This is a genomic window from Nocardioides pymetrozini (assembly GCF_046058985.1).
Lineage (GTDB): Bacteria > Actinomycetota > Actinomycetes > Propionibacteriales > Nocardioidaceae > Nocardioides.
In genome coordinates this window covers 723,456-780,172 of the sequence record NZ_CP175556.1, presented here as the reverse complement: position 1 = coordinate 780,172, position 56,717 = coordinate 723,456, and the positions used below count along the sequence as shown (strand labels likewise).

The 56,717-nt window shown below is 72.2% G+C and carries 51 protein-coding genes and 1 pseudogene (1 of these 52 only partly in view); 16 read left to right on the top strand and 36 right to left on the bottom strand.

Annotated features, from left to right (window positions below; genetic code table 11):
- Positions 1-1,075, bottom strand: the 5' portion of a protein-coding gene (locus tag ACJ5H2_RS03780; RefSeq protein ID WP_408898231.1) for a GAF domain-containing protein. 494 nt of this gene lie to the left of the window's left edge; the window shows 1,075 of its 1,569 coding nt (coding positions 1-1,075); it begins with the start codon at positions 1,073-1,075; its stop codon lies off the left edge, out of view.
- A 239-nt stretch (positions 1,076-1,314) separates the two neighbouring features.
- On the opposite strand from ACJ5H2_RS03780, the gene ACJ5H2_RS03775 reads away from it, so the two are divergent.
- Positions 1,315-3,318 carry a FlgD immunoglobulin-like domain containing protein gene (locus ACJ5H2_RS03775; RefSeq protein WP_408898230.1) on the top strand — a complete coding sequence of 668 codons (2,004 nt, stop codon included), beginning with the start codon at positions 1,315-1,317 and terminating at the stop codon, positions 3,316-3,318.
- 70 nt (positions 3,319-3,388) lie between these two features.
- Here ACJ5H2_RS03775 and ACJ5H2_RS03770 read toward each other — a convergent pair whose 3' ends face one another.
- Together ACJ5H2_RS03770 and ACJ5H2_RS03765 are read right to left on the bottom strand one after the other, a co-directional pair.
- Positions 3,389-3,829, bottom strand: a complete 441-nt coding sequence (locus tag ACJ5H2_RS03770) for a PaaI family thioesterase (protein WP_408898229.1) — start codon at positions 3,827-3,829, stop codon at positions 3,389-3,391.
- 17 nt (positions 3,830-3,846) lie between these two features.
- Complete coding sequence (locus ACJ5H2_RS03765; RefSeq protein ID WP_408898228.1) at positions 3,847-4,437, bottom strand: hypothetical protein; 591 nt, start codon at positions 4,435-4,437, stop codon at positions 3,847-3,849.
- 71 nt (positions 4,438-4,508) lie between these two features.
- Between ACJ5H2_RS03765 and ACJ5H2_RS03760 the strand changes: the two genes are divergently transcribed.
- Complete coding sequence (locus tag ACJ5H2_RS03760; RefSeq protein ID WP_408898227.1) at positions 4,509-5,531, top strand: AraC family transcriptional regulator ligand-binding domain-containing protein; 1,023 nt, start codon at positions 4,509-4,511, stop codon at positions 5,529-5,531.
- A 93-nt stretch (positions 5,532-5,624) separates the two neighbouring features.
- Positions 5,625-7,091 (top strand): DUF1254 domain-containing protein, encoded by a 1,467-nt coding sequence (locus ACJ5H2_RS03755; protein WP_408898226.1) that lies wholly within the window; start codon positions 5,625-5,627, stop codon positions 7,089-7,091.
- An 11-nt stretch (positions 7,092-7,102) separates the two neighbouring features.
- Here ACJ5H2_RS03755 and ACJ5H2_RS03750 read toward each other — a convergent pair whose 3' ends face one another.
- Both ACJ5H2_RS03750 and ACJ5H2_RS03745 read right to left on the bottom strand, forming a co-directional pair.
- Entirely contained in the window at positions 7,103-7,915 is an 813-nt protein-coding gene (locus ACJ5H2_RS03750; RefSeq protein WP_408898225.1) for an alpha/beta fold hydrolase, read from the bottom strand.
- Between the two features lie 123 nt (positions 7,916-8,038).
- Positions 8,039-8,380, bottom strand: a complete 342-nt coding sequence (locus ACJ5H2_RS03745; protein ID WP_408898224.1) for a DUF2200 domain-containing protein — start codon at positions 8,378-8,380, stop codon at positions 8,039-8,041.
- A gap of 46 nt (positions 8,381-8,426) precedes the next feature.
- On the opposite strand from ACJ5H2_RS03745, the gene ACJ5H2_RS03740 reads away from it, so the two are divergent.
- Complete coding sequence (locus ACJ5H2_RS03740; RefSeq protein WP_408898223.1) at positions 8,427-10,406, top strand: MFS transporter; 1,980 nt, start codon at positions 8,427-8,429, stop codon at positions 10,404-10,406.
- A 118-nt stretch (positions 10,407-10,524) separates the two neighbouring features.
- Positions 10,525-11,286: a FadR/GntR family transcriptional regulator gene (locus ACJ5H2_RS03735; protein WP_408898222.1), complete on the top strand. Its 762-nt coding sequence runs from the start codon at positions 10,525-10,527 to the stop codon at positions 11,284-11,286.
- A 32-nt stretch (positions 11,287-11,318) separates the two neighbouring features.
- Here the strand turns inward: ACJ5H2_RS03735 and ACJ5H2_RS03730 are convergent, their stop codons facing one another.
- Entirely contained in the window at positions 11,319-12,902 is a 1,584-nt protein-coding gene (locus tag ACJ5H2_RS03730; RefSeq protein WP_408898221.1) for a tannase/feruloyl esterase family alpha/beta hydrolase, read from the bottom strand.
- Between the two features lie 131 nt (positions 12,903-13,033).
- Between ACJ5H2_RS03730 and ACJ5H2_RS03725 the strand changes: the two genes are divergently transcribed.
- The 4 genes from ACJ5H2_RS03725 to ACJ5H2_RS03710 are packed head-to-tail and all read left to right on the top strand — an operon-like array spanning position 13,034 to position 17,583.
- Positions 13,034-14,641 (top strand): flavin-containing monooxygenase, encoded by a 1,608-nt coding sequence (locus tag ACJ5H2_RS03725; RefSeq protein WP_408898220.1) that lies wholly within the window; start codon positions 13,034-13,036, stop codon positions 14,639-14,641.
- 14 nt (positions 14,642-14,655) lie between these two features.
- Positions 14,656-15,858 carry a CaiB/BaiF CoA transferase family protein gene (locus ACJ5H2_RS03720; protein ID WP_408898219.1) on the top strand — a complete coding sequence of 401 codons (1,203 nt, stop codon included), beginning with the start codon at positions 14,656-14,658 and terminating at the stop codon, positions 15,856-15,858.
- The gene (locus tag ACJ5H2_RS03715; protein WP_408898218.1) at positions 15,851-16,846 is read left to right on the top strand and encodes an alpha/beta hydrolase fold domain-containing protein; all 996 of its coding nucleotides are present in this window, start codon (positions 15,851-15,853) and stop codon (positions 16,844-16,846) included. Before ACJ5H2_RS03720 ends, ACJ5H2_RS03715 begins: the two co-directional genes overlap by 8 nt.
- Entirely contained in the window at positions 16,843-17,583 is a 741-nt protein-coding gene (locus ACJ5H2_RS03710; RefSeq protein ID WP_408898217.1) for a FadR/GntR family transcriptional regulator, read from the top strand. Before ACJ5H2_RS03715 ends, ACJ5H2_RS03710 begins: the two co-directional genes overlap by 4 nt.
- An 84-nt stretch (positions 17,584-17,667) precedes the next feature.
- Here the strand turns inward: ACJ5H2_RS03710 and ACJ5H2_RS03705 are convergent, their stop codons facing one another.
- Genes ACJ5H2_RS03705 through ACJ5H2_RS03690 form a run of 4 tightly spaced genes read right to left on the bottom strand, consistent with a single transcriptional unit; the run spans position 17,668 to position 21,576 of the window.
- A complete protein-coding gene (locus tag ACJ5H2_RS03705; protein ID WP_408898216.1) occupies positions 17,668-18,468 on the bottom strand; it encodes an amidohydrolase family protein in 801 nt (266 codons plus the stop codon).
- 21 nt (positions 18,469-18,489) lie between these two features.
- Positions 18,490-19,239: an SDR family NAD(P)-dependent oxidoreductase gene (locus ACJ5H2_RS03700; RefSeq protein ID WP_408898215.1), complete on the bottom strand. Its 750-nt coding sequence runs from the start codon at positions 19,237-19,239 to the stop codon at positions 18,490-18,492.
- A complete protein-coding gene (locus tag ACJ5H2_RS03695) occupies positions 19,239-20,366 on the bottom strand; it encodes an acyl-CoA dehydrogenase family protein (RefSeq protein ID WP_408898214.1) in 1,128 nt (375 codons plus the stop codon). Before ACJ5H2_RS03695 ends, ACJ5H2_RS03700 begins: the two co-directional genes overlap by 1 nt.
- Before the next feature lie 40 nt (positions 20,367-20,406).
- A complete protein-coding gene (locus ACJ5H2_RS03690) occupies positions 20,407-21,576 on the bottom strand; it encodes an acyl-CoA dehydrogenase family protein (protein WP_408898213.1) in 1,170 nt (389 codons plus the stop codon).
- A gap of 85 nt (positions 21,577-21,661) precedes the next feature.
- Here ACJ5H2_RS03690 and ACJ5H2_RS03685 point away from each other — a divergent pair, with 85 nt between their 5' ends.
- The 3 genes from ACJ5H2_RS03685 to ACJ5H2_RS03675 are packed head-to-tail and all read left to right on the top strand — an operon-like array spanning position 21,662 to position 24,429.
- Positions 21,662-22,858, top strand: coding sequence for a thiolase family protein (locus ACJ5H2_RS03685; RefSeq protein ID WP_408898212.1), 1,197 nt, complete (start codon positions 21,662-21,664; stop codon positions 22,856-22,858).
- Between the two features lie 27 nt (positions 22,859-22,885).
- Positions 22,886-23,644 carry an SDR family NAD(P)-dependent oxidoreductase gene (locus ACJ5H2_RS03680; RefSeq protein WP_408898211.1) on the top strand — a complete coding sequence of 253 codons (759 nt, stop codon included), beginning with the start codon at positions 22,886-22,888 and terminating at the stop codon, positions 23,642-23,644.
- Positions 23,641-24,429, top strand: coding sequence for a crotonase/enoyl-CoA hydratase family protein (locus ACJ5H2_RS03675; RefSeq protein WP_408898210.1), 789 nt, complete (start codon positions 23,641-23,643; stop codon positions 24,427-24,429). The genes ACJ5H2_RS03680 and ACJ5H2_RS03675 overlap by 4 nt, the downstream gene beginning before the upstream one ends.
- A 101-nt stretch (positions 24,430-24,530) precedes the next feature.
- On the opposite strand, the gene ACJ5H2_RS03670 is transcribed toward ACJ5H2_RS03675, so the two are convergent.
- The 22 genes from ACJ5H2_RS03670 to ACJ5H2_RS03565 form a co-directional block, all read right to left on the bottom strand.
- A complete protein-coding gene (locus tag ACJ5H2_RS03670) occupies positions 24,531-25,550 on the bottom strand; it encodes a hypothetical protein (RefSeq protein WP_408898209.1) in 1,020 nt (339 codons plus the stop codon).
- A 133-nt stretch (positions 25,551-25,683) separates the two neighbouring features.
- On the bottom strand, positions 25,684-26,583 hold the full coding sequence (locus ACJ5H2_RS03665; protein ID WP_408898208.1) for an HpcH/HpaI aldolase/citrate lyase family protein: 900 nt from the start codon (positions 26,581-26,583) through the stop codon (positions 25,684-25,686).
- Positions 26,584-26,586: 3 nt separating this feature from the next.
- Positions 26,587-28,254, bottom strand: coding sequence for an AMP-binding protein (locus ACJ5H2_RS03660; RefSeq protein ID WP_408898207.1), 1,668 nt, complete (start codon positions 28,252-28,254; stop codon positions 26,587-26,589).
- Positions 28,251-29,060: an enoyl-CoA hydratase/isomerase family protein gene (locus tag ACJ5H2_RS03655; RefSeq protein ID WP_408898206.1), complete on the bottom strand. Its 810-nt coding sequence runs from the start codon at positions 29,058-29,060 to the stop codon at positions 28,251-28,253. The genes ACJ5H2_RS03660 and ACJ5H2_RS03655 overlap by 4 nt, the downstream gene beginning before the upstream one ends.
- A gap of 143 nt (positions 29,061-29,203) precedes the next feature.
- Positions 29,204-29,602 (bottom strand): Zn-ribbon domain-containing OB-fold protein, encoded by a 399-nt coding sequence (locus ACJ5H2_RS03650; protein WP_408898205.1) that lies wholly within the window; start codon positions 29,600-29,602, stop codon positions 29,204-29,206.
- A gap of 5 nt (positions 29,603-29,607) precedes the next feature.
- Positions 29,608-30,768: a thiolase family protein gene (locus tag ACJ5H2_RS03645; RefSeq protein WP_408898204.1), complete on the bottom strand. Its 1,161-nt coding sequence runs from the start codon at positions 30,766-30,768 to the stop codon at positions 29,608-29,610.
- Positions 30,765-31,286 carry a hypothetical protein gene (locus tag ACJ5H2_RS03640; protein ID WP_408898203.1) on the bottom strand — a complete coding sequence of 174 codons (522 nt, stop codon included), beginning with the start codon at positions 31,284-31,286 and terminating at the stop codon, positions 30,765-30,767. Before ACJ5H2_RS03640 ends, ACJ5H2_RS03645 begins: the two co-directional genes overlap by 4 nt.
- Positions 31,283-31,897: a MaoC family dehydratase N-terminal domain-containing protein gene (locus tag ACJ5H2_RS03635; RefSeq protein WP_408898202.1), complete on the bottom strand. Its 615-nt coding sequence runs from the start codon at positions 31,895-31,897 to the stop codon at positions 31,283-31,285. The genes ACJ5H2_RS03640 and ACJ5H2_RS03635 overlap by 4 nt, the downstream gene beginning before the upstream one ends.
- A complete protein-coding gene (locus tag ACJ5H2_RS03630) occupies positions 31,894-33,117 on the bottom strand; it encodes a CaiB/BaiF CoA transferase family protein (protein WP_408898201.1) in 1,224 nt (407 codons plus the stop codon). Before ACJ5H2_RS03630 ends, ACJ5H2_RS03635 begins: the two co-directional genes overlap by 4 nt.
- Positions 33,114-34,337 (bottom strand): CoA transferase, encoded by a 1,224-nt coding sequence (locus ACJ5H2_RS03625; RefSeq protein WP_408898200.1) that lies wholly within the window; start codon positions 34,335-34,337, stop codon positions 33,114-33,116. The genes ACJ5H2_RS03630 and ACJ5H2_RS03625 overlap by 4 nt, the downstream gene beginning before the upstream one ends.
- Positions 34,330-34,545: a ferredoxin gene (locus tag ACJ5H2_RS03620; RefSeq protein ID WP_408898199.1), complete on the bottom strand. Its 216-nt coding sequence runs from the start codon at positions 34,543-34,545 to the stop codon at positions 34,330-34,332. The genes ACJ5H2_RS03625 and ACJ5H2_RS03620 overlap by 8 nt, the downstream gene beginning before the upstream one ends.
- A gap of 3 nt (positions 34,546-34,548) precedes the next feature.
- Complete coding sequence (locus tag ACJ5H2_RS03615; protein WP_408898198.1) at positions 34,549-35,748, bottom strand: cytochrome P450; 1,200 nt, start codon at positions 35,746-35,748, stop codon at positions 34,549-34,551.
- A 45-nt stretch (positions 35,749-35,793) separates the two neighbouring features.
- Positions 35,794-37,305, bottom strand: coding sequence for a TRAP transporter large permease (locus ACJ5H2_RS03610; RefSeq protein ID WP_408898197.1), 1,512 nt, complete (start codon positions 37,303-37,305; stop codon positions 35,794-35,796).
- Positions 37,302-37,928: a TRAP transporter small permease gene (locus ACJ5H2_RS03605; RefSeq protein ID WP_408898196.1), complete on the bottom strand. Its 627-nt coding sequence runs from the start codon at positions 37,926-37,928 to the stop codon at positions 37,302-37,304. The genes ACJ5H2_RS03610 and ACJ5H2_RS03605 overlap by 4 nt, the downstream gene beginning before the upstream one ends.
- Before the next feature lie 66 nt (positions 37,929-37,994).
- Positions 37,995-39,275, bottom strand: a complete 1,281-nt coding sequence (gene dctP, locus ACJ5H2_RS03600) for a TRAP transporter substrate-binding protein DctP (RefSeq protein ID WP_408898195.1) — start codon at positions 39,273-39,275, stop codon at positions 37,995-37,997.
- Between the two features lie 124 nt (positions 39,276-39,399).
- Positions 39,400-40,218 (bottom strand): formylglycine-generating enzyme family protein, encoded by an 819-nt coding sequence (locus ACJ5H2_RS03595; RefSeq protein WP_408898194.1) that lies wholly within the window; start codon positions 40,216-40,218, stop codon positions 39,400-39,402.
- A gap of 8 nt (positions 40,219-40,226) precedes the next feature.
- Positions 40,227-42,563 (bottom strand): arylsulfatase, encoded by a 2,337-nt coding sequence (locus ACJ5H2_RS03590; RefSeq protein ID WP_408898193.1) that lies wholly within the window; start codon positions 42,561-42,563, stop codon positions 40,227-40,229.
- 25 nt (positions 42,564-42,588) lie between these two features.
- On the bottom strand, positions 42,589-42,939 hold the full coding sequence (locus ACJ5H2_RS03585) for a YidH family protein (RefSeq protein ID WP_408898192.1): 351 nt from the start codon (positions 42,937-42,939) through the stop codon (positions 42,589-42,591).
- Entirely contained in the window at positions 42,936-43,724 is a 789-nt protein-coding gene (locus ACJ5H2_RS03580) for an SDR family NAD(P)-dependent oxidoreductase (protein WP_408898191.1), read from the bottom strand. The genes ACJ5H2_RS03585 and ACJ5H2_RS03580 overlap by 4 nt, the downstream gene beginning before the upstream one ends.
- The gene (locus tag ACJ5H2_RS03575; protein ID WP_408898190.1) at positions 43,714-45,921 is read right to left on the bottom strand and encodes an acetate--CoA ligase family protein; all 2,208 of its coding nucleotides are present in this window, start codon (positions 45,919-45,921) and stop codon (positions 43,714-43,716) included. The genes ACJ5H2_RS03580 and ACJ5H2_RS03575 overlap by 11 nt, the downstream gene beginning before the upstream one ends.
- 3 nt (positions 45,922-45,924) lie before the next feature.
- Positions 45,925-46,794, bottom strand: a complete 870-nt coding sequence (locus ACJ5H2_RS03570; RefSeq protein WP_408898189.1) for an SDR family oxidoreductase — start codon at positions 46,792-46,794, stop codon at positions 45,925-45,927.
- Positions 46,791-48,242: an aldehyde dehydrogenase gene (locus ACJ5H2_RS03565; protein WP_408898188.1), complete on the bottom strand. Its 1,452-nt coding sequence runs from the start codon at positions 48,240-48,242 to the stop codon at positions 46,791-46,793. The genes ACJ5H2_RS03570 and ACJ5H2_RS03565 overlap by 4 nt, the downstream gene beginning before the upstream one ends.
- A gap of 111 nt (positions 48,243-48,353) precedes the next feature.
- Between ACJ5H2_RS03565 and ACJ5H2_RS03560 the strand changes: the two genes are divergently transcribed.
- Positions 48,354-49,589: an NAD(P)/FAD-dependent oxidoreductase gene (locus ACJ5H2_RS03560; RefSeq protein ID WP_408898187.1), complete on the top strand. Its 1,236-nt coding sequence runs from the start codon at positions 48,354-48,356 to the stop codon at positions 49,587-49,589.
- Positions 49,586-50,041 carry a nuclear transport factor 2 family protein gene (locus ACJ5H2_RS03555; protein WP_408898186.1) on the top strand — a complete coding sequence of 152 codons (456 nt, stop codon included), beginning with the start codon at positions 49,586-49,588 and terminating at the stop codon, positions 50,039-50,041. The genes ACJ5H2_RS03560 and ACJ5H2_RS03555 overlap by 4 nt, the downstream gene beginning before the upstream one ends.
- Positions 50,042-50,162: 121 nt before the next feature.
- Here ACJ5H2_RS03555 and ACJ5H2_RS03550 read toward each other — a convergent pair whose 3' ends face one another.
- The 4 genes from ACJ5H2_RS03550 to ACJ5H2_RS03535 form a co-directional block, all read right to left on the bottom strand.
- Positions 50,163-51,179: a type IV toxin-antitoxin system AbiEi family antitoxin domain-containing protein gene (locus ACJ5H2_RS03550; protein WP_408898185.1), complete on the bottom strand. Its 1,017-nt coding sequence runs from the start codon at positions 51,177-51,179 to the stop codon at positions 50,163-50,165.
- A gap of 244 nt (positions 51,180-51,423) precedes the next feature.
- On the bottom strand, positions 51,424-52,434 hold the full coding sequence (locus ACJ5H2_RS03545; RefSeq protein ID WP_408898184.1) for an LLM class flavin-dependent oxidoreductase: 1,011 nt from the start codon (positions 52,432-52,434) through the stop codon (positions 51,424-51,426).
- 43 nt (positions 52,435-52,477) lie between these two features.
- Positions 52,478-52,714, bottom strand: a complete 237-nt coding sequence (locus ACJ5H2_RS03540) for a zinc-binding dehydrogenase (RefSeq protein ID WP_408898183.1) — start codon at positions 52,712-52,714, stop codon at positions 52,478-52,480.
- 97 nt (positions 52,715-52,811) lie between these two features.
- Positions 52,812-53,585 (bottom strand): SDR family oxidoreductase, encoded by a 774-nt coding sequence (locus ACJ5H2_RS03535; RefSeq protein ID WP_408898182.1) that lies wholly within the window; start codon positions 53,583-53,585, stop codon positions 52,812-52,814.
- A gap of 136 nt (positions 53,586-53,721) precedes the next feature.
- Here ACJ5H2_RS03535 and ACJ5H2_RS03530 point away from each other — a divergent pair.
- Positions 53,722-55,559: pseudogene (locus ACJ5H2_RS03530) on the top strand (2-oxoacid:acceptor oxidoreductase subunit alpha).
- The gene (locus ACJ5H2_RS03525) at positions 55,556-56,650 is read left to right on the top strand and encodes a 2-oxoacid:ferredoxin oxidoreductase subunit beta (RefSeq protein WP_408898181.1); all 1,095 of its coding nucleotides are present in this window, start codon (positions 55,556-55,558) and stop codon (positions 56,648-56,650) included. The pseudogene ACJ5H2_RS03530 and the gene ACJ5H2_RS03525 overlap by 4 nt, the downstream one beginning before the upstream one ends.
- Positions 56,651-56,717 lie beyond the last annotated feature (67 nt).

The following is a 56,717-nucleotide window of genomic DNA, read 5'->3' as shown; positions in this document are numbered from 1 at the left end:
CGAGGTTGCGGGCGCCCTGGAGCTGCATGCCGGTCGCGAACAGCCGCTGGATGACGAGGTCGTGGAGGTCGCGGGCGATCCGGTCGCGGTCGCGGTCCACCAGCAGCTGCGCGCGCTCGCGCAGCGCCTGCTGCCGGTCGAGGATGAGCCCGAGCTGGGCGGAGGTCACGCAGACCAGGTCGACCATGATGTCGCGCAGGGACGGCGTCTCCTCCGCACCCTCGACGAGGATCGCGCCCGGACCGGCGAGGCGAGTGTGCACCGGGACGACGAAGGTCGTCCGCTGGCGACGGGACGGCAGCCGCTGCGGCGTCCGCGACGCCGTCACCGCGCGGATCTGCTCGGCATGGGCGTCCACGACACCGGGAGCGGTCTCCGGGTCGCCGGCGAGCTGCCGGATCTCCAGGAGGTCACCGTCGACGCCCACGTAGGCGACCAGCCGCGCGCCGCACAGCTCGCGCAGCGACACGACGAGCTCGTCGAGGGCCTCCTCGACGCTGGCGGTCCCGGTGAGGTCGCGGCCGATCTCACCGGTGGTGGCGACCCAGCGGCGGCGCCATTCGGCCTGCTCGTAGGTGCGGGCGTTGTCGATCATCGTGCCGGCGGCGCGCGCCAGCGCCTCGACGAGTGCCTGGTCGGTCGCAGTGAACTCCGCACCGCCGCGCTTGTTGCCGAGGTAGAGGTGGCCGAACGCGCGCCCCCGCACCAGGACGGGGGCTCCGAGGAAGCGGTCGATCACCGGATGGCTCGGTGGGAACGAGCGCGACGAGACCGGATGGTCCGCGACGTGTTCGACCCGGACCGACCGGCGCTCGCGCGGCACCAGCCCCAGGAGGCCGTGCCCCTCCGGCAGCCGCCCGATCCCGTCGAACCGCTCCCCTGCGGTGGCGTTGGGCACCAGGTCGACGAAGGCGCCCTCGTCGTCGACGATCCCGAGGACGCCGTACTCGGCATCGGTGAGCTGGCAGGAGGCCTCGACGATCCGGGTGAGTACGCCGCGCAGGTCGAGGTCGGAGCCGATCGCGACCACCGCGTCGAGCAGGGCCTGTGCCTCCGAGGGCAGCTCCAGGTCCATCAGCGTCGCTCCCCTTCCCCAGCCGCGGCCGACCGCCTCGGCTCTCCCCTTGGCTTGACGTGGGTGACTTTCGTTGACTCCTCTTTACTCTGCCCGCCCGGGGGGCCGGCATCCGGGTCATCGGCATTGCGGGGGCGGATCTGAGCGGTCGGCGTGGACGGGGACAGGCTCCTGTGGAAAACCGTCACCAAAGACCGGCCCCGGCGTTGGACGGGGACCGGCTGCGAAGGAGTGGTGACATGGGGCGCTGGGTGCGGATCGCGACGACGGTGCTCGCGCTGACGATCGCGGGGGCCGTCGTGCCCGCGGCGGAGGGGGCCGAGCCGCCGGTCGAGCTCAGGTTCACCAGCCAGCCGAAGGTGGCCTTCTCGCAGGGGCTGACCTCGGCGAGCGGCACGCCCGGGGCGAGCGCCGTCGCCGCGTGGCGGGTGTCGCGTCCCGCGCAGGTCACGGCGGCCGCGCTGGACTCGACCGGCCGGGTGGTGCGCACGCTCGTCGAGGACCTGCTGGTCACCGACCTCCACCAGGTCACCTGGACCTTCACCGACGCCGCGGGCAAGGACGTCCCCGAGGGGGACTACACCCTGCGGGTCGAGGCCGTCGACAGCGACGGCGCGCGTGACGTCGAGGACTATGCGATGCCGCTGGACCGCCACACCGTCATCCCCCTCCAGGGCGTCGTCAGCGGTGCGACGTACTCGGCCAGCGCCACCATGTCCATCGGGCCGAAGACCGGAGTGACGCCCACGAGCGCCCGGTTCATGGTCGGGGACGCCTACGACGACAGGTGCGCGACCAGCGACCCGAAGGCCCCCGGCTGGGGCGGCCGGATCCAGGCCACCTTCAACGTCTCGGACTGCGGCAACGCCAACGCGTTCGCCGGGGCGATGTTCGACTTCACCGACCGGATCGGGGCCAAGCAGCAGGGCTACACCGCGCTGGTGCCGGTGCGGGTCGTCGACCGCGTGGCGCCCACCGCCAAGCTCGACTCCTCGTCCACGGCGTCGCAGACCCTGCACCTGAAGCGTCTGGGCAGCTACGAGACGACGACGACGCGGTTCGCCGTCCGGGACGCCAGCGCGATCACGAGCGCGGGCTACGAGGTCCGCAACGGGTTCGGCGTACTCGTGGCGACCGGTCCCCTCGCCGAGGCCGGCGCCCTCGAGGCCGACCCGCTGACGCGCCTGTTCGACCTGCGCTGGAACGGCACCCGCAACGACGGCACGCTCGCGCCGGCCGCCCGCTACCGGGTGACCACGCGGTTCACCGACGCCGCCGGCTATCGCGCCACCGGTCCCGTGGTGATCGTGGACCTCGACGCCACGGTGCCGGGCACCCTGGCCGTGCGGCGGGTCGACGGCTACCGCTGGGAGGCCGTCGTGACGCCGAAGGCCGGAGCCGGCGTCACCCAGGTCGCCGTCTCCACCGCCGCGCCGGACGCGGAGGACCCGGAGCCGCAGGCCCTGCCCTACGACGGCGCCACGGGCACCTACCGTGCCGTCCTCGACCTGTCCGACCGACCGGCGGGGACCTACCCGATCCGCGCGCTGATCACCCGCGGCACCCCGCCCGCCGCCACGACCTTCACCACGGACGACCTCGAGGTCGTCGTCGAGCCCGACACGGCGGCGCCGGTCGTGAGCCCGCCCGTCAACACCCGCATCTACCTCGGGTTCACGCAGTTCTACGTGCCGGGCACCTTCGCCTTCTCCGTCAGCGACCAGTCGGCCGTGCGTGCCTCGGACTTCCTGGTGACCAACGCCGCGGGCACCGTGGTCGACCACAAGGTCGCCGACGGCGGCGAGGGCCGCACCGAGTTCACCTGGGACGGCACCGGACCGGACGGCGCCCGGCTGCCGGGCGGCGACTACGTCGTACGCACGACCTTCACCGATGCGCTCGGCAATGCCACCCCCGCCTCGGTCACCGTGCGCCTCGACGACACCGTGCCGGGCACGTTCGCCCTCGTCGCGAGCGCGGAGAACAAGTTCACCTTCGAGCTGACGCCCACCCCGGGCGTCACCGTCCGCGGGGCCGGGATCGCGCTCGTCGGGAGCACCTGCTGCAGCGCAGCCATGGCGCGCGACGCCGCGACCGGGCGCTACCGGATCACCGTCGACCTCAGCGGCCGGCCCGCGGGCAGCTACCGCTTCGCCAGCCTGGTGATGCGCGACACCCCCGGCGCCGCCGACCCGTACGGGTTCTTCTGGACCGACCCGATCACGGTGACCGTCAGCGACTGAGGCCCCTCTTCGCACACCTCGCGCCCCCGGCGCGCACACCTCGCGCCCCCGGCGCTCACACCTCGCGGGCTCAGAAGCGGCGCAGCTGGTAGCGACCCGTCGTGCGCGCGACGACGGTGCCCTCCGTGTCGTGGACCTCGGCGACGAGGTCGAAGTCGGACTTGCCGCGCTCCGCGGTCTCCGCGAGCACCCGCGCGATGACGTCGTCGGCCAGGGTCGTCCGAGCGACGACGTCGGTCGTGGCGGGGCGCAGGAAGTCGATCGTCATCGACTTGATCAGCGGGACCGCGCCCTCGAGGACGAGCGAGGTGCTGGCGTAGAGGCCGCCGAGCACCTCCGCGACCGTGAAGAGCGAGCCCGCGTAGGTCGTACCGAAGTGGTTGCCGTTCGGCCCGGCGGGCAGGCGTGCGGCGACGGTGTTGCGTCCCGCCTCGACGACCTCCACCCCCATGGCGTCCATGATCGGGATCATGGTCCGGACGTGCGCGGTGAGGTCGGCAGGCGTGGTCACGGCGCGACCCTAGCCGCTCACCAGGGGCGCGGCGGCAGGTCCTCGATGTACGGCGCCAGGAGCGCCGCGGACTGCTCGACCGTGAGCACCTCGGCCGGGTCGAGCGGGATGACCTGGCGCCGGGACTCGTCGATCTCCCACACGTCCTCCCCGACCAGGCGGCCCTCGTCGTCGTAGGGCCACACCATGTGCTCGACGTTCGCGACCAGGTAGTGCGCGGCGGGGTCGACGGGCGCTCCGGCCGCGGCGAGCACGGCGCCGGGCGTCTGCTGGTAGATCGTGGCGGTCGAGACGATCATGTTGTCGCCGACGGCCAGCCGCTCGTCGTCGGTGTAGAAGACGCACTGCGCGGTGCGCGACCACTCCTCGTAGACGGCCTGGACCGCCTCGGCGCCGTCGAGGACGGTCGTGATGCCGAAGACGTTGAAGTGGTAGGTCGGATGCTCGACGGTCATCTCGGGCGCGAAGATCTCCTTCCAGCGACCGGCCATCTCGAGGTTGCGGTGCCGGTCGTAGGCCTGGAGCAGCCAGCGGTGGCGCGGGTTCGTCGTGGTCTCCAGCAGCCGGCGCACGGCGCTGTTGGTCTGGGTGATGTCGAAGCGGCTCATGGTCCGCACGCTGCCAGCACGCCCACCGGCGGGTCTTGACATCACGTGACGACTTCTTGACCCTGTGCGACATGTCCCTGATCCGCGGCACCTCGCTCCAGGGCTTGACCGAGCTCGTCGAGGAGCTCGGGGGCGAGCTGCAGCCGCTGCTCGACCTCGCCCACCTGCCGGCCGCTGCCGTCGGCGACCACGACAGCTTCGTGAGCTACCGCAGCGTGGTCACCGTGCTCGAGGCGGCGGCTGCGGCGACCGGTGCCGACGACTTCGGCCGCCGCCTCGCGACCCGCCAGGGCCTGGAGATCCTCGGCCCGCTGGGCGTGGCCGCACGGACGGCCGAGACCGTCGGCGCTGCCCTGCAGTCGATCGAGCAGTACATGACGGTCTACAGCCCGGCCATCGCGGTCACGGTCGACGCCCCACCCACGCACCGGCTGGCGCAGCTGCGCTGGCGGATCGTCGTCCGGCGCCCGCCCCCGCACCGGCAGTCGGCCGAGCTCGCGCTGGGCGTGGCGCTGCGCGTCTTCCGCCTCCTGGCCGGTGCCGACTTCGCGCCGCGCTCGGTGCAGCTGCGGCACCAGCCGCTGGGAGACGCCGCCGCCTACCGCGCCTACTTCGGCTGCCCGGTCGAGTTCGCCGCGGAGGGCTACGGCTTCCGCTTCCCCGCCGACGTGCTGCGCCGCCCGCTGGCCCACGACGGTGACGTGCACGCCGTGGTCGAGCAGTACCTCAGCCGGATCGCGGTCCCGACGGCGAGCGCCACCGCCGACACCGTCGCCGAGCTGATCCGGCACATGCTGCCGACCGGCGGCCTCGACCTGGACCTCGTCGCGCGCCAGCTCGCGGTGCACCGGCGCACGCTCCAGCGTCAGCTCGCCGAGCAGGGCACGTCCTTCGCCGCCCTCGTCGACCAGGTGCGCCGCGACGAGGCGGAGCGCTGCCTGCGGGAGACCGACATGCCGCTGGGCCAGCTGGCCGGACTGCTCGGACTGAGCGAGCAGAGCGCGCTGACGCGGGCCAGCCGGCGCTGGTTCGGCGCCCCGCCTCGTCAGGTACGGCATGCGGCGCGCGCTCTGTCATCCGGAGTCAAGAACTAGGCACGCAGGGTCAAGACGGGGCGCCGCTCCGGTGCGACGCTCGACGGGTCCCCGAACCCGACCGGGTCCCCGCGACCCACCGAGAGGATCCTCATGGGCCGCAGAACCCGTCCCCGCGCACGCGCGCTCGCCGCGCTAGCCGTCGGCCTCGCGACGTCCACCCTGACCGCCCTCACGGCCCTGGCGGCCTGGCCCGCGCCCGCGAGCGCCGACCAGGCGGCGTACGACCGCGGCTACCGGCTCGGCCTGGAGGCCTACCGCTACGGGCTGCCGCTGGTGACGACCGACGCGACCTTCCGCGCACAGACCAGCGTCGACGTACCGGACAGCCGGGGCTTCGGCCCGGTCAACCGCTTCAACCCGGTCCGCTCCTTCATCACGCCCGAGGACCGTTCGGTGGTCGCACCGAACCTCGACACGCTGTACTCCATCGCCTGGCTCGACCTGAGCGCGGAGCCACAGGTCATCAGCGTCCCGAAGGTCAAGAACCGCTACTTCGTGATCCCGCTGATGAGCCCCTACACGGAGAACTTCGCCAACCTCGGCTCGGTCGAGGCGACGCCGCCGGGCGACTACGCGGTGGTCGGCCCTGACGACGCCGACGTGCCGCTGCCGAAGCACGTGACGCGCGTGGTGTCGCCGTACGACCGGGTGTGGGTCATCGAGCGGATCTACGCCGACAACGACGACCCCAAGGACCAGGCCAAGGTCCACCGCCTCCAAGACGCGACGACCGCCACCCCGCTGAGTCGCTACCCCCGCCCGGCGAAGGACGCGCCCCCGCGCGACCCGGACACCACCGCCGAGCCGGTCACCCTGCCGACGGGCCTGTCCTTCTACGACCGTCTCGGCGAGCTCCTCGCCGTGTTCCCGCCGCCCGCGGCCGACGCGGCGAAGCTCGACGAGCTGGCCGCCATCGGCGTCGGCGCCGGGCGCCGCCCGTCCGCGGACCCCGCGCTCGACCCGGACACACGCGCCGGCATGGAGGCGGCCGTCGCCGCCGGCCAGGCCACCGTGCTGCAGGACGCGATGGGGCTCTACGGCCAGGGCTTCGCCCGCCACAACGGCTACCTGATCACGCCGACCGGCAGCTACGGCACCGACTACCGCCTGCGCTCGGTGGTCACCCAGGTCGGTCTCGGCGCACTGCGCCCCGAGCAGGCGATGTACCCGCTCGCCCTGCTCGACCGCACGGGTCAGCCGCTCACCGGGACCAGGCGCTATGTCGTGCACATCCCTGCCGGGGAGCTCCCGCCGCTGACGGACACCGGCTTCTGGTCGCTGACCCTGTACGACGGCGACGGGTTCGTCGTCGCCAACGAGATCGACCGGTACGCCGTCAACGACCGCACCGACCTGCACGTCAACGCCAACGGCTCGCTCGACCTGTTCCTGCAGGCGACCCGTCCAGCCGACGAGGCACAGGCGCGCAACTGGCTGCCGACCCCGACCGGCGGGTTCCGCCTCCTGTGGCGGACCTACGGCACCCGCGCCGAGGCGATCCCCGGGATCCTCGACGGCACCGGCTGGCGGGTGCCGGCCGTCCTGCCGGCCGGCTGACCCGCTCTCGGTCAGGCGACGTCGTAGGTCGCCTGGCCGAGCCGCGGGTGCGCCGAGCCCTTCAGCAGCACGTCCACCACGAGGTCGACGTCGTCGATCATCGGGACGTGGCCGCACCTCGGCAGGGTCACGTGCTCGGCGTCGGGGAGCGCGCGCCGGGCGCGCCCGGCCTGGTAGGGCAGGAGCACGAGGTCGCGCGTGCCCCAGGCCACGGTGACCGGGATGGCCGGGTCGATCGGCCGGCCGAAGGGGAAGCCCCCGTCGATGATGGTCTCGAGCGCCGGGCGCGCGTGCACCAGGCCGCGCAGGTCGCCGAGGGCGGCGTCCGGGCTGAGCTTGTGCCCGCGCGTCATGAGCAGGCCGAAGGCGGCGGCCCGGCCGGGCCCGGTCCGCAGGATCGCGGGCGCCACCGGCTGGGCGAGCGTGGCCGCGCCGGTCAGCAGCGTGAAGACCGCCCGGATGTAGGCGAAGTCGACCTTGTTGCGCCAGAACCCGGCCGGTGCGAGCGTGGTCGCGCTGCTCACCAGGTCGTCCGCCGCGGCCTCGAGGGCGATCCGGCCGCCCAGCGAGTTGCCGGCGATGTGCGGCCGGTCGAGCCCCTGCTCGGCGAAGAAGTCCTCGAGGATCTCCCGCAGGATGTCGCGGACCGGGCGCCCGTCGGGGACCAGGGCCGGCGACTCGCCGTGCCCCGGAAGGTCGATGAGCACGACTTCGCGCTGCTCGGCGAGCCGGTCGACGACCGGGTACCACGCCTGACGGCGGTGTCCGATCCCGTGGACCAGGACCAGGGGCTCACCGGAGCCGATCCGTTCGTGGGCGAGCATGGCGGCCTCGCTTCCCCGCACCGACGCTGGTGCGACCGATAGGTGCAACTGTGAGTTGCGGATACCGACGGTACGGGACCTGCTAGCTGCGCGCAAGCACCTGTTCGCAGCGGGCTCCCGCCCTCAGCGGCGCAGCACCTTGTCCATCGCCTTGCCGCGGGCGAGCTCGTCCACGAGCTTGTCGAGATAGCGAATCCGCTGCATGAGCGGGTCCTCGATCTCCTCGACCCGCACCCCGCAGACCACGCCGGTGATCTGGTCGGCGGCGGGGTTCAGCCGGGCCGCGTCGAAGAGCTCCTGGAAGGTCGTGTGGGCCTCGAGGTGGCCGGCGAGCTCCTGGGCGTCGAAGCCGGTCAACCAGCAGATCGCCTCGTCGAGCTCGGCCCTCGTGCGCCCCTTCCTCTCGACCTTGGTCACGTAGTGGGGATAGACCGATGCGAAACTGGTCGAGAAGATTCGGTGCACGGTCACCGAGACTAGCCGGGGAACTTGAGGAAGAGGTGCGCGCAGCGTGGTCGTCGAGGAGGTCCGGCCCCGCTCCCGTCCCGCCCTCGTCGTCACCATGCTCGCCTGCTGCGGCATCGTGGTCTCCTTGCAGCAGACCCTGCTGCTCCCGCTCCTGCCGGACCTGCCCCGCCTGCTGGACACCTCCGCCGACAGCGCGTCGTGGCTGGTGACGGCGACGCTGCTGAGCGGCGCCGTGGCGACGCCGACCATCTCCCGCCTCGCCGACATGTACGGCAAGCGCCGGATGATGGTGGTCGCCCTCGTCGTCTCGGTCGTCGGGTCGCTGCTGGGCGCGGTCAGCCAGGCGCTGCCGCTGCTCATCGGCGCCCGGGCGCTCCAGGGCGTCGGCGTCGCGCTGATCCCCGTGGCCATCGCGATCATGCGCGACGAGCTGCCGCGCGACCGGGTGCCCCTCGGCGTCGCGCTGATGAGCGCGACGCTCGCCATCGGCGCCGGCGCGGGACTCCCCCTGTCCGGCCTGATCGCCGAGCACATGGACTGGCACGCCTCCTTCTGGCTCACCGGCATCGTGGGCGCGGTGCTGATCGTCGGCACCGTGGGCCTGCTGCCGGAGTCGCCGGTCCGCACGCGCGGCGCCTTCGACCTCCGGGGCGCGGTGCTCCTCTCCGTCGCGCTGACGGCCGTGCTCCTCGCGCTGTCCAAGGGCGGCCAGTGGGGCTGGACCGCCCCCCGCACGGCCGGCTGCCTGCTCGGCGGGGCCGCGGTGCTCGCGGTCTGGGTCCCGCTCGAGCTGCGCACCCCCCGCCCCCTCGTCGACCTGCGCGTGGCCGCGCGCCGCTCGGTCGTGCTGGTGAACGCCGCGTCGGTGTTCGCGGGGTTCTCGATGTTCGTCAACATGCTGGCCACCACCCAGCTGCTCCAGATGCCCACGGAGACCGGGTACGGGCTCGGCCTGGACGTCCTCCACACGGGACTCTGGATGGTGCCGAACGCCGCGGCCTTCGGCCTGATGGCGCCGCTGTCCGCCTGGCTGATCCGGCGCGCCGGCCCGCAGGCCACGATGGTCGCGGGCGCTGCGCTGATGGGAGTGACCTACCTGTGGCGGGTCTTCTACAGCGCCGACCTGGCCCAGATCGTGGTGGGCTCCGTGGTCGTCGGCACCGGCACCGCGATGGTGTACGGCGCCCTGCCGACCCTGATCATGCGAGCCGTGCCGGTCACGGAGACGGCGTCGGCCAACGGCCTCAACGTGCTCCTGCGCTCCTTCGGCACCTCCACCGCGAGCGCCGCGACCGCCGCGATCACCACGGCATCGGTGCTGACCCTCGACGGCAGGGAGCTGCCGACCCTCGAGGCCCTGGAGCTCCTCTTCTGGCTCGCCGCCGGCGCGGCCGCGGCGACCGCGCTGATCGGCGTACCGATGCTCAGGATGCCGGAGTACGCCGAGGAGGCCGACCGGTCCGGTGCCGAGAACACCGGCCGGGCGCAGATCGTGCGCGGCCAGGTGCTGAGCCCGCGGGGCACCCCGATCCGCCAGGCGGTGGTCACCGTGCTGACCCCCGACGGGCGCGCGGTCGACTGGGGCCAGGCCGATGCCGAGGGCCGGTTCACCGCCGCGGTGCCCGGTCCGGCCGACTATCTCGTCGTGACGGCGGCGGACGGTTGGCGCCCGCGCTCGCGGATGATGACCCTCGACAGCGGGACCCCCATCCCGCCGATCGTGCTGCGCGAGCGCCTGACCCTCGGCGGCATGGTCCGTGACGCCGACGGGCGCGCGGTGGCCGACGCGCTCGTCGTCCTCACCCGCAGCACCGGCGAGCTGGTCACCACCACCCGCACCGACCACGACGGACGCTACGAGGTGCCGCGCCCCGCCAACGGCCGCTACGTGCTCACCGTCGCCGGGCCCGACGAGTCCCTCGGCGCGCGCACGCTCGCGGTCTGGGAGGAGGCCCGGGACTTCGACCTGGTGCTCGGCACGCCGCTCTCGGACCTCGGTGGACTCCCCGACCCGCTCGCCTGAGCCGCGGCCTCGGACCGGCGCCGACGACCACGGGAGCACCCGTCCGGCCACGCCTGCGACGCATCCGGACGACGAGCGGCCATGATGTCCTCATCATGATGCGCATGGAGGGATCCCGATGAGCACGACGGCCGGACCACCGACCCGACGGACTGCCCGCAAGGACAAGCTCGCCAACAACGTGGCGCAGTCGGTGCTCAGCGACATCAAGCGGCGCGGTCTCGGCGCGGGCGACCAGCTGCCGAAGGAGGCCGACATGCTGGAGGAGTACCGCGTCGGCCGCGGCACCCTCCGCGAGGCGCTGCGCGTCCTCGAGACGTGCGGGCTGATCGCCCTCAAGCCCGGCCCGGGCGGCGGTCCCGTCGTCCAGAGCGTGCATCCCGAGGACTTCGGGCGGGTGGCCTCCCTGTTCTTCCAGTTCGCCGAGGTGACCTACCGCGAGGTCAACGAGGCGCGCCTGATCCTCGAGCCGATGGCCGCCCGCCTCGCCGCCGAGCGGCAGAAGGGCTCGGACGCCGCCCAGGAGCTGGTGTCCCTGGCGACGTCCGGCTCGGACTCACCCGACACCGAGACCTATCTCCACATCACCGCCGACTTCCACGCCTCGGTGATCGCCCTCGGCGAGAACACGCTGGTGAGCCTGGTCTGCCAGTCCCTCGCCGAGATCTTCCGGGACCGGGTCCGCTCGGTCCTCTTCCCCAAGAGTCGGCAACACGACGTCCACGCTGCCCACACCGCGATCGCGGAGGCGATCCTGGCCGGCGACGGCGCCCGCGCCGAGAGCCTGATGACGAGCCACATGAGCGACTACGTGAAGTACGTCGCCAAGCAGCACCCCGCCCTGCTCGACGAGATCGTCGTCTGGCACAACCGCGGCTGAGGCGCGGCCGCGTCGAGGCCGATGCCCGTGCCTCAGGCGCTCCCGCAGGCGAAGGAGGTCGCCGCGTCCGGGTCGCCCCCTCGGTAGACCTGCACCTGCGGGTACGGGCAGAGTCCGCGCTCGCGCGTCCCCCCGTCGGCGGCAGGGCCGCTGGCCGCCAGCGTCTGCGGCGCCTCCCCGTCCTCGACCCAGCGCACGAGAGCCGCGAAGGGGTCGACCGGCTGGGGTCCGGCGCCGCCACGGCAGTGGTCGACCCCCGGGGCGAGGAACAGGCGCAGGAAGTCGTCCGTGCTCGCGCCGGACAGCGTGCGCACCTCGTCGTAGTAGTGGACCGACTGGTCGGCGGGGAAGAGGCCGTCGGCCAGGCCGTGCCACATCAGCACCTTGCCACCGTGCTCGGCGAAGGTGTCGAGCGCCGGGTCAGCGGTGGCGAGCAGCTCCAGGCGCCCCTGGAGCCGGTCCCGCACGGTCGTCACCAGGTCCGTCGTCGACACCTCGCGCCAGTCGTAGGAGAGGTCGGCGAAGGCGAAGTTCTGCAGCGCGAAGCTCGGCGGCACCCGGACGACTCCGCCGGTCAGGTCGATGCCGGGCGTGTGGCCGTACCAGACCGCGCGGCCGTCGGCCTCGTGCGGCCCGCGGAAGATCTCGGCGGCGACCGCGACGTCGGCCTTCCTCACCTTGCCGCAGGGGAGCTTCGTCCCGACCAGGCGCTCGAGCGCCGCGCGCTCGTCGCACAGCTCGGGTCGGCTGACGAGCCCGTCCTCGAGCCCGTCGGCTCCATCACAGCTGGCCGCCACCGCGTCGCGCATCGCCGCGAGCTTGCAGGTGGGCAGGAAGCCGCCCAGCCTCTCGTTCTGCACCACGGCCGGCCAGGACATCGTCATGTTGAGCCGGTCGGCGCCGTACAGCGCCGGCGCGGCAGCGAGCACGCCGTCGTACAGGTCGGGGAAGCGCTGGGCCATCGCCATGCCCTGGCGCCCACCGTTGGAGCAGCCGTTCCAGTAGGAGTACGCCGCCGGCGCGCCGTAGTGCGCCTCGACCGCCGCCTGGGCGAGGACGGTCATGTCGCGAACGCCGCGGTAGGTCCAGTTCTCGAAGAGCTGCCAGTCGAAGTCCTGCTCGGCGGTCAGGAAGATGTTGGGCTGGCGCGTCTCGGGCACACCGGAGTCGCTCGCGACCACGGCGTAGCCGTCGGCGAGCGCCGGCGCCATCGCGGCCGGCCCGTTGGTGGCCCGGGTCCCCCCGCCGCCGACGGCCTGGAGCCGGCCGTTCCACTCGTCGGGGAGCCAGAGCCAGACCTGCGCCTCGTCCGGCCCGAGCCCACCCTCGACGCCGTGCGTGAGAGTCAGCTGCATCTCGCACAGCGGCTGGGCAGGCATCGCCGAGCCGAGCGGCACGGTGAGCCGGGTCGTGCCGCCGTCGTGGGCGACGGCGTCGACCGCGCTCACCTCGGCCCCGACCACCTCGAGGCCGGCGAGTGCGCCGGGCGTGCAGGAGCCGGGCGCGGGCTGCACGGAGCCGGGCTCCGCTCCGGCGCCGAGAGGCGCGGCCACCAGGGCGGTCGCGACGAGCAGGAAGGCCGCCGTGCGGCGGCCACGCCGTGAACTGGTATTCATGACGATGGTTACTACCATAATTCTTGTTCGGGGGTCACCTGCGTCACCTTTGCCGCTCCCCGGCCCCACTTGTGACCCCCCTCACGACAATGCTAATATTCATGAGCATTGTTTAGGGAGAGGACCCAGCCTTGCGTGCCACACCTCCTGCCGAGCTCGACGTCCTGGTCGTCGGCGCCGGCTTCTCCGGCCTCTACAGTCTCCACCGTCTGCGCACCCTGGGCCGCTCGGTGCACGTCATCGAGGCCGACGACGACCTCGGCGGCGTCTGGTACCGCAACCGCTACCCCGGCGCCCGGTGCGACATCGAGAGCGTCGACTACTGCTACTCCTTCGACGACAGCATCGTGCAGGAGTGGACCTGGACCGAGCGCTACCCGGCCCAGCCGGAGATCCTGCGCTACATCAACTTCGTCGCCGACCGGCTGGACCTCCGCTCGGGCATCACCTTCGGCACCCGGGTGAGCGAGCTGCACTGGGATGCCACCGCCGCGCTGTGGCGGGTCGCCACGGACCGCGGTGACCGCCTCGTCGCGCGGCACGTGATCATGGCCAGCGGCCAGCTGTCGAAGCCGCAGCTGCCGGCCATCGAGGGGATCGCCGACTTCACCGGCGTCCTGGCCCACACCGGCGACTGGCCTCGCGAGGGCGTGGAGCTGTCCGGCAAGCGGGTGGGCGTCATCGGCACCGGCTCCTCGGGCGTGCAGACCGTCCCCCAGGTCGCGAAGCAGGCCGCCCACCTGTCGGTCTTCCAGCGGACCGCGCACTACGCCATCCCGGCGCGCAACCACGAGCTCGACCCGGCGTACGTCGCCGACCTGAAGTCGCGCTTCCAGGAGTACCGCGAGATCGCGCGGCACCACCCGGGGGGCACCCACCGCCACATCGGCACGGAGTCGGCGCTCGACGTCGACCCTGCCGCGCTGGAGGAGACCTTCCACCGCCACTGGGAGAAGGGCGGGCCGGACATCCTCGCCGCCTATCGCGACTTCCGTACCGACGAGACGGCTGCGGAGAAGGCCGGGGAGTTCGTCCGCCAGCGCATCCGCGAGATCGTCGATGACCCCGAGACCGCCGAGCGGCTGTGCCCGAAGGGCTACCCGTTCGGCTCCAAGCGGCTGGTCCTGGAGATCGACTACTACATCACCTTCAACCGTGACAACGTCTCGCTCGTCGACGTGGCCGCCGATCCCATCGCCCGGGTCGAGGGCAACGAGATCGTGCTCGAGAGCGGTGCCCGCCACGCCCTCGACGTCCTCGTGCTCGCCACCGGGTTCGACGCGCTCACCGGCCCCCTGTTCGCGATCGACATCCGCGGCGTCGACGGGGCCACGCTGCCCGAGGCGTGGGCCGCCGGGCCCCGCACCTATCTGGGGATCGGGACCCACGGGTTCCCCAACCTCTACGTCGTCGCCGGCGCGGGCAGCCCCTCGGTGATCAGCAACGTGCTGATCTCCATCGAGCAGCACGTCGAGTGGATCACCGACTTCATCCAGTACCAGTACAAGAACGGCATCACCACGGCCGAGGTGAGCGTCGAGGCGCAGGACCGATGGACGCAGGAGGTCTACGACGTCGCCGCGCCGACGCTGTTCATGAAGGGCAACTCCTGGTATCTCGGCGCCAACGTGCCGGGCAAGCCCCGGGTGTTCGCGCTGTACCTCGGCGGGGTCGGTCACTACCGCGACATCTGCGACCAGGTCGCCGCCGACCACTACGCCGGCTTCACCCTCGACTGATCGAAGGACATTCCATGACTGCTGCCCAGGGCCCCCTCGCGGGGGTGCGCGTGATCGAGGCCGGCTCCATGTACGCCGCCCCGACCGCAGGCCGGATGCTGCGCGACTTCGGCGCCGAGGTGATCAAGGTGGAGGACCCCACCCATGGGGACTTCGCGCGCCAGTGGCAGCCGGCCCACCAGGGCACCGCCATCGGCTTCGCGCGCCTCAACAGCGGCAAGCGGTCGGTCGGGATCGACATGCGGCGCCCCGAGGGGCGCGCCGTCCTCCAGCGCCTGGTCGCGAGCGCGGACGTGCTGATCGAGAACTTCCGACCCGGCCGGATGGAGGCGTGGGGCCTGTCGTACGCCGAGCTCAGCGCGGTGAACCCGGGCCTGGTCATGACCCGGGTCAGCGGGTTCGGGCAGACCGGGCCGTACCGGGAGCGTCCGGGCTTCGGCACGGTCGCCGAGACCGCCAGCGGCTACGCCTTCCTGAACGGCTGGCCGCACACGCCGCCAACCGCACCGCCGTTCGGGTTCGCCGACTCCATCGCCGGCATCTCCGCGGCCTACGGAACCGCGATGGCGCTCTTCGACCGCGGCCGCACGGGCAAGGGCAACGAGGTCGACGTCGCGCTCTACGAGCCGCTGATGTTCATCCTCGGCGACGCCGTGCTCAACTACACCGCGTCGGGCGAGATCATGCAGCGCCACGGCAACGCCTCGGGCGCCGCCTCGCCGCGCGGCATCTACCAGGCCGCGGACGGCGGCTGGCTCTCCATCGCCGGCTCCAACCAGGCGATCGCCATGCGGCTGTTCGAGGCGATGGACCGCATCGACCTGCAGACCGACGAGCGCTACGCGACGAACTCCGCGCGGATGGCCAACAACGAGTCGCTGCAGGAGATCGTCGTCGACTGGGTCAGGCAGCGACCGCGCGACGAGGTCCTCGAGATCCTCGACAAGTTCGAGGTGGTCGCGGCCGCGGTCAACGACTCCAGCGACATCGTCGCCGACCCGCACTTCGCCGAGCGCACGCTGACCGCGCTGACGGGGAGCGCACTGGGGGCGGACGCCTTGGTCCCCGGTCCGATCCTGCACGTCGGCTCCTACGCGGGACCGTCGTACGACGGCGTCCCGGCCGTCGGCGAGCACACCGCCGAGGTGCTGGGGGAGATCGGCCTGTCGGCCGCGGACCTGGCCGCGCTGACCGCGGCCGGGGTGGTCAGTGACTGACCTGGAGGTCGGCCTCGCGGCGCTGCGGGACGCCGCGGCGGGCAACGTCCCGATGGTCGCGCTCTCCCCCGCCGAGGCCCGTGAGCGCGTCGTCGCCGGCAACCGGCTGTGCGCGGACGGTCCGGCCGTGCCGGTGACCGATCTCGGTGCGGACGACGGCGTGCCCGTGCCGGTCCGGGTGTACGAGCCCGTCTCCCCGCCGGTCGCGACCCTCGTGTACGCCCACGGCGGAGGCTGGGTCACCGGCGATCTCGACTACGCCGACGAGCTGTGCCGGTTCGTCGCGCACGACGCCGGGGTGCGCGTGGTGAGCGTGGACTACCGGCTCGCTCCCGAGCATCCCTTCCCCGCCGGCCTGGACGACCTGAGCGCCACGTGGTCCTGGGCGGCCGCGACCTACGAAGGACCGCTCGGGCTCGGGGGGGACAGCGCCGGCGGCAATCTCGCCGCGGCGCTCGCCCTGCGCGCGCGGCCCGTCGCTCCCGCCTTCCTCCTCCTGCTCTACCCGGTCCTGGGACTGCCGGACAGCACCCCGTCCTACCGCACGCGGGCGACTGCGTTCCCGGTCGGCGCGGCCGACATGCGCTGGTTCTTCGGCCACTACGTCGCCGGACACCCGCTCCCGGAGACGCCGGCCGATCTGGTGCCACTGCATGCCGACCGCGTGGCGGGCCTCCCCGCCACCCACGTCGTCCTCGCCGGACACGACCCGGTCCACGACGACGGTGCCGCCTTCGCAGCCGCCCTCGCGCGTGCCGGCGTCCGGGTGACCGTGCGCCGGCATCCCGACCTGTGCCACGGCTTCCTGCGGTTCACCGCCGTGTCGCCGGGCGCACGGGCGGCCCGCACCGAGGTCGTCGCCGCCCTCCGGCGGCTCGCCGCTGGGGAGCGGCTTCCATCACGAACCGGCCAATCCCTGCCTATGATTCAGCCCTACCCGCCGGGCACCGGCACACAGCGACCGGCGACCACAGAGGTGAGCCCATGACGACGACCCCGATGCGGCCCCAGAAGACGGCCATGCTGCTCGCGCAGCGCATCGTCGGCGACATCAACCGCCGCGGCAACACCGTCGGCGACCGCCTGCCGCCCGAGCGGATCATGCTCGAGGAGTACGAGGTCGGGCGTGGCACCCTGCGCGAGTCGCTGCGCTTCCTCGAGCTCCAGGGCGTCATCTCCCTGAAGCCGGGTCCCGGGGGCGGTCCCGTGGTGCAGCAGCCGGACTCCACCAGCCTCGCCACCTCGCTGACCCTGCTCCTGCAGTTCGCCAACGCGCCCTTCCGCACCATCGCCGAGGCGCGCGGCGGTCTCGAGCCGATGATGGCCCGGCTGGCGGCGGAGCGGATGTCGGACGACCAGCTCGCCGACCTGAAGGCGAGCGTCGACACCATGCACGCCCACCTCGACGACCAGTCGGTCTTCCTCGAGGAGAACAAGCGCTTCCACGACGTCATCGCGCACGGCTCGGGCAACGCCATGTTCGGCTATCTCGTCGACGCGCTGCTCGGCATCCTCGACGGCTCGGCGATCGGCATCGACTACCCGGAGGTCCGCCGGGCCGCGGTCCACAAGGCGCATCTGAGCATCTACGAGGCGATCGCCGAGCGCGACCCCGTCCGCTCGGCCGATGCCATGGCGGACCACGTCCATCAGTACCTGCGCTACGCCGAGAAGAAGTTCCCCGACGTCCTCGCCGCGCCCATCGTGTGGGGCAACGGCGCCTGACGGCCCCCGACGGCCCCGACGGCCCCCGACAGCCCCCGACAGGTCCGTCGCGGTTCGCGCTCGGGCTGCTCAGGCTCGGACTGCTCAGGCCCAGGGCGAGTCGATGCCGAGCACCCGGGCGAGCGTGCCGCCGAGGACCTTCTTGGTCTCGTCGTCACTGAGGCCGAGCGCGTCGATCGCGCGGATCTCCTCCGCGGGGCTGGTCATCGGCCAGTCGGATCCGAAGACGATGCGCTCGGCACCGTGCTTGCGGATCAGGTCGCGCACCCGCTCCGGCCGCAGCGTCGCCAGGCTCGGGGGCCAGCTGGTCTCCAGCACGACGTCGGCGCCCGCGAGCATCTCCTCGGCGTCGTCGAGGATCTTGTAGCCGCCGAAGTGACAGGCCATCAGGCGCAGGCCGGGGAACCGGGCGGCGATGTCGCGGATCATCGCGGGGCTGGACAGCCGGTTCGCCTCGGGTGAGCCGCCCTCGCCGACATGGGTGATGACGGCGAACTCCTCCCCCATCGCCTCGAAGATCTCCCACAGCCGCGGGTCGTCGAGGGCGAAGCCCTGGAACAGCGGGTGGATCTTGACGGCGCGCACGGCGTGGCGCCGGAGGCTGGCGACGTTCTCCTCGGCCGAGAGCTCCACGTGGACCGTGCCGAACCCGAACCGGGTCTCGGAGGTGAGGCCGGCGACGAAGCGGTTGACCGAGTCGACGTGGCGCGCCTCGTTGGCGATGCCGAGGCAACAGCTGACGGAGACGCCGCTGGCGGCCATGTCGGCCTCCAGCCCGCCGACCGTGCCGTCGCCCCGCGCGTTGAGGTCGGGCAGCCGGTTGGCCGAGAGGGCGATCTCGGCGATCCGGTCGGGCCAGACGTGGGCGTGGGCGTCGATGATCACGCGAAGGTCCTTCCGTGGTTCTCAGAGCTTGCCGGACTCGCCGCCGTCGACGACGAACGTCGCTCCGGTGGTGAAGGCCGACAGGGGCGAGACGAGCAGGCAGGCCAGCGGCACGAGCTCGGCAGGGTCGGCCATCCGCCCGGCCGGGATCTTCGCGATCCGCTTGGCGTGCAGCTCGGGCGAATCGGTGACCGCCCTCTGTGCCTCGGTCACGAAGGCACCGGGCGCGATGCAGTTGACCTGGACGTTCTGGGCCGCCCACTCGGCGGCGAGCGCTTCGGTGAAGCGGACGACGGCAGCCTTCGACGTGGAGTAGGGCACCAGGAACGGCTTGCCGCGCAGGCCGGTGGTGGAGGCGACGTTCACGATGCGCCCGCCACCCTGCTCGATCATCCGGACGCCGGCGGCCTGCGCCAGCAGCATCGGCGCGACGACGTTGACGGCGAGGGCGTCCTTCCAGATCGCCGGGTCCTGCGTGGCGAACTTGCCGGCCGGCGCGATGCCGGCGTTGTTGACCAGGCCGTCGATGCGACCGTGCCGGGCCAGCACCTCGGGGACCAGCGCCTGCACGGAGGCCTCGTCGCGCATGTCCGCCTCGACGGTGGAGATCCGGCCGTCGCCCCGGGCGGCTACCTCGGCGAGGCTGTCCTTGGACCGCGCCGCCGCCACGACGTACGCACCCTCGCGAGCCAGCTCGATGGCCATCGCCGCTCCCAGGCCACGGCTCGCGCCGGTGACGAGGACGACGGTGTCGGTCAGTCGCAGGTCCATCAGCGCGCGCCCTTCGCGAGCCGGCGTGCCAGCGAGTCGAGCAGCACCTCGGTGGCGCCCTCGTAGACGCGCAGCGGCCGGGCGTTGCGGTAGAGCCGTTCGATCTTCGATCCGCGCACCAGGCCGAAGCGACCCATCGTCTGCAGCGAGCGGTCGACCACCCGGGCGGCGGCCTCCGTCGCGTGCACCTTGGCCATCGACGAGTAGTCGAGATGGCCGAGCGGGTCGGCCTTGGCCAGCGCCGCGGCGCGGTAGACGAAGGCGCGGGCCGCCTCGACGTCGGTCCAGGACTGGGCCAGGCCCTGCGCGACCGCGCCCAGCTCGATGAGCGGCTTGCCGAACTGCTGGCGCGCCAGCGCGTGGGCCCGGGCCTCGTCGAGCGCGGCCTGGGCCAGACCCACGCCGGACGCGGCCACGGTGACGCGGAAGACGGCGAGGGTCTGGAGCATGAGGGAGAACGCCTTGCCGGGCACGCCCAGCCGGTTGCCGGCCGGCACCCGCACGTCGGCGAACGTCAGCTCGCCGAGGATGTGCGGCGCGATCAGGTCGGCGCCACGCTCGACACTCAGGCCGGGGCTGTCGGCGGGCACCAGGACCATCGACCACCCGTCGCCCTCGCGGACCAGGGTGCAGTAGAAGTCGGCCGCACCGCCGTTGGTGATGAAGGACTTGCGGCCGTTGACGACGAGCTCGTCGCCGTCGGCGACCAGCGTCGTGGTGACCGCGCGCAGGTCCGAGCCGACATCGGGCTCGGTGAGAGCGAGGCCGGCGATGGCCTCGAGGGTGGCCACCGGGGGCAGCCATCGGGCCTTGAGCTCCTCGGACCCGCCGGCGGACAGCGAGTAGCTGCCCACCCCCTGCATGCCGAAGAGGGAGTCGAGGTGCGCGGAGGAGTACATGAGGGCCTCGCGCACCACCGCGATGGCCAGCGGGTCCAGCACGTCGGAGGCGCCGCCGTACGGCGCGGTGACCACGTGGCGCGCCAGCCCGCTCTCGGCGAGCAGGCTGCGCACCTTCGGGTGCACCTCGACGAGCTCGTCGGCCTCGTCGGCGAACGGCTCGACGGCGGCCGCGACCTCGCGGGCGACCGCCTGGATCTCCCGGTGCTCCGGGCTCAGGTCGAACATCGGTCCATCCTCCTTGCCGCAGCCGCGGCGCGGTCACGGGTCAGCGACGCTGGTCGAACTTGCGGCCGAGCACCTCGGAGACGATGCGGATGCGCTGCATCGTCGGGGTGCCGCCGGCGATCGCCCAGCCGTGGGCGTCGCGGTGGAGTCGCTCGAGGCCGTACTCCTCGGTGTAGCCGTTGCCGCCGTGGATCTGCATGGCCAGGTCGGTCACCCGCTTGGCCATCTCGTTGGCGGTGCACTTCGCGAGCGAGACCTTGAGCGGGTCCGGCATTCCCTGCGCGTCGACCGATGCCGCGGCCTGGTCGCGCAGCAGCCGCGCCGCCTCGACCTGCAGCACCATGTCGGCGAGCATCACCTGGATGCTCTGGAACTCGATGAGCGGCTTGCCGAACTGCTCGCGCTCCTCGACGTACTTGAGCGTCTTGTCGAGCGCCGCCTGTCCGATGGCGAGGCTCATCGTGGTGTTGCCCATGCGCTCGATCGAGAAGACGCCGAAGAGCCTCCCGAAGCCACCGGCGGGGACGACGATGTTCTCCTCCGGCACCTCGACGTTGTCGAAGTAGAGGTCCGCCGACGGGATGCCGCGGAAGCCCATCAGGCGCTCGCTCGCTCCGAAGGAGAAGCCGGGCGTGCCCTTGTCGACGACCACGGCGCCGATGCCTTTGGCTCCGGGCGCGTCGGAGAGGCGGCAGTAGACGACGTACTGGTCGGCCTCGCCGCCGTTGGAGATCCAGCGCTTGTTGCCGTTGATCACGACGGTGCCGTTGGTGACCTTGGCGGTCGTGCGCATGTCGGTGGCGGCCGAGCCGGCGTCCGGCTCGGAGATGCCCACCGCCATCGTCCTCTCCCCGCTGATGATCGCGGGCAGCCAGCGCTGCTTCTGCTCGGCGGTGCCGAGGTGGGTGATGACCTGGGCGGGGCCGGTGTTCGCCTCGAAGATCTGGAAGGCGGCGGGGCGGCACACCTTGCCGAACTCCTCGACCACGACCAGCGCCTGGGCGAGGGGCGCTCCGGAGCCGCCGTACTCCTCGGGATGGGCGATGCCGAGGAAGCCGAGCTCGCCCAGCTGCATGCGCTGCTCACGGGACACGGGCGTGCGGTTGACGTCCATCTCCTCGGCCACCGGCCCGTACACGTCGCGGGCGACCTGAGCGGCGAGCTGCCGGATCTCCGCGTACTCGTCGTTCGGCACGACATCCTCCTTCACGGTTGTAATCATTATCCTAGATTTGCCACCCGGTCGGATGTCAAGGGCTCGTGACACTTGATGAATATCATGATAAGCATTAGGGGTGACTGGACGCACCCTCTCCGATGTCGTGGTCGTCGACGCCGTGCGCACGCCGAGCGGCCGCGGGAAGCCCGAGGGCTCCCTCGCCGGCGTGCACCCCGTGGACCTGCTCTCGCAGACGATCGAGACCCTGCTGGGCCGCAGCCCCGCCCTGGACCCGGGCACCGTCGACGACGTCATGGTGGGGTGCGTCTCCCAGGTCGGCGAGCAGTCGGCGACGCCGGGCCGGATGGCCTGGCTGGGCGCCGGGCTCCCGCCGCACGTGCCGGCCACGACGATCGACCGCAAGTGCGGATCCAGCCAGCAGGCGGTGCACTTCGCCGCGCAGGCGATCGCCTCCGGACAGGCTGACGTCGTCGTCGCGGGCGGCGTGGAGTCGATGAGCCGGGTGGTCATGGGCTCCGCCCGGATGGGTGCCGACCCGTACGGCGCGCGCGTCGCGGAGCGGTTCGCCCCCGGCCTGGTCTCCCAGGGCGTGGCGGCCGAGCTCGTCGCCGCCCGATGGAAGCTCTCGCGCGCCGAGCTCGACGAGTACGCCGCCCGCTCCCACGAGCGCGCCGCCGCCGCCCAGGACTCCGGAGCGTTCGACCGCGAGGTCATCGCGATCGCGACGCCCGACGGTCGCGCCGAGCGGGACGAGACGATCCGGCGCGACACCACGGTCGAGCGCCTCGCCGGGCTGCGGCCCGTCTTCCAGACGCCCGAGCTCGCCGAGCGGTTCCCCGAGGTCGACTGGTCCGTCACGGCCGGCAACTCCTCGCAGATCACCGACGGCGCCAGCGCACTGCTCCTCATGTCGAGCGACCGCGCCCAGCGGCTCGGCCTCACCCCCCGCGCCCGCATCCACAGCATGGCCGTGGTCGGGGACGACCCGCTGCTCATGCTGACCGGTCCGATCCCGGCAACGCACAAGGTCCTGGCCCGCTCCGGCGTGACCGTCCGCGACATCGACCACGTCGAGCTCAACGAGGCCTTCGCCTCGGTCCCCCTCGCCTGGCTGGCGGAGTTCGACGTCGACCCCGACCGGGTCAACCCGCGCGGCGGCGCCATCGCGCTCGGCCACGCGCTCGGCGCGTCGGGCGCGCGGCTGATGGCCACCCTCCTCCACGCCCTGGAGGACAACGACCAGCGCCTCGGCCTCCAGCTCATGTGCGAGGCCGGCGGCATGGCCAACGCCACCCTCATCGAGCGGCTCTGAGCCGCGCCCACCCCGAAGGAGAACCCCGTGGACCTCACTGCAGCCTCGGCGCTCGTCACCGGCGGCGCGTCCGGCCTCGGCGCCGCGACCGCCCGGCGCCTGGCACGTGCGGGCGCGCACGTCGTCGTACTCGACCTCAACGAGCAGCTCGGCAAGGAGCTCGCCGAGGAGCTCGGCGGCTCCTACGCGGCCGCCGACGTCACCGACCCCGCGGCCGTCGACGCCGCACTCGACCTCGCGGTCGAGCACGGCCCCCTCCGCGCGCTCGTGCACTGCGCCGGCAAGGGCGGCACCGTGCGCCTGGTCGACCGCGACGGGAGCGCGGGCGACCTGGACCTCTACCGGCAGCTCGTCGAGATCAACCTCGTCGGGACCTTCAACGTGCTGCGCCTCGCCGCGGCGCGGATGGCCGCGAACGAGCCGCTCGACGGCGAGCGGGGCGCCTGCGTGCTGACGGCCTCCGTCGCGGCGTGGGAGGGACAGGTCGGGCAGATCCCCTACGCGTCGGCCAAGGCCGGCGTCGTCGGCATGACCCTGGTCGCGGCGCGGGACCTGGCCACCAAGGGCATCCGCGTCAACACCATCGCGCCCGGCGTCTTCGACACCCCGATCCTGGCGCGCTTCTCCCAGGAGATCCGCGACGGGCTCGGGGCGCAGGTGCCCCATCCCGCCCGGCTCGGACAGCCGGACGAGTTCGCGATGCTGGCCCAGCAGATCATCGAGAACCCCTACCTCAACGGCGAGACCATCCGCCTCGACGGCGCGATCCGGATGAGCCCGCGATGACCACGGAGGAGACCGTCGTGACCGGGGCCGACCTGCTCGTCGAGGAGCGCGGCCGCGTGCTCGTGCTGACGATGAACCGGCCCGAGGCCAAGAACGCCATGTCGATGGCGATGGCGCACCAGATCGCCGACGCGCTCGCGCTGCTCGACGAGCGCGACGACCTCAGCGTCGCCGTGATCACCGGGGCGGGCGGCACCTTCTGCGCCGGCATGGACCTCAAGGGGTTCGCCCGCGGCGAGCGCCCCGTCGTCGAGGGGCGCGGCTTCGCGGGCATCGTCAGACAGCCTCCGACCAAGCCGGTGATCGCCGCGGTCGAGGGCTATGCCCTGGCCGGCGGGTTCGAGATCGTCCTGGCCTGCGACCTGGTCGTGGCCTCGTCGGCGGCTCGGTTCGGCCTCCCCGAGGTCAAGAGGGGCCTGACCGCCGCGGCCGGCGGCCTCCTGCGGCTGCAGCGGCGGATCCCCTACCACCTGGCGATGGAGCTGGTTCTGACCGGCCGCATGTGGCCGGCGCCCGACGCCGCCGCCGTCCACCTCGTCAACCGGATCACCGAGCCCGGCCGCGCGCTGGCCGCCGCCCTCGACCTGGCCGACGAGGTGGCCGCCAACGCCCCCCTCGCCCTCGCGGCCTCCAAGCAGGTCCTCGTGCGCTCCGCTGACTGGCCGCTGGCGGAGATGTTCGAGCGCCAGGAGGCGTTCGTGAACCCGGTCCGGGAGTCCGCCGACGCCAAGGAGGGCGCACTCGCGTTCGTCGAGAAGCGCGCCCCGCGCTGGACGGGTCGCTGACCCTCTGGCTCCTCCCCCTGGGCGGTAGTCCCTCGCGAAAAGCACCGGATCCCGGCCCGAAACGGTGCTTTTCGCGAGGGACTACCGCAGCGGGGAGGACGTCAGGCAGCTCGGTACCGCAGGAGCCGGGCCCGCTGGGCCTGGGACAGAGACCGCCGCGCGGCCACCGAGGTCGTCGAGACCCAGCCGGGCGGCGGCTGAAGGGTGCAGGTCAGGGGCTCGCTGCGCCGCTCGGCCCGGGCGTACGCCGATCGCAGCCGCCCCAGGAAGCTGTCCACCGGGTCACCGGCAAGCCATCGGACCACCTCGAGGCCGTGCGCGCGCAGCAGGTCCTCTCTCCGCACGTCCACCGCCCGACGCTCGCGTGACAGATGCACCGCGCCGTCGTACTCGCCGACCACGCCGGCCCGCGGGTCGATGAGGTCGGGCGTGGCGAGGTGCCGTCCGGCGCGGTCGAAGACCGGCTGGTTGGCCAGCGGCACCGGAAAGCGCGTGTTCACGCTCCACAGGAGTCGCATCCGCACCTCCTGCGGCGACCAGGCGTTCTCGCTCCCGAGGACGAGCGCTCTCCTCGCCTGCGGTACGCCGGTCCAGCCGCTCTGGTGCGAGAGCATCTCGGCCATCTCGGCGAGCGACACCAGGTCGTCGTACGCGGCCATGTCCAGGGCCACGACGGCGCTGAGCACGGAGGGCGCGCGCCGCATGAGGAAGGCGGTCGTCCAGGCCGGGTCCGTGACCGGGACACCGTCGACCCGCAGGACGTGCGGCCGGCTCGCGCCCTCGCCGCACCCGACGATGCCGGGCTGAGGACGGATGTCGAGGGTGCTGGCCAGGATGGTCACCGGCAGCGGCGCCCCGGTCGGGTCGATCCCGGAGAACCACCGTGCACGCTGCCATCGCAGCGCCGCCCACCCGGTCACCGCACCTCCGCCGCGCACCACCATGGACGCCTCGAGGATGCGCTGCTCCACGTTGCTGGTATCGACGGAGGAGGGCACGTAGTAGCCGTGACTGGTACGACGCCAGCGTCGCCCGCGCGCCTGGCCCCTCGTCGGACCGTCGACGCCGCGCGGGTCCAGGCGCACCGGCCGCACCAGGCCCGGGCGGAGGTCCTCTCCCATGGCACGACGATGCAGCACACCGACGACTCGCCGCCCGGCTCTCCACAGCCTCTCTGCACGGCGCCGAGCCGTCGCGGTAGTCCCTCGCGAAAAGCACCGGATTCGGTCCTGGACCGGTGCTTTTCGCGAGGGACTATCGGGACGGGTGCGAGGACTCCCCCCGCACGAGCCGCGCGTGCGCGAGCCAGTCCCGGGCCTTGTCGGCGTGGGCCAGGTCGACGTGCTGGCCGCGGAAGCGCACCGCGCCCTCCCCGCGGGCGACCGCGGCGTCCACGGTGGCGACGAGTTCCGCGTAGTAGGCGACCTCCTCGTCGGAGGGCGTGAAGACGTCGTTGACGACCGGCACGTGGCTGGGATGGATGGCGACCATCCCGCGGAAGCCGAGCTGGAAGCCGTAGTCGGCGAACTCCCGCAGCCCCTGGAGGTCGGCGAGGTCCTCCCACAGGGCGGTCAGCGGGTGCAGGCCGTACTGGCGGCAGGCCAGCAGGATGCGGCTGCGCAGGTAGAGCGTCTCCGACCCCTCCCGGGACTGCCGGAAGCCCACGGCCCGGGCGATGTCGGCATGCTCGGAGGTCGGGCCGATCATCGCGCCCACCCTCGGCGACGCGGCGGCGATCTCGAAGCAGTTCGTGATGGCGTCGACCATCTCGACCGGGACGATCATCTCCAGGCCCTCGGCGCCGTTGCGCGCCTCGAACCAGTCGATGAGGGTCTCCCAGCGCAGTACGTCGGTGGCGTCCTTGATCTTGGGCGCGAAGACCCCGTCGAGCTCGGGGCACACGACCGCTTCGAGGTCCGCGCCGGCGAGCCGGGTCGCGAGCGCGTTGGGCCGGACGAAGAGACCGACCTCGGGGCGCTCGGCACGCAGCTTCGCCAGGGTCTCGCGCACCGTCGCCCGCGCTCCGGGCTTGAGGTCGGGCGGGACGGAGTCCTCGAGGTCGAGGACCACGCAGTCGGCTCCCGACGCCAGCGCCTTGGAGGCCCAGTCCGGCTTGTGCGCCGGGACGAAGAGGACGGTGCGGTAGGGATGCACGGCTCAGCGCTCGCGGTCGTGGGTGTCGTCGGTGACGCCGAGCGCGCGCAGCCTGGCCTTCTGCACCCGCTGGGACGGGGTCTTCGGCAGCTCGTCGACGAACCGGAGGAAGCGCGGCACCGCGAACGACGGGATCCGGCCGTCGCAGTGGGCCCACAGCTCCTCGGGCGTCGGCGGCGGGACGTCGCCGCCCGTGATCACGTAGGCCATCACCTCGTCCTCGCCCGCCTCGCTCGAGGCGGGCACCGCGATGACCGCGCACTCGACGACGGCAGGGTGGGCGAGGATCGACGTCTCGATCTCGTAGGAGCTGATGTTCTCGCCGCGCCGGCGCAGCGCGTCCTTGAACCGGTCGACGAAGTAGAACCACCCGTCCTCGTCGCGGCGCAGGGCGTCGCCGGTGTGGAACCAGAGGTTGCGCCACGCCTCGACCGTCTTGTCCGGCATGTTGAAGTAGCCCATCGAGCAGATGAAGGGCACCTTCGGCCGGACCACGAGCTCGCCGATCTCGCCGATGCCGACCTCCTCGTCGGTCTTCGGGTCGACGAGCCGTACGTCGAACCACTCGTCGGCCGCCAGCCCCGCCGCGCCGGCCGGGCGATCCTCGCCGTACGGCGAGATGATCGGCGCCGAGGTCTCGGTGAGGCCGAAGACCTCGACGAAGGCCTCGATGCCGTAGCGCTCCTTCATCGGGTCGACGAGGGTGGCCGCGGTCGGGGCGGCGAAGACCACGCGCAGCGGGTTGTCGGCGTCGTCGTCGCGGCGCTCCTGCTTCCAGATGAAGTCCATCATCACGCCGATGAAGTTGGTGACCGTGACCCGGCTCTCGCGCAGCTGGTCGACCCAGCGGCTCGCGGAGAACCTGCTGCGGGTCACGAAGCGGGCACCGGCCACGAGTGTCGGGTACGCCGCCATGAACTGGGCGTTGCCGTGGAAGAGGGGCGTGACCGACATCCAGGCGTCGTCGGCCGTGAGCCGGACCAGCGAGACGCACTCGTCGGCGAAGAAGTACATCTGGGCGTGCGGCATCGCCACCCCCTTGCTGGGACCGGTGGTGCCGGAGGTGAACAGCACCGAGGCGAGGTCCTGGGGGCGGACGTCGGGCAGCGCGATCGTGCCGTCGACGACGCCGGGCGCCGAGGCGTCCTCGTCCAGCTCCTCGAACGGGGCGGCCTCCCAGCCTGCCGAGCGCAGCGTGGCGAGCGCCTCGTCCCGCGACCCGGTGTCGATCACCCAGAACTTGCGGATCGACTTGGCGGCGTCCGGGATCGCCACGAAGCGCGCGGCGTACACGTCGTCGACGACGGCGAGCGTCGCCTCCACGGTGCTGACCTGATGGGCGAGGAAGTCGTGCTCGTAGGCGGTGTTGATCGGCACCTCGACGAGACCGGCGACCGCGGTGCCGACCCAGGTCCGGACGAACTGGGAGGAGTTCTGCGCGACGAGGACGACGCGGTCGCCGGGCTCGGCCCCGGCCGCGAGGAGGCTGCGGCCGACGCGCTCCGCAGCTGCGAGCGTGTCGGCGTACGTCCAGGTGCGGCCCTCCTCGGGACAGTCGAGCCAGACCGCGCCGGGCCGCTCGGCGGCGTGGTGGCGCAACACCGTCGGCAGCGCCCACTGGGCGCGGTCGGCGAACGTGGGCTGGAGGTCGCGGTAGTGACGGAGGCTCACTGGTCGTCCTTGTCGGTCGGCTGGTGCTGGGCGCGCCGCGCGGCGCGGAAGTCGGGCCTGCGCTTCGCGAGGAAGGCGTTGGCGCCCTCGCGCATGTCCTCGCTGCCGATGGCCTGGATGAGCATCCCGAGCCCGGCGGACATGTTGTCCTTGGAGGCGTTCCACCACTGGTTGGAGCTGATCTTGGCGATCTCGAGGTAGCGCGGGCTGAGTCGCTCGATCTCGTCGAGCCACCGCTCGACCGCGGCCTCCAAGCCGTCGTCGGGGACCACCTCGTTGACCAGTCCCATGGCGAGCGCCTGCTCGGCGGAGTAGCGCCGGCACATCATCGCCATCTCCTTGGCGCGCTTCTCGCCGATCTGCACCGCCATCAGGTTGGTGGCGCCGAGCACCGGCGCGGACCCCACGCGGGGCCCGGTCTGGCCGAAGGTCGAGCGCTGCGTGGCGATCGCGAAGTCGCAGGCGACGACGAGCTCGTTGCCCCCGCCGGCGGCCGGGCCGTCGACGGCGGCGATGACCGGCCGCGGGCACGAGCGGATGGCGTCGACCAGGCGCAGCGAGCCCGTGAAGAGCGCGCGCAGCTGCTCCGGGTCCGGCTCCCCGAGCTGGTCGAGCGCACCGCCGGCGCAGAAGGCGCCGCCGGCCCCCGTGAGCACGACCGCGTCGGCGGACGCCGCGCCCTCGAAGGCAGCGACCAGCGTGCGCGCCATGTCGAGGTCGTAGGCGTTGAGCCGCTCGGGACGGTTGATCGTGATCCACCGGACGTTGTCGTGGGGACCCCGGGTCTCGACGTCGATCGCGGCCACGCTTCCTCCTCCTCGGACGTCAATTCATGGTTTTGATGATCAGCAATATACGGAAGCCCCGGTGGCGAGGCAAGAGAGGAGCACTGACGTACGGCCTGCGTCCGATTCGACGTCGTGCGGGGCGGAGCAGCGGCGGCGGGGCCTCACCCCACGAGCCGACCCACCGGCAGGAACTCGCTGCCCTCGGGCTGCACGAAGCCGACGACGACAGCGGCGCCGAGCCGCAGGCCCGACCGTTCGGCGTCCGGGAGCAGGAGCGTCAGCCACGGTCCCTCGTCGGTCTCGACGATGCCGATCACCGTGTCGACGCCGGGCTCGTCGTCGCGGGGCCGTCCGGGCTTCACCGTCCAGGACACCAGGGAGCCACGCCCGGAGGCCTCGCGCCACTCGAGGTCGTCGGCCTGGGTGACGGAGCAGACCAGGGCGGCGGGCTCGGACCACTCCCCGCTCGAGGGGGAGTAGCGGAGCAGGAGCCGGCCCTCGGCCGATGCGTCGAAGAAGGGTGCGGAGTGGTCGTCGCGCACCACGGGAGCCAGGGACATGGCGGTCACCTCGTCTTCGGGTGGGGGCTGAGGATGAGGGTGGAGTGGAAGTCGAGGACGCCGCCGTTGCCGCTGACCATGACCAGGTCGTGGTCGGCCACCTGGCGCTCGCCGCCCTGGCCGCGCGCCTGGATGACCGCCTCGGAGAGCGGGGTCATCCCCCACATGTAGAAAGACGACAGCTCACCGCCGCCGGTGTTGGTCGGGTGCGAGCCGCCGGGCGCGATCGCGCCGCTGGCGACGAACTCGCCGCCCTCGCCCTTGGCGCAGAAGCCGTAGTCCTCGAGCGTGATGAGCGTGGTGTAGGTGAAGCAGTCGTAAAGCTCCCGTACGCCGATCTCCTCGACGCCGACGCCCGCCATCTTGAGCGCGTCCGCACCCGACTGCGCGGCGCCGGTGACGAGGCCGAACTCGCTGTCGCGACGGTTGACGTAGCCCGGGTGACCCTGCCCCCAGCCCCACACGTGCACCGGCGGCTGCCGCAGCGTGGCCGCGCGCTCGGCGCTGGTGACGATGATCGCCACCGCGCCGTTGCTGACCAGGCAGCAGTCCAGCAGCCGCAGCGGGTCGGCGATCATGCGTGAGGACTGGTGGTCCTCCAGTGTCATCGGCTCCCGCATCTGCGCCGCCGGGTTCATCGCCGCCCACTGGCGGGCCGCCACGGCGACGGCGCCGAGCTGCTCGCTCGTGGTGCCGTAGGCCTCCATGTGCCGTCGCGCGGCCACGGCGTACCGCTCCGGCGCGGCCTTGAGCCCCGCCGCGAACGGCAGCGAGCCCACGCCCTCCATCGCCCGCGCCTGACCGGGATACGCCGCGCCGGCGCGCTTGCCCTCCTTCAGCGGCGCGTCGGCGTACACGCAGGCGATGACGTCGGCCATGCCGGCGTCGATCGCCAGCGCGGCGTACTGCACCATCTGGGCGGCGGACGAGCCGAAGCCCTGGATGGTCGCCAGGAGGCGGGTGTGTCGCATCTGCAGGCTCGACTGCAGCCGCAGGTCGGTGTCGTTCTTGACGCCCGGGTTGACGTAGAGGCCGTCGATGTCGGCGAGACCGAGGCCGGCGTCCTCGGCCGCGCGGCTGATCGCCTCGATCGCGAGCTGGGTCGGGGTGCGGCCGTAGACCTTGCCCATCTCGGTCATGCCGAGTCCGGCGATGGCGGCGGTCACGAGGTCTCCTGTCCGGTGGTGTTCGGGATCGGGGTGGTGGTGGCCGCGCCGACGGCGGTTCCCGCGTCCGTACGACGCGGCAGCTCCACCTCGACGACACCGGGTCCGACGCTGACGCCGGAGCGGTTCTCGCAGTGGATGGCGATCTCCACGACGCCGACCTCGCCCTCGAGGCGGGTGGCCGCGACCTCGGCGACGACGCGCAGCGTGTCGCCGGCGTGGTTGAAGCTGCGCATGCGGAAGCCGCGGACGCCGCGGATGCGGCCGGTGAGCCCCATCCAGTCGCGCACGCTGCGCTCCCAGGAGCTCATCAGGAAGGAGGTGTTGGCGTACATCTCGTCCGCACCGGTCGCCCGGGCGTACTCGGTGTTGTGGTGGATGGAGTTGAAGTCGCGGTTGCTCCCGGCGGCCATGACCAGGCGGTAGACCGTCAGTGGCAGCTCGACGACGGGAAGCTGCTCGCCGACGGCGACGTCCTCGAACCGGCGGCCCTCCAGCAGTGGGGTCTCGGCGCTCACGAGCCGTCCTCCTTCCCGGCGTTCCCGGCGTCCTTCGGGCGCGGGACGTAGGCGTAGGTGCCGATCCGGATCCGGCCGACGACCTCGAGCTCCTCGGTGACGATCTCGCTCTCCCAGGTCATGAAGGCGCCCCGTCCGACGGCGGTCTCCTTGGGCGTGCAGCTCAAGAGGGTCTTGCCGCGTCGCCCGATCCGCTCCCCTGCGACGACGTCGCGCAGGAAGTCGACCTCGATGTCGGTGCCGAAGAAGCCAGTCGTGCGCGGCCCGAGGGCCATGTCCGCGTTGTTGATCGCACTGTGCACGGGCTGGGCGTCCCGGTCGGCGCTGTCGAAGAGCACCTGGCCGGGCGTCCACGCGGCGGGGATCGTCCACGCGATGACACCGGTCGCCGGCATGGTCACGTCGGCGTGCCCCGCGGCTCGGGCGACGTCCGGGTCGGTGTGCAGGGCGCAGTCGAGCTCGAGCGGCTCGAGATAGCGGCGGATGGCGCCGCGTTCCACCGCGTCGCCGCCCCAGGTGACCGCGCCCTCGGCAAAGTCCCTGCCGATCGCGTCGATCACCGGCTGCCAGTCGGCCTGCCAGTCCTGTTCGGTGTCCGCCGCAGCGGTCATCGCAGGATCCCTCCTTCGGTGAGTACGGCGACCCGCTCGGCGTCGTAGCCGAGGATCTCCGTGAGGACCTCTTCGTTGTGCTGACCCAGCGTCGGCGCGGCGCTGCGCGGACGACCGGGCGTCTCGGACAGCGCGTAGCGCGGCCCCTCGACCCAGGTGGTGCCGTGCAGCGGGTGCGGCAGCTCCACGAGGTGGCGCCGGTGCGCGAGCTGGTCGTCGTGCGGGTAGTCGTCGCTGGTGACGGCCAGGTGCGCAGGGACGCCGAGCGACTGCAGCGTCCGCTCGACCTCGGTGGCGTGCCGGCCGGCCGTCCATTCGGCGATGGCGCCCTCGAGCTCGTCCTGCGCGGTCCGCCGGCCCTCGTCGGTCGCCAGGTCGGGGCGGTCGGCGAGGTCGGGGCGACCCATCGCCCGCGCCAGAGCTCGCCACTCCTGGTCGCTGCGCACGGCGAGCGCCACGAAGCGGTCCTTGTCGTCGACCGGCAGGCAGGGGAAGACGCCGTGCGGGGCGAACCGGGGATCCCGGTTGCCGTGCCGCTCGGCGATCGTGCCGTCGTACCCGAGCTGCGCGACCTGGGGCGAGAGGAAGAAGACGCCCGCCTCGACCTGCGAGACGTCGATGTAGGCCCCCTCCCCGGTCCGGCGCCGGTTCTCCAGCGCCGCCAGGAGCGTCACGAGCGCCAGCCGCGGCCCGACGTAGTCGGTGTAGGGCCCGAAGGTCCCCATCGGCAGCCGGTCCTCGTAGCCGACGAGGTGCTGGAAGCCGCTGAGGGAGGAGCCGACGTTGCCGAAGCCCGCGAGCGTGGACCACGGCCCGCGCTGACCGGCGATCGAGGTGCTGAGCATGACCAGGCCGGGCTTGTCGGCGCTCAGCGTCTCGTAGTCGAGGCCCCACTTCCTCAGCTGGCCGGGCGAGAAGGACTCGACGACGACGTCGGCCCAGGCCACCAGGTCGCGCACGACCTCCTGGCCCTGCTCGGACTTGAGGTCCAGGGTGAGGCCGAGCTTGCCGGCGTTGCAGTTGCCGAACAGCGCGGAGCCCTCCTTGTCCTGCACGCCGCCGTGGAAGGGCTGCATGAGGCGGGCGGTCTCGACGCGCACGCTGGACTCGACCCTGACGACCGTGGCGCCGAAGTCGGCGAGGGTGCGGCCGATCAGCGGGCCCGCGACGACCCAGGACAGGTCGAGGACCTTCAGGCCGGCCAACGCGTCGGTCGTCATCGCAGCCACTCCTTCAGTACGACGTCGGTGTGCTCGCCGAGCAGTGGCGCCCGCCCCCGCACCCGCGGCCCCTCCGGGCCGCGCACCTGCGCCATCCGCCCGGGGATCCGGACATCGACGGACCCGATGTCGACGTGCCCCCAGAAGGAGCGCTCCGCCAGGTGGGGGCTGGCCGCGATGTCGGCCATGTCGAAGATCGCCATGCACAGCAGCCGTCGGCGGATGGCGGCCTCGAGGACCTCCGCCTTCGTCTTGGTCAGCAGGAAGGCCCGCACGGCGGCGCGGGCCGCGTCGAGGTCGTCGTGGGTCAGCTCCCCCGAGACGAGCCGGTCGGGCACGACACGCCAGTCCCACGAGGCGACCGGCTCCGCCACCGCGCCCTCGTCCCTCATCCAGCCGAAGAGGTTGTTGGTGAAGGCGCCAGCGGCCGGGCCCATCGACAGGTGCAGCTCGACCATGCCGTCACGGCAGTGCCACTTCTTCAGGCTGTTGGGCGTGGCGGCACCGCTCCCGCTCTGGTCGGTGCGGCCGCCGGTACGCCGGCCGGGCGTGGTCTGCCACTCCGGGTGGTCGTCGCCGACCGCGCTCGCGAGCACCCGGGCGAGGGTCGCCACGCCGACCGCCTCCTGCGCGGTCACGTCGACGACCTGGCCGCGCCCGGTCGCTCCGCGGGCCAGGACTGCGACCAGGGTGCCGGCCGCCGCGTCGGCCGCGGCGTGCAGATAGGCCTGCGGCACGCTGATCCGCAGGGGTGGGAGGTCTCCGTCGCGGTGGGGCGCCAGCGGCCCGCCGGCGGCCCACACGACCAGGTCGGTGTCGGCGTAGCCCGCCTTGGGGCCGTCCCAGCCGAAGGCGCTGACGATCGTGTAGACGAGCTCCGGCCGGTCGCTGCGGAGGGTCGCCGGATCGAGCGCGAGCGCCTCCAGGCGCTCCCGCGGCCAGGAGGTGACGACGATGTCGGCGACGCCGGCGAGCCGGCGCAGCCGCGCGAGTGCCTCGGAGTCGTCGAGGTCGAAGGCCGCGCCGCGCTTCCCGGCGGCGAAGGTCTCCCAGTACATCGAGCTGGCGGCGGCGCCGTCGGCGACCGGCGGTGCGTGGCGGGCGGTGGAGCCGGCCACCGGCTCCACCTGGACCACGTCGGCGCCGAGGTCGGCGAGCAGTCGCCCGCACAGCAGGCCCCGCTCGTCGGTGAGGTCCAGGACGCGGAGGTGCTCAAGCATCGGCGGGCGCTGCCTCCGTGACCCTGATCGCGCCCTCGGGGCAGGCGTCGGCGGCGTCCTGGGCCTGGCCGACGAGGTCGGCCGGGAGCTCCCAGCAGCGACCGCGCTCGGCCACGAAGCCCTCGTCGTCGTCCGTCAGCAGGTCGGGAGCGACGGCGTAGCAGCGTCCGTGCCCCATGCACTTGCCCTCGTCGATGGCGATGAACATGGCTCAGACGTCCCACTCGAGCGGGAGCGAGGACATGCTCAGCTGGACGCCGCGCTCGGTCAGCTCGGTGCCCTCCTTGATCCGGTACTCCGGGATGCGCTGGTGCCACTCCTCCAGCACGACCTTGAGCTCCAGGCGGGCCAGGTGCATGCCGAGGCAGCGGTGCGGACCGCCTCCGAAGGCCAGGTGCTGGTTGGCGTTGTGGCGCGCGACGTCGAACCGGTCGGGGTCCTCGAACTTCCGGGGGTCCCGGTTGGCCTGCGCGATACCGAGCCAGACCACGTCGCCCTTCTCGAGCGCGAGGCCGTTGAAGTCCTGCGGCTCCTGCACCTCGCGGCCGGCCTGGAAGACCAGCGGGTAGAGGCGGAGGAACTCCTCGACGGCCTTGGGGATCAGCGCCGGGTCGTCGATGAGGGCCTGGCGGTCGGCGTCGTGCTGGGCGAGGTGGGCGTAGATGTAGCCCAGCGCGCTGCGGGTGGTGTCGAGGCCCGCGAGCATCAGCGTGAGACAGATGGTGAGGATCTCGTCGTGAGTGAGCGCCTCGTCGTCGATGCGCGCCTGGACGAGCCGGGAGACCATGTCCTCCTTGGGGTCGCGCGGGTTGGCGCGCCGCTCGTTCACCGCCTCGTCGAAGTACTTCATGATGCTGGTCTTCGCGGCCTCGGCCCGGCTGGGGTCGCCCGCGAGCAGCGCACCGAAGTAGTCGTCGGACCACTCGAGGAACTGCTCCCCGTCGCTGACCGGGAGCCCCAGCAGCGCGAGGAACATGTCGGTCGGGTAGCGGATCGCGAACTCCTTGACGAAGTCGCAGCTGCCCGCGCCCTTCATCTCCTCGATCAGCTCGATGCACCGCTGCTTGGCCATCGGCTCCATGCGCCGGACGGCGGCGGGGGCGAAGAACTGGTTGAGGATCCGGCGCAGCTTGACGTGGGGCTGGCCGTTCAGGTCCTGCGGCAGCAGCGGCTCCCCCAGGCCCGGCCGGAGCGCACTGCGCACGGCGGTGGTCCAGGTCTCGTGCTGCTGGAACCCCTCCTGCACGTCGTCGTAGCGCTGCAGCATGAAGAAGCCGCGGTCGGTGGTGTCGTTGAAGAGGAACCTGGCCTCCTCGCGGTCAGCGTCGAGCAGGCCGTAGTGACTGAGGATCGGGGCGTGACCGGTGTAGTCGGTGTGGCTCACCGGGCAGCCGCGGCGGGTCTCCGTCATGGCAGGAGCTGCCTTCCTTTCGAGGGTTGCGGGAATTCGTCCGGGCTACTTGGCGCCGTCGGAGGCCAGGTCGGGCAGCCAGGTACTGATCTCCGGGAAGAAGATCAGCACGACGGTCACCAGGATCGCCATCGGCATGAACCACCAGCAGGCGTTGAAGACGTCGTTGAGCCGGATGTTCTGGCCCTGGTTGACCTCGGGCTCCTTCGTGATCTGGTGGATGATGAAGGCGAGGATCCCGACCGGCGGCGTGACGACCGCGAGCTCGCCCATCAGCACCGCGAACGCGCCGTACCAGAGCAGGGAGATGTCGAGCGAGATCAGGGTGGGCATCAGGATCGGGATGGTCAGCACCATCATCGGCAGGGGCTCCATGAAGGTGCCCAGCACGATGTAGACGACCATCATCAGCAGCAGGAACGAGACCCGGTTCAGGTCCATCGACTCCACCAGCTCGGCGAACCCGGTGCTGATCCCGGTCAGCGTGAACATCCGGGAGAGCATCTCCACGCCGATCAGCATGAAGAAGATCCCGCCCACGCTGCTGATCGTCGCGACCGAGGCGTCGGCGATCGCCCGGAAGGGCCCGTCGCCCCGCTTCCAGATGAAGGTGATCAGCAGGGACACGACGGCAGCGCAGGCGCCTGCCTCGGTCGCGGTGAAGGTGCCGGAGAACATGCCCCAGACGATGACCACGATCAGGATCGGGACCGGCCAGATCTTGGCCAGGCTGCCGAAGCGATCGGCCCAGGTGACGGGCGGGTGGCTCGCGGCCTCCTCGGCGACCGTCGGCGCCCACCTCTTGGCGAAGACGACGATCATCACGGTGAACAGGACCGCCACCAGCACGCCGGGACCGATGCCGGCCAGCAGCTGCGGTCCGATCGGCACCTCGGCGATGCCGGCGTAGATGACGAGCATGATGCTCGGTGGGATCAGCTGGCCGGGCAGGCCGGCGACGATCACTGCGCCGATGGCCAGCCTCTTGTCGTAGCCCGCCTTGAGCATCTCGGGGATCCCGATGCGCGCGAGCGCGTAGGCCGTCCCGACCGACGACCCGCTCACTGACGCGAGACCGGCGCCGGCGACGTTCGTGCCGACCGCCAGGCCGCCGGGCATCCAGCCGAGCCACTTGCGTCCGGCGGCGTAGAGGCTCTCGGTGAGCCCGGCCTTCCACAGCAAGAGGCCCATCAGGATGAACATGGGGACGACGCTCAGGGTCCACTCGGCGACCTGGCTGTACGGCAGCGTCCTGAGCGCGCTCTCGACCAGCAGCTCGCCGCGCAGGGCGTACATGCCGATCAGAGCGGGGACGATCATCGCCAGCGCGACGGGAAGCCGGATGAAGATCAGGCAGAGCATCAGCACGATGGCGGCGATCCCGATGGCCTCGGGGACCAGGGGCAGGAGCATCGCGGTGGTCGACCCGATGATCAGGGCGACGGTGACAGCGAAGAAGACCCAGGAGCGAGCGGAGTCCGGGCGCTTCACGACCTGGGGACCGGTGGCCCCCGCGGGGGGCGCGGCTGCGGGATCGACGGCGGTGTCCGCGCTCATCGGGCGGCCTCCCTCTCGATGTGGCGCTCGTGGTGGCCCGAGGCTGGGCGCTTCCTGTCCTCGGCGCGCGACTCCATCTCGTCCAGCTCGTCGAGCAGCAGGACGTCGTCCGGGTCGGTGACCACGTGCTGGTCGTCGCCCTTCACGATCGCGCGCGCGGCGGCGTACAGGAACTGGACGAACATGACGCCGAAGCACAGCGGGACGAGGAAGTACGGCGGCCAGGCCACCAGGTCGCTGACCCCGGCCGTCTTGCCGATCTCCCTGGCGTGCACCGCCTCGTCCCAGCCGAACCAGGCGAAGCCGAGGCACACCACGGCAGCGACGACGGAGAGCACGGCGAGCACATAGCGCTTGGTCGCCTCGGGGAACCGCTCGTAGATCAGGTCGGCGGCGATGTGCTGGCCACGCGCCTGGGCGGCGATGAAGCCCAGGAAGGCGATGATCGGCAGATACCAGTACTGCGTGATCTCGAGGGTGTTGGGCAGCGGATCGTTCGCGAACGTCCGCATCAGCGCGTTCGCGGTGACGTGGACCATCATCGTGAAGGTCACCACCACGGCCGGGACCTCGATCAGCACGGCTGGGCGGAACCATCCCCTGCGCTGGGTTGGGTTGCTCATCTGTCTCTCTCCGTCGTCAGGACTCGTCCGGTGGCCCGGGCCCGGCCCCGGGCCACCGGTCGTGGGTCAGGAGGGCCGGTGGGCCGAGAGGATCTCCATGACCGCCTCGGTGTACTCGGACAGGTCCACCGAGTCCTTGTTCTCAGCGAACCACGTTCCGAAGTCCGCGTAGCCCACGTCCTCGAAGCCGTAGCCGGCGACCTTCTCGTCCCACTCGTCGTTGGCGTCCTGCATGGACCGGACGAACGCCTCGCCGTCGCCGACCGCCTCGCTCTGCGCGATCTTGGCGAGCAGCTCCTCGTTCTTCTCCTGCAGGGCCGTCCTGGCGTCGTCGTCGAACGGCTGGATGCTGCCGTCGAACTTCGCGACGTCCTGGGCCATCTGGGCGTTGTTGACGAAGATCTTGTCCTCGATGTTGCTCGCGACGAAGATGTCGAGCCGGTCCCAGAGCAGCTGCTGCGCCACCAGCGGGAGGGTGTCCCAGGTGGTCTTGCTGAACGCGAGGGCGCCGGGCGCGAGGGCGAAGCCCGCCTCGGGGTCGATGCTCACGAACGGCGCTGCCTCGAGGAAGCCGCCGAGGACGGCGACGGTGGGGCTCGACACCGTGCAGTCCACGACACCGCGCTGGAGGCTCTCGTAGAGCTCGGTGTAGGGGATCGACGAGGGCGAGCCGCCGAGGGCCTCCACCTGGGCCGACTGGGCGACGCCGCCGGAGCCGACGGAGGTGCCCTTGGTGTCGGCGAGGCTGGTGCGCGCCTGGGAGCAGAACAGCGCGTTGGCCCCGGAGTTGTAGATCGGCACCATCGGCACCATGCCGTGGTCGTCGAACTCCTCGAGGATCTCGTCGGTCTCGAAGGCGACCTGGTTCGGCCAGGCGTTGGAGGTCAAGATGCCGTCGATCGCGCTCTGGTCGGAGATGAATCCGGCCTCGATGAGCGCCGCGTTCGCGGGATACTCGCTGGGGTCGTAGATCGGGAGGACCGAGGCGACGTCGAGTCGCCCGTCGGTCAGGGCGTCGTCGGCCTCGCCGGGCTCGGCGACCGCGTTCGAGTACGAGACGTCGAACGTGATCTTGCCGCCCGACCACTCCTCGACCGCCTCGAAGTAGCGCTCCATCGGCAGACCGGTGACGGAGCCCTTCGGGGCGGGCGTCTGCGTCAGCAGCGTGATCTCCGAGACGTCCTCGAACGCCTCTTGGTACTCCTCCATGCTGGCACCGGCATCGATGCCCTCTCCGCCCGACGAGCCCGAGCCGCTCGATTCGGCGCAACCAGCGAAGGCGGTCGCCCCCACCACAGCCAGGGTGGCCAGCACGCTGACCCGCTGAGACTTACGCAATCCAGCCATCGGCCTGAATCTCCATCCTGCGATTCTGATGATCACTCGGTGACCACGGTCATGGTCGTGACCTCCGTCACGCGCCATGAATATCATTAGCCTAGATTGCCGGGAGGTCAAGAGACCATGCGCATCAATTTGGGTCAAATGCGCAGCGGAAGCCGACGTTCGCGCTCGCCGAACCGCTCGACATGGGGATCCTCGCCGCGGGGCGGTAGCGCCGGCAGTAGTTGTCGGCACAGAGGAACGAGCCGCCCTTGAGCACCCGGTGCGGGTCGGCGGGCGCCAAGGGGTCACGGCCGGCTGCCGCGCAGCAACCGGCCGCCCGGTCCCGGTACGGCGTTGTCGTCCACTCCCAGACCTGACCCACGACGTCGTACAGGCCGAAGCCGTTGGCCGGGTGGCAGCCGACCGGCCGGGTGCCCCAGCCGGACGGCCCCACGACGGGGAAGTCCCCGTCCCAGACCACGGCGGGCACCGGTCCGGCGGGGCCGTCCGGGCGCGACTGCGATCCCCAGGGGTACTCCTGCGCCGAGCCGCCGCGCGCGGCGTACTCCCACTCCTCCTCGCTCGGCAGCCGACCGCCCGCCCACGCGGCGTAGGCGGTGGCGTCGCGGAGGTCGACCTGCACGACGGGATGGTCCGGGCGAGCGGCCACGTCGCTGCCGGGGCCCTCGGGCGACCGCCAGGAGGCCCCGGGTTCGAGGCGCCACCACGTGGGGTCGGCGAGGTCCACCGGCCCCTCCGGTACGACGAACACCGCGGCGCCGAGACGCTCGGCGCGGGTCACATGACCGGTGTCCTCGACGAACGCGGCGAAGGCGGCGTTCGTCACCGGCGTGCTGCTGATCGCGAAGGGGGCGACCTCGACCTCGCGACAGGGGCCCTCCTCGGCGTAGAAGGCGGTGGAGCCCATCGTGAAGCGCCCGCCCGGCAGCGTGACGGTGGTCACCGGCACGCTCACTGGGTCTCGAGGGCGAGTCGGCGCGCCTCGGCGAGCCGCGCGGCGAGCGTCGCGGCGGCGTCCGGGTCCGGGTGATAGGTGGCCGAGCGGATCTCGCCGCTGTAGGCGAACGACCGCCGCCTCCCGTAGAGCTCCCACGAGACCGGCGAGCGGCGACAGATCCCCACGTCGATCCCCTCGAAGGGCAAGAAGCCGGCGAACCGGCGCAGACCCGGAAGGGCGAGCGTGGTGCCGTCACCGAGGCGCAGCGCGGCGTCCCACCGGCCCTCGCGGGTGGTGACGGCGAGCTCCATGCCGCTCACTCCGTCGGCGAGCGGAAGCGGGCCGAACCGGCGCGGCGTGCCGAAGTCGTTGTGCTCGTAGTGCAGGGCGCCGTCCTCGACGAAGACGAGATAGCCGGCGGCCTGGCTGCCGTGGGCGAGCAGCACCCCCTCGTCACCGGCGCGATAGGTCCAGTCGAGCTCGACGCGCCAGGTCGCACCCTGCACCAGGGCGCCCGACTGGTGACGTTCCAGGGTCGGCGTGCCGGCCAGGATCCGCACCGGACGTGGAGCGCGGCCCGGCGGGCGCTGGAGGAACTTCACGCCGGACCCCTCGTCCAGCGGGTACACCTGGTTCGCTCGGGCCGCCTCGTCGAAGCCCGCGACCAGCTCGGCGACCTTCTCGGGATGCCGGTGCGCCAGGTCGTCGGACTGCGTGGGGTCGGTGTCGTGGAACAGCTGCCAGGTCTCGGTGTCGAACGGAGTGAGCGGGCGTCGCACCGTGGCGGCCTCCCATCCGTCACGGTAGAAGGCGCGGTTGCCGACGCACTCGGTGTACTGCTCGTGATGACCGCTCGGGGCCTCCGGCTCCGCCAGGGTCGGGGCGAAGCTGACCCCGGCGGGATCGGCGCCCGGGCTCGCCGCTGGCGAGAGCGGGATGTCGAGGTCCAGCAGGTCCACGAGCGTCGGCAGCACGTCGGTGATGTGGGTGTACTGCCGGCGCACGATGCCTCCGCCGTCGGGGAAGCGTGCGGGCCAGGAGAAGATGAACGGCGACTGCTGGCCGCCGCGCAGGGTGCTGAACTTGTAGAGCCGGAAGGGCGTGTTCGACGCCATCGCCCACCCGCGGGGGTAGTGCGGCCAGGTGGTCGGGCCGCCGAGCGCGTCCAGGATCTCCGGCAGCCGCTCGTCGATCTCGCATACCTCGGGACTCTGCATGTAGCCGAAGTACGACGCCGTGCCGGTGTCGGCGCTCGTCGCCCAGCTCGGGCCGGGACGACCCTGGTCCGAGAGCCGGGCGGCGCCGTTGTCGCTGCTGAACACGATCACGGTGTTGTCCAGCTCCCCCAGCTCCGCGAGGACCGCGCGCAGTCGGCCCACGCTGCGGTCGATGGCCTCGACCATCGCGGCGTAGACCTCCATCTGGCGGGCATGGACACGGCGCTCGGTGTCCGAGAGCGCGTCCCAGGGGGTCACGTCGAGGCCCTCCTCGCTGTTCCGTCCGGGCAGGGTGGTCCCCTCCGGCATGATGCCGAGCTCGACCTGCCGGGCCAGGCGGCGCTCGCGCACGACGTCCCAGCCCTCGTCGTACCGGCCGCGGTGGCGGGCGATGTCCTCTGCCCGGGCGTGCATCGGCGCGTGGACCGCTCCGTGGGAGAAGTAGAGGAAGAACGGCTTGTCGGGGTCCGCGGTGCGGACCTCCTGGATCATCCGCACCGCTCGGTCGGTGAGATCGTCGGTGAGGTAGTAGTCGTCGGGGTACTCGTCGACGTGGACCACCGAGTTGCCCTCGATGAGGCGGTGCGGGTGGTGGAAGTCGGTGAGCGCCTCGAGGAACCCGTAGTACTGGTCGAAGCCGCGCTGGAGAGGCCAGTTGTGCCGGCTGCCGGCCTCGGAGAAGTCCTCGTCCTTGCACAGGTGCCACTTGCCGACCATGAGGGTGGCGTAGCCGTTCGCGCGGAGGACCTCGGGCAGCACGGGTTGGTCGAGCGGCAGTTCCGAGCGGTAGCCGGGGAAGCCCGGGTCGATGTGGGTGGGAAAGGCGATGCCGGCGGCGTGGGCGTTGAGCCCCGTCATCAGCGCCGCCCGGGTGGGCGAGCACAGCGGGGTGACCCGGAAGTTGGCGTAGCGGACACCCTGCTCGGCCGTCGCGTCGAGGTGCGGGGTCGGGATCTCCGAGCCGAAGCAGCCGATGTCGGAGAAGCCGAGGTCGTCGGCCAGCACCACGACGACATTGGGCCGACCCGGCCTCCGCGCCGGCGACGGGGGCCACCACGGCGTCGACTCGGCCATCGTGGTGCGCGCCTCGCCGGCGAAGTCGCGATAGGGCTCGAAGGGACGTGCGCCGGGCATGAGGGCCTCCAGGTGGCGGGGTCGGTCAGAGGGCCGTCGCGACGACGGCGACGGTGAGCACGCCGCAGCCGGCGACGGCGCAGGCGAGGACGACGGTCGCCTTGGTCGAGGGCAGCGCTCGGCCGGCCTCCATCGCCCGGTCGACCTGTCGCCACCGGACGACGCCGACCACGGCGACGTATACGGCCACGCAGGCCAGGACGAGACCGATCGCCGCCCGCAGCCCGAGCGGCGCGGCGTCCGCGGGCAGCAGGTGGACGACCGCGACGGCAGCGGCCGAGAGCCCGAGCGCGGTGCGGATCCAGGCGAGGAAGGTGCGCTCGTTGGCCAGGGTGAAGCGGTAGTCCACGAGAGCGGTGGGCACGTCCGGGCTCATGAGCGCAGGCCGCGCCAGGCGGTGGTGCCACCGTCCACGGGCAGGATCACGCCGGTCAGGAAGGAGGCGTCGTCGGACGCCAGGAAGCACACCACCTTGGCGACCTCCCCCACCCGCCCGAACCGAGGGATCAGGTGGGCGCCGGTCATCCGCAGCAGCTGTGCCTCGGGGTCCTCGGCGGCCGCGATCACCGACTGGGACATCGGCGTCTCGATCGAGCCCGGCGCGAACGCGTTGACCCGGACCTCCGGCGCCAGCGAGATCGCGGAGGAGCGGGTGAGCTGGATGACGGCGCCCTTGCTGGCGGTGTACGCCGGCGAGACGTAGCCGGTCATCCCCGCGACCGACGCGGCATTGATCACCGACGGCCCGCGGCCCGAGGCCCGCAGGTGCGGTGCGGCGGCCTTGGTGGCGAGGTAGACGGCCTTGACGTTCACGGCCATCACCTGGTCCCAGACCTCCTCGGGGAGGGTGTCGACCGTCGCGTCCGGGGTGAGCACGCTGTCGATGACTCCGGCGTTGTTGATCAGGGTGTCCAGCCCGCCGCCCGCCGCGACCGCCTGCTCGACCATGCCGACGACCTCCGCGGACACGGTCAGGTCCACCTCCAGCGCGAGACCGTCGCCGCCCACCCGGCGTACCTCGGCGACGGTCTCCTCGGCGCCTGCCAGGTTGCGGTCGGCGACGGTCACGAAGGCGGCGCCCTGCCGCGCCAGCTCGATGGCGATCTCCCGGCCCATGCCCTGGGCGGCTCCGGTGATCAGCACCCTCTTGTCACGCACCATCCGTGCGTCCTCCTCGTTCGGTGGTCTCGGTGGTCTGGGTCGTGGTCGTCTGAGGGGTTGCTGGCGTGCCGGACCAGGTCACGAGCGCGTCCAGCGCCTCGACGAGCCCGCCGTCGACTCGCAGCGGGTTGACCTCCAGCCCGTCGAAGGCGGCACCGTGCGCCGCGGCCATCGCCTCGGCGAGCCGGCCGATCCCGGCCACGGCGGCGGCGACCGCGTCGCGGTCGGCCGCTGGCCGCCCCCGGACGCCGTCGAGGAGAGCCGATCCGCGCAGGCCGGCGAGCATGCGCAGCACGGTTGCCTCGTCGACCGGCAGCGGAGCGAGCGCGACGTCGTCGAGCACCTCGACCAGCACGCCACCGAGCCCGACGGCCAGGAGCAGGCCCCAGTCCTGGTCCCGCGTCACTCCCACCAGGAGCTCGGTGGCAGGCGCCCGCATCGGCGACAGCAGCACGCCGTCCAGCCGCGCGTCCGGCCGGGCGGCGGCGCAGGTCGCCACGAGGTCGTCGTACGTCGCCGCCGCGGCGGCGGGATCGACGCCCAGGCGGACACCGCCGATGTCGCTCTTGTGCCCGATGTCGGCGGAGACGATCTTCATCGCCAGTGGCGCCCCGGAGTCGGCCGCGGCCTTCGCGGCCTCGTCGGCCGAGCGCACGTGCCGCGACGGCACCGTCGGCACGCCCGCGGCCTCCAGCAGGGTCCGGGCCTCGGCCTCGGAGAGCGGTCGCTCCGTGCTCAGGCGGCCGATCTCAGGGAGGTCGAGCGCACCGGCGCGCGGTCGCGGGAGCTGCCTGCGGGCCGACCACTGCGCGACGCGGGCGACTCCGTCGACGGCCAGCCGGAGTCCCGGCACGACGTGCTCGATGGAGCCGGAGCGGAGCACCTCACGCGCCTGGGGACCCACCGGCTGGCTGGTCTGGGTGACGTAGAGGACCGGGACGTCGGAGACGGCGGCGCCCGCCCCGATCGCATCGACGAACCGCTGGCCGTAGAACGGCTTGCCGTCCTCACGCCACGGCAGGCTGTTGACGGCCAGCACCACGCCGACCGAGCGGTCGGTGCCGACCGCCGAGACCGAGTCGGTCCACAGGGTGGGGTCGATGATCGCCGCGCCCGTGATGTCGAGGGGGTTGTGCGCGTGGCCGAAGTCCGGCATCCGCGCACGCAAGGCCGCCGTCGTGGCCAACGACAGCTCGGGCAGCTCGGCGCCGACCGCCTCGGCGAGGTCGGCGACGATGTCGCAGGCGCCGCCCGAGATCGACACGACGCCGACGCCCGGGCGCGTCAGCGGACCGGTGTGGGCGGCGATCCCGGCGGTCACCAGCATCTCCTCGATGGTGTCGACCCGGATCACGGCGAGGTCGGCGAGCATCGCGTCCACCACCCGGTCGTCGCCGACGAGCGCGCCGGTGTGCGAGGCCGCGGCGCGCGCGGCGAGCTCGCTGCGCCCGGCCTTGAGCACGACCACCGCCTTGCCCGCGGCGGCGGCGCGGCGCGCGGCGGCGGCGAAGATCTCGGGCTGCTTGATGCTCTCCATGAACACGGCGACCGCGCGTACGCCGTCGTCGTCGACGAGGGCGTCGACGAGGTGGCCGACGGTCACCATGGCCTCGTTGCCGACGGTGAGGACGTGGGACAGGCCGACGCCCGCCATCGCCGCGAACTCCTTCATCGCCCCGCAGCTCGCGCCGCTCTGGGAGACGAGGGCGACCGACCCGGCCTCGGTCGGCGGGTCGGACAGGGCCATCGCGGGGATGCCGGCAGCCACGTTGACGAGTCCGAGCACGTTGGGCCCGAGCATCGCGATGCCGAGCGCCTCGGCGAGGGCCACGAGCTCGTCCTGACGGGCCCGGCCCTCCGGGCCCGCCTCGGACCAGCCGGAGCTCAGCACGACCGCGGCGCGGGCGCCCGCCGCGGCGGCGTCGCGCAGCGCGTCGGCCGCGGCGGTGGCCGGGACCATGACGTGCACCAGGTCGATCGATCCGCCGGCGGCCTCGGCGGCGGCGACGCAGGTCGGGTGGGTCGGACGTCCGTGCACCTCCGCGCGGCGCGGGTTCACCAGGAAGGCGCGGTCCTGGTGACCCGCGGCGACGAGGTTGCCGTGCACCAGGGTGGAGAAGGTCGACTTGTCGCTCGCGCCGACGAGCGCGAAGGTGCGGGGGCTCAGCAGGGCGTCCACGGACTCACGGGTGACCACGGATCACCCTTCCTCGGGGCTGGTCCGGCCGACCCTGCGGCCAGCCTCGCGGCGGCCGGCCTGGCCGGCGTACTTCTCGTCGGCCATCGGCGACGGTCCGCCTGCGCCGGTCATGCCGGCGTCGATCGGCAGCACGATGCCGGTCACGAGCGCGGCCTCGTCGCTGGCGAGGTAGACGACGCCGGCCGCCACGTCGGCGGGCTGCAGGGGGCGGCCCATGTAGCGGGAGCGGTCCAGCGCCGCCTCCGCCCCGGCCAGGTCGGAGGCGTCGCCCGCGACCAGGTCCGCGGTCATCTGCGAGACCACGGCACCAGGGATGACGACGTTCGCGCGGACGCCGAAGGCGCGCAGCTCGGCGGCGACGGAGTGCGAGAGGCCGATGATGCCGGCCTTGACGGCGCTGTAGACGTGGGCCCCGACCCCGCCCATGACGCCCGCGGGGCTGGAGGTGGAGATGATGACGCCCGACCGCTGTGGCTTCATCACCCGCGCCGCGTGCTTCATCCCGAGCAGGACACCCCGCAGGTTCACGGCGATGGTGAGGTCGGCGTCCTCCATGCGGGTGCGGTCGATCGGCCCGACGGCACCGATGATGCCGGCGTTGTTGAACATGACGTCGAGACGCCCGAAGGTGTCGACCGCGGCGTCGACCGCGGCGCTGACCGACGTCTCGTCGGTGACGTCGGTGCGCCGGAACACGACGCGCTCGCCGAGCTCGGCCGCGATCGCCTCCCCGGCGGCGACCTGCAGGTCGGCGACGACGACGCTGGCCCCTTCGGCGTGGAAGGCACGCACGGTCCCCGCGCCGATGCCACTCGCCCCGCCGGTCACGACCGCGACCTTGCCGGCGAGGCGCCCGTGCGCTCCGGTCACGAGCCGGTCGCGATCGACTTGGTCTCGAGGAACGCGGCGAAGCCCTCGGGGCCCATCTCCCGGCCGATCCCGGACTGCTTGAAGCCGCCGAACGGCGAGCCGTAGGCCTGCGGGCGGCCGTTGATGCTCACCATGCCGGTGCGGACCCGGCGCGCGACGGCGACCGCGCGGTCGTCGTCGGCACTCCACACCGAGCCGGACAGGCCGTAGACCGAGTCGTTGGCGATGCGCACGGCGTCGTCCTCGTCGTCGTACGCGATGACGGCGACGACGGGACCGAAGATCTCCTCCTGGGCCACTCGCATCCCGTTGTCGACGCCGGCGAGCAGGGTCGGCGGGACGAACCAGCCGCCCGCCAGCTCCGGCGGCAGGGTGAGGTTCTCCCCACCGGTGACGACGCGGGCGCCCTCCTCGCGGCCGAGGGCGATGTAGCCGGCGACACGGTCGCGCTGGCGCTCGCTGACCATGGGTCCGATCTTGGTGTCGGCGGCCATCGGGTCGCCGACCTGCTGAGCGGCCATGGCCGCGGCGAGGGCGTCGACGAACGCCGACTCGCGGGAGCGGGGTACGAGCACCCGGGTCTGGGCGATGCAGGCCTGCCCGTTGACCATCATGGCCATGGGCAGCAGCGCAGGCACCACGACGGACGGGTCGGCGTCGTCGAGCACGATGGCGGCGGACTTGCCACCGAGCTCGAGGGTGACCCGAGCGACCCGCTGGGCGGCGGCGGCCATGATCTTCTTGCCGGCGAGGCTGCTGCCGGTGAAGGCGATCTTGTCGACGTCCGCGTGCTCGACGAGGTGCTCCCCCGCCTCCCGGTCGCCCGGGATGATGCTCAGGACGCCCTCGGGGAGCCCGGCCTCGAGGAGCGCGTCCGCGAAGGCGTACGCCGTCAGCGGGGTCTCCGGCGGCGGCTTGAGCACCACCGAGCAGCCGGCGGCGAGCGCGGGCGCGATCTTGAGGGAGGGCGTGCTGAGCGGTCCGTTCCACGGCGTGATCGCGGCGACGACGCCCACGGGCTCCTGGGTGACCAGGCTGGTGTTGCGTCCGTCCGTGCGTACCTCGTCATAGGCGAAGGAGCGGGCGTGCTCGGCGTAGTAGCGCGTGTGCCGGATCGGGTTCGGCACGTGCGCCAGCTCGCTGAACCACAGGGGGCAGCCGAGCTCGGAGGTGATGCTGACGGCCAGCTCGGCCGCTCGCCTCTCCAGGTGGTCGGCCGCGCGGAGCAGCACCTCGGCCCGCTCCTCGGGCGAGGTGCGGGACCAGACGCCGGAGTCGAAGGACGCACGGGCGGCCGCCACCGCTGCGTCCACGTCCGCCGGGCCGGCGAGCGCGGCCGTTCCGACGAGCTCTCGCGTGGCCGGGTTGCGGACCTCCGCCACCTCCCCACTGCGGGGCGGCCGCCAGGCGCCGCCGATGAACAGCTCGGGCCGGTCGCTCAACGACATGGAGTCGGGCCTCCCTCTGGCGAAAGATCGCCTCGCGAGTGTCTATTGCTGATAATGAAACATACCGTATCGTGCGGCGTGACGCCAGCCACAGAACGAGGAGTCCCGTCCATGGAACCAGCACGTGTCGTGATCGTCGGCGCCGGCCTCGCCGGCCTCCGGACGGCCGAGCGGCTGCGCCGCGAGGGGTACGACGGTGCCGTGACCCTCGTGGGCGCCGAGGAGCACCTGCCCTACGACCGACCGCCCCTCTCGAAGGCGCTGCTGGTCGACCCCGGTCCCGTCGCACCTCCTCTCCTGCGCGCCGCGGACCGGTACGCCGAGCTCGACCTCGACCTGCGCGTCGGCGTGCGGGCGACCGCCCTCGACGCGGACCGCAGGACGGTCGCTCTCTCCGACGGCGCGGTCGTGCAGGGTGAGCACGTCGTCATCGCGACCGGGCTGGTCGCGCGCGACGTCCCCGGGTGGGCCGGCGTCCCCGGCGTCCACACCCTGCGGACCTACGACGACTGCCTCGCCCTTCGCGACGCGGCCGAGGATGCGGCGCACGCCACCGTGGTCGGCGCCGGCGTGCTCGGCAGCGAGATCGCCGGCGCCCTGCGCACCCGCGGGCTCGAGGTCGATCTGGTCGACCCCCTCCCCCAGCCGCTGCACCGCGTCGTCGGCGAGGAGGTCGGCGCGTTCGTCGCCGCCCTGCACCGCGAGCACGGGGTGCGGACCCACCTGGGCGCGACCGTGGCCGGACTGGAGCAGGACGCCGCAGGCCGCGTGCGCGCCGCGACCCTCGACGACGGCACCCGGTGGGAGACGGACCTCGTCGTCGCCGCGGTCGGAGGCACCCCCGACGTCGCCTGGCTGCGCGACTCGGGTCTCGCGGTCGCCGACGGCGTGGTCGTCGACGCCGACGGGGCCGCGTCGGCCGCCGGGGTGTGGGCGGTCGGGGACGTGGCCTCCCTGCCCGGCCCCCGCGGCGGGCGGCTCCGGCTCGAGCACTGGACGTCGGCCGGCGACCTCGCCGCCACCGTGGCCCGCAACCTGATGGCCGACCTGCGCGGCGCGCCGCGCCGTGCACACGCCGAGGTCCCCTACCTGTGGACCGACCAGTACGACACCAAGGTGCAGGTCCTGGGCCTCCCGCGGGCCGATGACGACGCCGTGCTGCTCGCCGGCTCCTTCGCCGAGGCAACCTTCCTCGTGGCCTACGTCGACGACGGCCGGGTCCGCGCGGTCGCGGGCGCCGGCATGCCCGGCCCGCTCATGCGCTGTCGGGCGGCGGTCGCCGGCGCCGTACCACTGGACGAGCTGCGGACGCTCGCTCCCTGGGAGCGTAGGAAGGTGTCGGCATGACCATCGACCTCCCGGTCCTTCTCGAGCGGGTCGCCCGGCTCGAGGAGGCCGAGCTCGCCCGCAACCTGCTGCACGCGTACGCCGAGACGCTGGACGACCCGACCCCGGAGGCGGTCGCGGCCCTGTTCACCGAGGACGGCGTCCTGAGCGTCCCGGCCGGCGACTTCGCCGGACGGGAGGCGGTCACCGGGTTCTACCGCGACCGCCTGGCCGGCGCCTCGGAGAAGCGGCACTTCATCATGAACGTCCGCACCCGCCCGCTCGAGCCCGGCGTCGTCGAGGTGGCGTCGTACTTCGTCTTCACCGCCCGCGAGTCCGCCGCCAGCGGGCTGGGCTGGGGCACCTACCTCGACATCGTCGACGTGACCGACGGGATCGCCCGGTTCCGGCACAAGACGATCACCCCTCACGTTGCGACCGATCTCGCCAAGGGGTGGCCGGCGGGTCGCTGAGCTCGCGCGAGCTGTAACTACCTGTTCATGCTGCTGGCGTACCGGTCTACGGGTCAGGTAGCAGCAAGAACAGGCAGTTACAGCCACGCCCGCGCCCAAGCCTGCCGGCTCGCCCGCCCACTCAGGCCGTCTTGCGATCGCCGTGCACGCGCCGGATCTCGTCGGCTTCCCGCAGCAGGTCGGGACTCGTGTCGCGCCCATAGACGCGATCGGCCTCGGCCTGTGCCCGTCGAAGGCGCGCGACGGTCGCGCTTCGCCGCTCGTTCCAGTGATCCGCCCAGACCACCTGCGAGACCACGAGACCTCGGTCCCTGATCGCTCGCTCACGGAGCTTGGCCTCCCACGCCGCATCCTCGACGTCGCTGGCCACGCCGCCGTGGTCGCGATGGCGCAGCTTCACTCTCCCATCGGCCTCCGTGACGTGGTTGCCGACGACCATGTCGCACCAGACGATGCCGCGATCGGTCCGGACCGGAAACTGGGTCGCCGGTCGGCGTTCGACCGCTTCGATGACGAGCGCACGGGTGATGCTCTCGAGCGCAGTCTCGGCGCCGGGGTCGGCCAGGTCGATACATGTCGCGACGTGCGTGCGCCCGGGCCAGTTGTCCATGACCGCGGCCGCAGCCTCCAGATCGGCACGTGTCGCCCCGGCGCGCAGCGCGGCATCGCAGGCGACCAACCCGCTGCTCACGCCGTGCGTCCGCGCCATGTCGACGCCAGTACGCGCTTGGTTCAGCGCACAGAGACCGTCCTTCTCGACCACCTGGCCGGGTTCGAAGCGAGCGAGGTGACGTCCGACTCCGTCTCTGGTCCAGGCGTTGGTCCACCCCGGGCGGGTCAGGTGGACGAGCGGTTCGGTCAACGCGAGTACGGGCAGGCCGAGGAGGTGGCACGCCGAGTCGTGGCTCAGGACCCACCCACGTCGGATGTTCTTCGTCGCCGCGCGAGCCATGAGGAGCGGGCGGCCGACGTACTCGTTGAGGCCGTCCCAAATCGATCGCGTGGTGTAGACACCGCGGCGCACCGACACCCACTTCTCGTCGCGCAGCAGGGCGCGGATCGCGCTCGGGCCGACTCCGAGGTCGAGCGCCTCGGCGCGGCTGATGAGGCCGTACTGAGCGGCGATGACAGCGTCCACGCGAGGATCCACACACCGGAGCATGGAGCGCCGCAGGCCACCACTCCCAGCACCTTCCGGCTGGGTTGTGGACAACGCCCTCGCCGGCCCGCCTGTGGGGAGGTGGAGGCTCGTCGTGGGAACAGAGTGACGGTTGAGCAGGCCTGCCGGGCGCACCGTGCTGTAACTACCTGTTCGTGCCTCTACCTGACCCGTCTACGGGTCAGGTAGCAGCAGGAACAGGTAGTTACAGCTCACCCGCCCCTCAGCGGAACGCCGGAAGCACCTCGTCCCGGAACTTCTCCAGCGTCGCCAGCACCTGCTCCTGGCCCAGGTCATACCACTGCACGCGCAGCACGATGTGGGTCAGCCCCTGGGCCTCCAGGTCCTTGAGCGCAGCCACGGCGGAGGCCGGGTCGGTGAACAGGTACGACGCGTCGGCGACCTCCTCGGCCGCCTTGTCGGTCTGCAGGTGCTTGTAGGCGTCACCCCGCTGCGGCGCGTTGTACGCGGCGTACTTCTGGGTGAGCGCGCCCCGAGCGGCCACGCCGATCGCACGGGCCCGGTCACGGTCGTCGTCGAGCACCAGCTCACGACGTACGACGAGCTCGGAGGTGCTCTTGCCGAGCCGCTCGCGCTCCGCGCGGTAGTGACCGAGCACCACGGCGAGCCGGTCGGGCGTCACGTGGGGCGGGACGATCCAGGCGTCGCCGAGCCGCGCGGCGCGCTCCGCACCCTTCTTGTGGGGGCCCGCACCGATCCAGATCGGCGGGCCGCCGGGCTGCACCGGCGTCAGGCTGATCCGTTGGTCCTCCAGACGGAAGTGCTGGCCGTCGAAGGTCGTCTGCTCCCCCGTCCAGAGCTGCCGGATCAGGCGCACCCCCTCGTCGTACCGGCCGACCCGGTCGTCCATGGGGATCCCGAACGACGCGAACTCGTTCTCTCGGTAGCCCATGCCGAACCCGGCGACGGCGCGGCCTCCGGTGAGGTGGTCGAGGGTGGCGAACTCCTCGGCGACCTCGACAGGGTGGCGCAGCGGGAGGATGAACATGTTGGTGCCGAGGGTCATCTCGCCGGCGTCCTGGGCGAGCGCGGCGAGGAGCGGAACCGGCTGGAGGGTCGGCATGCTGCCGAGATAGTGCTGGAGCACCCAGACCGAGGAGATCCCGGCCTGCGAGGCCGCACGCACCTGCTCGCGCAGCATCGAGACGCGGGACGCCGGGACGACGTCCGGCGGGAAGTCGTTCATGATGGCGAGGCCGAACTTCAGCGACATGGTGTCCTCCAGTGAGATCGTCGAATGACGGAAGGTGCTCGGGTCAGGGGATTCCGGCATCGACGGTGATGCCGATCTTGCCGCGGATCCCACCGCGGACGAGTGCGCGATGCGCCTCGGCGACATCCTCGAGGGCGAACCGCGACGCGACGTGGACGCGGAGCGCACCGTCCTCGCACCAGCGGGCGAGGGTCTCCAGGCCCTCGCGGTCGGGGCGTACGGCGGCGCGCCGCGCGCGCAGCGACGGTGCCGGGCCGGTGGGCTCCGTCCGCATCGTCATTCCCGCTCCGTCCTCAGGCCTTTGCTTCTTATCTATGAATACCATATTCATGATCATGGCCACCGCGCCAGGTCCGCCCGCGCGCGGGCCCATCGGCTCAGCCGTAGTACGCGCGTCCCTTCTGGGCCAGCACGTCGTCGCCACCGTCGACGACCAGACAGGCTCCGTTGATCCGCGGCGCACGCGCCAGGAACAGTGCGGCGTCGGCGATGTCCGCCGAGGTGGTCGGCTGGCCACTGGAGGAGGCCGCGGCCAGGCGACGGTACGGCGTGGCGAGGTCGTCGACGTCCCCCATCAGCCCTGCGGACAGCGAGCTGACCGTGCCGCCGGGCGCGACCGCGTTGATGCGCAGGCCCGACGGCGCGAGCTCGACGGCCACGGACTCGACGAGCCCCTTCACCGCGTGCTTGGCAGCGGTGTAGGCGTGCGGGCCGAGGCCGCCGCGCACGCTGGCCACGCTCGCGGTGCACACGATCCCTCCCGTCCCGCGCGGCCGCATCACGCGCACCGCGTGCTTCACGGTCAGGAAGACGCTGGTCAGCAGCAGGTCGGTCGTGCGCCGGAAGTCCGTGAGCGCGGTCGTCTCGATGCGCCCGGTCACGCCGACGACCCCGGCGTTGGCGAACACGGCGTCGAGCGGACCCAGCTCCGCCGCGGCGTCGACGGCGGCCGCGACCCGGTCCTCGTCGGTCACGTCACAGGTGACGAAGCGTGCGCTGCCACGCAGCCGCTCGACCAGGGCACGCCCGGCCTGCTCGTCGACGTCGGCGACGACGACGCGGCCACCGGCGGCGACCACGCCCTCCGCGATGGCGGCACCGATGCCACGCGCACCGCCGGTGACCAGGGCGACCGCCGGACTGCTCTCCATGGCTCCTCCTCGATTGACAGCCCCGAGAGCGCCACATTACATTGGAATCATTATCAGAGATAGGAGCACTGTGTCCTCCACCGTGACCGAGCTCGACCGCGTGGTCATCCGCTTCGCCGGCGACTCCGGCGACGGGATGCAGCTGACCGGAGACCGCTTCACCCAGGAGGCCGCGGTCTTCGGCAACGACCTCTCGACGCTCCCCAACTTCCCCGCCGAGATCCGCGCCCCCCAGGGCACCATCCCGGGCGTCAGCAGCTTCCAGCTGCACTTCGCGAACTACGACATCCTCACGCCGGGCGACCGGCCCGACGTCCTCGTGGCGATGAACCCCGCCGCGCTGAAGGCCAACCTGGGCGACCTGCCCAAGGGCGCGACGATCATCGTCGACACCCACGACTTCACCAAGCGCGCACTCGACAAGGTCGGGTACGCCGCCGACCCGCTCGAGGACGGCTCGCTGACGGACTTCGCGGTGCATGCACTCGACCTCACCGGCATGACGGTCGAGGCGGTCAAGGACTTCGGGCTGTCCCGCAAGGACGCCGCGCGCTCCAAGAACATGTTCGCGCTGGGCCTGGTCTCCTGGCTCTACGGCCGTGACGTCGCGGGCACGGAGCAGTACCTCGGTGCGAAGTTCGCCGGGAAGCCGACGATCCGTGACGCCAACGTCGCGGCGCTGCGCGCGGGCTGGAACTTCGGCGAGACCACCGAGACCTTCGCGGTGTCCTACGTCGTGAAGCCGGCTCCGGTGCCGGCGGGGCGCTACCGCAACATCACGGGCAACACCGCGCTCGCCTACGGGCTGGTGGCGGCCGGACAGCTCAGCGGCCTGCCCGTGCTGATGGGCGCCTACCCGATCACCCCGGCGAGCGACATCCTGCACGAGCTCAGCAAGCACAAGTCCTTCGACGTGTCGACCCTGCAGCTGGAGGACGAGATCGCCGCGATCGGTGCCGCCGTGGGCGCCTCGTTCGGCGGCGCCCTCGGCGTCACGGCCACCTCGGGGCCGGGCATCGCACTGAAGTCCGAAGCGATGGGCCTCGCGGTGATGACCGAGCTGCCGCTGGTGGTCATCGACGTCCAGCGCGGCGGACCGTCGACGGGGCTGCCGACCAAGACCGAGCAGTCGGACCTGCTGCAGGCGATGTACGGCCGCAACGGCGAGGCGCCGATGCCGGTCGTGGCCGCCCAGTCGCCGACGGACTGCTTCGCCGCGGCCGTGGAGGCCGCCCGGATCGCCGTCACCTACCGGACCCCGGTGATGTTGCTGTCCGACGGCTACCTCGCCAACGGCTCCGAGCCGTGGGCGATCCCCGACGTCGCGGACCTGCCGGCCATCGACCCGGCGTTCGCAACCGCCCCCAACCACGCCTCCGGCAAGGCCGGCGCGGACGGTGAGCCCGACGAGTTCTGGCCCTATCTGCGCGACGAGGAGACCCTGGCCCGGCCCTGGGCCGTGCCCGGCACGGCCGGCCTCGAGCACCGCATCGGCGGGCTGGAGAAGGCCGGCACCCTCGCGGCCGGTCACGGGAACATCTCCTACGACCCCGCGAACCACGACGCGATGGTGCGCATCCGCGACGAGAAGGTGAGGCGGGTGGCCGACTCCCTGCCGCCATTGGAGGTCGACGACCCGTCGGGCCGGGCCGAGGTCCTCGTGATCGGCTGGGGCTCGACCTACGGCCCGATCGGCGCCGCGTGCCGCCGGGTCCGGCGCGCCGGCTACAACGTCGCGCAGGCCCACCTGCGGCACCTCAACCCGTTCCCCCACGACCTCGGCGAGATCCTGCGCCGCTACGACCGCGTCGTGTGCCCGGAGATGAACTCGGGCAGCTCTCGAAAATGCTGCGCGCCGAGTACCTCGTCGACGTCCGCTCGATCACCACGGTGCGCGGTCTGCCCTTCGGAGCCGAGGCGCTGTCGCAGGATCTGCTCACCCACGTCACCGCGACCCTGGAGACCTCCGCATGACCGCCGTCGACCTCGGAACCCCGTCCCTGCGCTCCGGCACCGAGCTGGTCCCCGCCGTCGCGGAGGGCGTGACGCAGACCGCGAAGGAGTTCTCCAGCGACCAGGAGGTCCGCTGGTGCCCCGGCTGCGGCGACTACGCCGTCCTCAAGGCCGTCCAGTCCTTCCTCCCCGACCTCGGACTACGCCGCGAGAACATCGTCTTCGTCTCCGGCATCGGCTGCTCCAGCCGCTTCCCCTACTACCTCGACACCTACGGCATGCACTCCATCCACGGACGCGCACCCTCCATCGCCACCGGCATCGCCACCGCCCGCCAAGACCTCTCCGTCTGGGTCGTCACCGGCGACGGCGACGCCCTGTCCATCGGCGGCAACCACCTCATCCACGCCCTGCGCCGCAACGTCAACATGACGATCCTGCTCTTCAACAACCGCATCTACGGACTCACCAAGGGCCAGTACTCCCCCACCAGCGAAGTCGGCAAGATCACCAAGTCCACCCCCGTCGGCTCCCTCGACCACCCCTTCAACCCCGTCTCCCTCGCCCTCGGCGCCGAAGCCACCTTCGTCGCCCGCACCATCGACTCCGACCGCAAGCACCTCACCGCAGTCCTCGCCGCAGCCGCCGCCCACCGCGGCACCTCCCTGGTCGAGATCTACCAGAACTGCCCCATCTTCAACGACGGCGCCTTCGACGCCATCAAGGACCGCGACAACACCCACGCCCTCATCCCCCTCACCCACGGCGAGCCCATCACCTTCGGCGTACGCGACGAAGCCACCGGCCTCGGCGACAAGGCCCTGGTGCGCGGAGCCGGCGGCGGCGTCGAGATCGCCGACACCGCGTCCGTCGCGCCCGAGGACATCATCGTCCACGACGCCCACAACCCGGACCCCTCCACCGCCTTCGCCATCTCCCGACTCACCGACGCCGGCTACCTCAACCGCAGCCCCATCGGCATCTTCCGCCAGGTCGACCGCCCCACCTACGACGACCAGGCCCGCGCCCAGGTCGCCGCCGCCGTGGCGACCCAGGGACGAGGGGACCTGCAGCGGCTCCTCGACGGCGGCGACACCTGGACCGTGGCCTGACGCCGCTGAGAGCGGGCTCGGGTAATGTTTCTGATCATCAATAAGATGAATATGCGTGGAGGTGGCA

Bases quoted from the DNA above. Each gene is read 5' to 3' on its own strand.
- ACJ5H2_RS03720 (WP_408898219.1), top strand. From the start codon at position 14,656: ATGACTGCTGCCCAGGGCCCCCTCGCGGGGGTGCGCGTGATCGAGGCC.
- ACJ5H2_RS03625 (WP_408898200.1), bottom strand. From the start codon at position 34,337: ATGCTTGAGCACCTCCGCGTCCTGGACCTCACCGACGAGCGGGGCCTG.
- ACJ5H2_RS03580 (WP_408898191.1), bottom strand. From the start codon at position 43,724: ATGGTGCGTGACAAGAGGGTGCTGATCACCGGAGCCGCCCAGGGCATG.
- ACJ5H2_RS03700 (WP_408898215.1), bottom strand. From the start codon at position 19,239: ATGGACCTGCGACTGACCGACACCGTCGTCCTCGTCACCGGCGCGAGC.
- dctP (WP_408898195.1), bottom strand. From the start codon at position 39,275: ATGGCTGGATTGCGTAAGTCTCAGCGGGTCAGCGTGCTGGCCACCCTG.
- ACJ5H2_RS03535 (WP_408898182.1), bottom strand. From the start codon at position 53,585: ATGGAGAGCAGTCCGGCGGTCGCCCTGGTCACCGGCGGTGCGCGTGGC.
- ACJ5H2_RS03630 (WP_408898201.1), bottom strand. From the start codon at position 33,117: ATGACGACCGACGCGTTGGCCGGCCTGAAGGTCCTCGACCTGTCCTGG.
- ACJ5H2_RS03560 (WP_408898187.1), top strand. From the start codon at position 48,354: ATGGAACCAGCACGTGTCGTGATCGTCGGCGCCGGCCTCGCCGGCCTC.
- ACJ5H2_RS03540 (WP_408898183.1), bottom strand. From the start codon at position 52,714: ATGACGATGCGGACGGAGCCCACCGGCCCGGCACCGTCGCTGCGCGCG.
- ACJ5H2_RS03555 (WP_408898186.1), top strand. From the start codon at position 49,586: ATGACCATCGACCTCCCGGTCCTTCTCGAGCGGGTCGCCCGGCTCGAG.
- ACJ5H2_RS03755 (WP_408898226.1), top strand. From the start codon at position 5,625: ATGGGCCGCAGAACCCGTCCCCGCGCACGCGCGCTCGCCGCGCTAGCC.
- ACJ5H2_RS03590 (WP_408898193.1), bottom strand. From the start codon at position 42,563: ATGCCCGGCGCACGTCCCTTCGAGCCCTATCGCGACTTCGCCGGCGAG.
- ACJ5H2_RS03635 (WP_408898202.1), bottom strand. From the start codon at position 31,897: ATGACCGCTGCGGCGGACACCGAACAGGACTGGCAGGCCGACTGGCAG.
- ACJ5H2_RS03610 (WP_408898197.1), bottom strand. From the start codon at position 37,305: ATGAGCGCGGACACCGCCGTCGATCCCGCAGCCGCGCCCCCCGCGGGG.
- ACJ5H2_RS03670 (WP_408898209.1), bottom strand. From the start codon at position 25,550: ATGGGAGAGGACCTCCGCCCGGGCCTGGTGCGGCCGGTGCGCCTGGAC.
- ACJ5H2_RS03650 (WP_408898205.1), bottom strand. From the start codon at position 29,602: ATGTCCCTGGCTCCCGTGGTGCGCGACGACCACTCCGCACCCTTCTTC.
- ACJ5H2_RS03525 (WP_408898181.1), top strand. From the start codon at position 55,556: ATGACCGCCGTCGACCTCGGAACCCCGTCCCTGCGCTCCGGCACCGAG.
- ACJ5H2_RS03735 (WP_408898222.1), top strand. From the start codon at position 10,525: ATGAGCACGACGGCCGGACCACCGACCCGACGGACTGCCCGCAAGGAC.
- ACJ5H2_RS03605 (WP_408898196.1), bottom strand. From the start codon at position 37,928: ATGAGCAACCCAACCCAGCGCAGGGGATGGTTCCGCCCAGCCGTGCTG.
- ACJ5H2_RS03585 (WP_408898192.1), bottom strand. From the start codon at position 42,939: ATGAGCCCGGACGTGCCCACCGCTCTCGTGGACTACCGCTTCACCCTG.
- ACJ5H2_RS03750 (WP_408898225.1), bottom strand. From the start codon at position 7,915: ATGCTCGCCCACGAACGGATCGGCTCCGGTGAGCCCCTGGTCCTGGTC.
- ACJ5H2_RS03760 (WP_408898227.1), top strand. From the start codon at position 4,509: ATGTCCCTGATCCGCGGCACCTCGCTCCAGGGCTTGACCGAGCTCGTC.
- ACJ5H2_RS03615 (WP_408898198.1), bottom strand. From the start codon at position 35,748: ATGACGGAGACCCGCCGCGGCTGCCCGGTGAGCCACACCGACTACACC.
- ACJ5H2_RS03765 (WP_408898228.1), bottom strand. From the start codon at position 4,437: ATGAGCCGCTTCGACATCACCCAGACCAACAGCGCCGTGCGCCGGCTG.
- ACJ5H2_RS03775 (WP_408898230.1), top strand. From the start codon at position 1,315: ATGGGGCGCTGGGTGCGGATCGCGACGACGGTGCTCGCGCTGACGATC.
- ACJ5H2_RS03710 (WP_408898217.1), top strand. From the start codon at position 16,843: ATGACGACGACCCCGATGCGGCCCCAGAAGACGGCCATGCTGCTCGCG.
- ACJ5H2_RS03565 (WP_408898188.1), bottom strand. From the start codon at position 48,242: ATGTCGTTGAGCGACCGGCCCGAGCTGTTCATCGGCGGCGCCTGGCGG.
- ACJ5H2_RS03675 (WP_408898210.1), top strand. From the start codon at position 23,641: ATGACCACGGAGGAGACCGTCGTGACCGGGGCCGACCTGCTCGTCGAG.
- ACJ5H2_RS03545 (WP_408898184.1), bottom strand. From the start codon at position 52,434: ATGTCGCTGAAGTTCGGCCTCGCCATCATGAACGACTTCCCGCCGGAC.
- ACJ5H2_RS03620 (WP_408898199.1), bottom strand. From the start codon at position 34,545: ATGTTCATCGCCATCGACGAGGGCAAGTGCATGGGGCACGGACGCTGC.
- ACJ5H2_RS03730 (WP_408898221.1), bottom strand. From the start codon at position 12,902: ATGAATACCAGTTCACGGCGTGGCCGCCGCACGGCGGCCTTCCTGCTC.
- ACJ5H2_RS03695 (WP_408898214.1), bottom strand. From the start codon at position 20,366: ATGTTCGACCTGAGCCCGGAGCACCGGGAGATCCAGGCGGTCGCCCGC.